This is a genomic window from Bacillus sp. CGMCC 1.16541, assembly GCF_003184905.1.
In the GTDB taxonomy this organism is placed as follows: Bacteria; Bacillota; Bacilli; order Bacillales; family Bacillaceae_H; genus Priestia.
In genome coordinates, this window is record NZ_QFRU01000028.1 from 1 (window position 1) to 57,671 (window position 57,671).

A 57,671-nucleotide genomic window follows, 5' to 3' on the forward strand; every position below is an offset into this window, starting at 1 on the left:
ACAACGCTTAGGGATTCACTAGGTCAAATGTCGAAAAAGAAAATCATTTATATATAGCAGCACAAGCAACTGTAGAAGATCGTGCAAAAATGAAAGGTTACTTTATGAAAAGTTGTGAACTTGAATACCTGTTTTGGGAGATGGCTTATAAACAAGAGAAGTGGCTATTTTCAAAGACTTAAGCGCCGATTTAACGAGCAAATCCTCTTGCACTTCGTTTATAAATTTGTTAAATTAAAGGTACTTATTTTTGTTCCAACATGATTGAAAGAAGAAACATGTTTTACTACGTTTTTCGTCTTAACAGATTATGCAGAGCAAGAATAGTAATATATTTGTGGATAGTTTTCCACATAGGAGGTACATCAATATGTTACAAGGTAAAGTAAAATGGTTTAACGCAGAAAAAGGTTTCGGCTTCATCGAAGTTGAAGGACAAAATGACGTATTCGTTCATTACTCTGCAATTCAAGGCGACGGCTTCAAAACTTTAGAAGAAGGTCAAGAAGTTTCTTTCGAAGTTGTTGAAGGTGCTCGTGGACCTCAAGCTGCTAACGTTCAAAAATAAGCAGATACTTACAAAAGACTCCTAGTTTAGGAGTCTTTTTTTATACAATGATAAAGTTTTAGATCTTAATTAAAAAGTCCCTTACTCATCGCCCTAAAAGTATGACTAAACGACGAGTAAGAGACATTACATATTACTTATTTTTCTTGTAGGTCTGCTACGTCAACCGTTGTTCTTTCTTCTAACGGACCTCTAGAATGAATCGTAACCGTTCCATCTTCATTGACTCCATCAATCCATACCGATTGATCGTTGTATGTAACTTTGATATCAGCTGATGATGATAAAATTTGCTTTGCACGCTTTACATCCACTTTTCTCACTCCACTCTTGTATGTAGTCAGTCTATTTTTTGAAACAATGGAACTTTTCATACATAAAAAAAGTGGATTCACATGGAACCCACTTTTTTACTTCAATAACTTTTTAATGATGGCAATGTTTTGCTTTTCCGATGGATATCGAAAAGACATGTCGAATTTCGTTGTTTGTTTTAACACACTTTTATAATGTGAAAACGTTTGGAAGCTACTTTCACCATGATATTGTCCGACTCCACTTTCTCCAACACCACCAAATGGTAAGTATGGTGTCGCTAAATGCATCAACGTATCATTTATGCATCCTCCACCATATGAGATTGTGTTAACAATCTTTTCTTGAACAGCTTCACTTTCTGTAAATAAGTACAAAGCAAGCGGCTTGGGACGATTATTAACGAACTGAATGACTTCATGAAGGTTTTCATATTCCATAACTGGTAAGATTGGACCAAAAATTTCTTCTTGCATAACAGGTTTATCTTCACTTACATGTTGTAAAATCGTTGGTCCAATTTTTAATTCCTCTTCATTCACTTGCCCCCCCACCACAATGTCACCATCTTGTAAAAAAGCGTGAAGCCGTTCAAAATGGCGTTGACTCACGATGCGTCCATAACGATCACTTTTTTCAGGATGCTCACCATAAAAATCATGAATAGCTTTTTGTAATTCTTTGACTAACTTGCTTTTCACGTTTTTATGCACAAACAAGTAGTCAGGCGCTACGCATGTTTGACCCGCATTAATTCCTTTACCGAACATGATTCGTTTTGCTGCCAGTTCAATATTCGCATCTTCATGAACAATACATGGACTTTTCCCACCAAGTTCGAGTGTAACGGGAATTAGTTGTTTGGCTGCTTCTTGCATAACAACTTTACCGACATTCACACTACCTGTAAAAAAGATATAATCAAACTTTTGCTTTAATAAAATTTCACTTGTTTTTACGCCACCTTCTACAACGGTGATAAATGATGGATCAAATACTTTGGCAATCATTTGTTCTAACAATCGAGAAACATTGGGTGTTAATTCAGAAGGCTTTAATACAACTGTATTCCCTGCTGCAATTGCTCCGACAACTGGAGATAACGCTAAGTTAAGCGGGTAGTTCCAAGGTGCAATAACAAGAGTAACACCGTATGGTTCAGGAATGACATACCCTTTTGACCCTACATGCGTTAATGCTGTTTTTACCTTTTTAGATTTTACCCATTTATGAATATGTTTAAGGGTAAACCTAATTTCTTCTAACAACACGCCAATTTCTGTCGTATAAGCTTCCACTTCTGATTTATTTAAATCTTGTTTCATTGCATCTAAAATTTCTTGCTCGTGCTCTTTAATGACATTTCGTAATGTTTGTAGTTTTTTTATACGTTCACTTACATCTCTTGTTTTGCTTTCATAAAAGTAATGCTTTTGTTTTTCTACAAGATGTGAAATGACTGCTTCATCTGTTACGTAATATTGTTCATGATTCATCAAAATTCTCCTCTCCTTGTTTTGTAAAACATTCCTCTTCGACAGTTGCTAGCAATGACTTTAATAAAGATACAGCATCTTCTAATGCTAGTGAGTAATAACGTTGTGTTCCTTTTTGTTCAATTTCGACTAACTTTTGATCACGCAATATTTTGAGGTGATGAGAAACGGCGGGCCTTGACAACGTGGATTCAGCTGCAATTTCGTTAACAGTCAGTGGCTCTTTTTCGGCTAATAATAAGATGATATCCTGTCTGGCTGGATCACTTAGTGCTTGAAAGACAGGAATACTTGCTCGAAATAATTGAATAGCTTGATCACTCATAACAGACTCCTTTTTTCTACTTTCTTCTATCATTTATACCCTATTTCTTTATTGATTATGTTGTGATGTCTAAATGTTTAAAAACTTAAACATTTAGACATATAGTAGCGAAATTTTTCACTTTCGTCAAACGCTCAAGATTTTATTACAATATTCACCAATTCATTACATAAAGTAAAGATTACGTCTAGTTTTGACAACCTTTGTCAACAGGCAGGAAAAAAGAGGAATCTATGGTGAATAAAACAAACAAGCTACATACAAAGCTTTAATATGACAATTTATTAAGCTTTCCATATAAAAGAGAGGATGGTGTCATTCTATGGAGCACTATACAATTAAAACTGTATCTGATTTGTTACGAGTAGATAAACGCACACTAAAACAGTGGGAGGATTATTTAGAGGGATACCTTAAAATAGAACGAATTAACAGTACTCGTTTCTACACTGAAGATCAAATTAACCTACTTAAAGATGTAAGAGAATTAGTCGATCAAAAAGTAAGTTGGCCTGATATTCGTGAATACGTACAATTAATGATGTCAGACTCTTTACAGCAAGTTGCTACAACGGAAGATGTTGCAGAAGTAAATAAAGAAACTGAAGAAATAAACGAAGAAACTGCGCACGAAGCAAAAGAGTCCACACTTGAGAATGAACCAACAGAAACGTCTTTATCTTTATCAGATTCTGAACATGTTCACGGTGAACTGCTTGAAAAAGCAAAAACGTATGAAGATGTATTTGCGGCTCTCGATTCATTTAAAAAAGATTTACTGTTTGAAATGCGCCAAGGCATTCGGAACGAAGTTCGGGAAGAAATTATTACAGAGGTAAAAAAAGAAATTGAAAAAGGCAATCATCAAACAGCTGAAATCGTTGAATCTGTGGAAGCGTTTATTTCTGAATCTTCTGAGCGAAATGTAAAAGAAGTTGCAAACATTTCTAAAAAAATTATTCGCACAAATGAACTTGCATTCGAAGAGATTGCGAATGTAATGGAAGATATTACAGAACTATCCAAAGACCAAAAGGAAGAAACGATCCGTATCTTAAATGAAGTGGCGGAGTCTTCAGATGAATCATCAAAAGAAATGCGATACTTATTAGATCGCTTTTCAAGTAATTCTACTGTCGCCATGAATCAAGTGAAATTCATGGTTGAAAAACTGTCAAATTCAGCGAATAGCACAAGCGACGAATTACGTGATTTAATTGATTCGATGAACGAAGAACGCATTTATTTCCTGAAAGAGATGGAAAAAGACCGTAAGATACACCGACAAAACATTGCAGAGCGTGAGCAAATGTTCGGTGAGTTTGTTCAAGGATTTCGCCAAGCAGCAGCTGCAGAAGCACAGCGTAATAATAAAAAATGGTGGAAACTTTGGAAAGAATAATACATTTATAAATTGATCATGCGGTATTCATCGAGTGAGTTCCGCATGATCATAGTTCGGATTACTTCCTATCTAGGACGTGTTTTTTCCACTTGTTTATTTGTTTTGTTACTCGCAAGCTCTTGAGAAAGTTCTGTATTCGTTACACTTTTCACACTTTGTAAGCCTGCTTTTTGTTTACGATTTCGCTTTGTCATTGTTGTTTCCCCCTACAGCTTTTTAGAGGATGCTCCTCACTTTTACTATGTGCAAGGAATTGATTTTTACAATACGAAAAAATTGTTAATACCATCTCATTTCCACTTCTGCTATCTACAACTGTTTTTACGCCTTTCTGCCCTCACTTTTACGCTTCTACTACCTATGTCAGTACCTTCATTTATTTAACTATTTATCGTTAAGCTATCTTCACTTACTCATAGGATTTTACCCTTCATATTCCTCGAGATTGAAGGATTTTCCGCCTATATTTCCGATAAAAAGACATGAAGTCAAAAAGTCCAACTTTTCTTTTTGACTTCACGTCTTTTATTTAAGCCGTTGTCGTTTGTTCACTTCGTTCGTTGACTTGCCTTGAACCACTTAATTTTAATAATCCGTTTCCTTGATACTTACGACTGTAAGCTAATTTTACAGTATGCTTAATCATTTGTTCGTAAAGTTCAGGCTCTGTTAATGGCTTGTCCATCTCGGCTTCAAGTTTTTCGATTAGTAGCGCTGCAGCCCCTGACACATGAGGAGTAGCCATCGATGTTCCTGACAAAACCGCATATTCGTTCTCAATATATGTTGATAAGATATCTTCACCAGGTGCAACTAAATCAATTTCATCGTTTGTATTACTAAAAGTCGAAATTTCTCCTTTTAAATTTACAGATCCTACTTGCACAACTTCTTTATATGCACCCGGATATGCATGTTCGTCTGTTCGATCTTTTCCATCTCCTTCATTTCCAGCTGCGCATATTACTAATATTTGTGCTTCTACCGCTTTTTTTATCGCATTGTGTAAAGAAGACTCATCCTCTTTACCACCAAGTGACATCGACATGACCCTTACTCTCTCTCCATTAGGCCCTCGCCAATTAATGGCATAATGGATTGCTGCAACCACCCATTCATTTGTACCAAATCCTTCTTTTGACAATACTTTCAACACAAGAAGTTTCGCAAGCGGAGCGACACCAACCACACCTTGTTCGTTTTCCATAGCACAAATCGTTCCTGCAACATGCGTTCCATGACCATTATAGTCATCATAGTTTGTTGGATCACCTTTATCATCAGACGTAAAGTTATAGCCATCAATAATACGCTCTTTTAAGTCTCGGTGAGCCATGTCGCATCCTGTATCTAAAACAGCAATGACCATTCCTTGCCCTTTGTAACCTTCTTGCCACAACACAGGGGCTTCAATAAGTTGTATACCAGGTGGTACTGTTTTTGTTGATGGCATAACAGCTTGTACACGATAAGGAATCAGTCCTACTTTTCCCATTTTCTTTCCCTCCACTTTAGAAATTAATGAGTAAAAACGACATGTAATTCCATTTACCTATCTCTTTACTATGCCTTCTATCACAAAATTTCTTACAATTCCGAAAAATTAATGGTCTTTTTTTCGTGGATTTGTATTATAATAAACTTGTAACGATTTTTTCCCATGATTGTTGGCGTTTCTGTTATAAGAAGCGCCTTTTCTTTTTAGGCTTTTCTTTTACCTTTAAGTCTTTTATGTTTTTTAGTCCAATTGTAATCGTTGTAAAAATGGTGGCAAGTAAAGCGAACAGTTGCAACGACTGCTCTAGCCACTGCATGTGTATCACCTCCTTTTCTACATAAAAAAGCCCTACACAGCTTGCAAAAGACTGCTAGGACTTATACTAATGAGATGAAATCTACATTGGTTTCACTATTATGACAAATAGGATAAATATGGAATACATGTCCATTAAATTGTAACATAATTTACATATATAAACAAGTTATTTTCTGAATTATCAAATTTAAATAAACTATCTCATTGTTTCTACACTCAACAATACATTCTATGTCCACTATGTAAAAATAGGACAACTTTTTCTACGTGATATTCGTAGCTCGTCAAACTTCTTTACGATGTTTGACCAATGAATATGCCTCGGTCAATTCCTGAACGGCGTATCTTAACGACCGCCTCAACATCTACTTTCATCGTGGTAAACTTCTCATTCCACTCATCTTTCACCTTTTTAAAGCTTTGATAATCTTGTACGAACATTTTCTCACCGAATCCAAAAATATCTGCTCCATACTCTTGCTGTGTTTTTTGTACTGTTTGTTCTACTTGAGTTGCGATATGATTTTGAGCTAATTTTTCAAGTTCACGATATGTCTCTGCTTTTCCTAAGTCTTTTTTACATGACACACTATCAATATAAGCTTCCATTATTAAATTCACTTTCGCTTCTGGCGTACCACGCCTATCCTTAACGTGTATCGTTGTATCATTGTGATAAACTCGAACAGCAAAGTAATCATTTTTTCCACACGGAATCGTAAAAGTTGTTCGTTTTAATCGATCAGCTAATATTAAGTAATTTCGTGTATCTTCAATATTGAGATAGCCAATTAGCTTCCCACCTTTAAAAACAGCCAATCCATCTGATTTCACAATAGCATCTAGCTTTACTTTTTGAATGTTTTCAATCGATTCGCCTTTTTTAGGAGAGCCTTCAATTACAACTGCTGCCGCAACAGGCTCTTTTCCTTGTGATAATAAAGCTTCAATCATATCTTTTAAACGAACGCCAGGATCTCCTCCCCATTCCTTTTGAAGGGCTTCTAGTTGAGTGTTAATTTTAGTACTCGAAACTCGTTGCAATGGATAAGTCATACTTAACACTTCATCTGCTTCCGTCCCTTTGGCAATGACGATATTAAAATCATTACGAACTTCCCGATTGCGCTCTAAAAAATCAAAAAAGTCACTAACTCCTTCTTTTGCTATTTCTTCACTAATAACAACAGCTCGCATATGAGAGTAAATTAAATGCCGAGATAAACCTGTATTCATTTTTTGAGTAAGTTCTGCAATGTCATCTCCTTCTACTGAATAAACAACAGCTGCTGTTGCGCTTCCTCCAGTTTTGGGATTTAATTGAGTCGCATTCACTCCTTCAACACTAATTTTATAACGACTATTCTCTCCTTTATCCACAGCAAGACCGCTTACAATGGACAATTCGCTTAACTCAACTAAGTCCCAACATCCAGATAACAATGTCATACAACAAATAAGTAAACTAAGTACGACTTTTCTCATGTAGAATCATCCTGATTGGGTGGATGAGGGCGTGTTGTGTTTGGTTGTTTTACTGGTTTTTCCGCCGTTAAAAATGCTGGGCGCCATTTCATCATCCACATCGGCATCCGAAAAAACGTATCTTTCTGATCTTCTTTGTTCATCGTCGCTACAGTTGCTAAATAAGGTACACCAAATGAACGCAATGCGTTTAAATGGGCAACCATCACCATTAACCCTAACATCACTCCGTACAAACCAATCGAAGCTGCAATGACAATAAAACCAAAACGCAAAAGACGAGAAGCCATTGAAAATGAATAAACCGGACTAACAAACCCAGCAATAGCTGTTAGTGACACGATAATAACCATAATGCTCGAGATAAGTCCTGCTTCTACAGCAGCTTGCCCAATGACTAATCCTCCTACTACTGAAACCGTCATCCCGATTGCACGAGGCATACGGATTCCAGCTTCACGCAAAATTTCAAACGTAAGTTCCATAATAAGTGCCTCTACAACTGTTGGAAATGGGATACCTTCACGTTGTGAAATGATACTAACAAGAAGTTGAGTAGGAATGAGCTCTTGATGAAATGTAATGACCCCTACATAAATGGATGGCAAAATCATTGACAATAAAAAAGCACCATATCGAATAAATCGAATGAACGACACCATCATGAATTGCTGAAAGTAATCTTCTGAAACACGAAAGAAGTCACTAAAAATAGCTGGTACTAGTAACACAAATGGACTTTCCTCTACAACAATTGCTATCTTCCCTTCTAAAATTCCTGCTGTAATTGAATCTGGTCGTTCTGAGTTAAAAATGAGGGGAAAAGGCGTCATCGTTTGGTCTTGTATGTATTCTTCTAACGTACCGGAATCGTAAATCATGTTAGACTTTGCACGATCTATTCGTGATCTTACTTCCTTTACAATCTGTTTATCTACAATTCCGTCCATATAACATAGAAACACGGTTGTTTCTACTTCTTCACCTGTTGAAATGGATTCTACACGCAACGATTCATTTTTCAGCCGTCTTCGTATTAAACTAATGTTAATATCGGCACTTTCAGTAAATACGTCTTTTGGTCCTCGAATGGTTGTTTGAGCAGTTGGTTCACTAATTTGCCGATATGGGATATTTTGAATTTTTAATGTGACAGCTTCTTCTAGTCCTTCTAGAAAAAGAAGACAAAACCCACTAAGCATCTGTTTGATCGCTTTTTGGTAATCATGAACAAACGTCTTCGGTGTTCCAATAAACATCCCGTCACAAAAGTGAGAAAATTCATCTTTGTTATGAATTTGACGATTTTTCTCATCCATTGTAGTGATGGGTTCAATAATCTTTTGCGCAATTAATTGGTCATCGGTCATGGAATCAAGGTAACAAAGAAGAGCTCGCTGACCATTTACTAATAATGTGACAATAGTTAAATCGACAGACTGACCGAAGCTTGTTTCAATAATTGCTTTTGTTTCATCTAGTTTGCTTGAAATAGCGATAGCACGTAGTTTTGTCTTTTGGTTATTTTGCTCTGTAGATTGTTGGTTTTCTTGATGCTTTTGCTGCTGTTCTTGTGCATTCTTCTTTCGATTTTGCTCATTGTTTTCGCTGTCTTGTTGATTGTTCTGTTGTTCTGATTCTTCACTATTTTGATCTCGGCTATTTCGGTCTTCTTTATGTGACTTTTCTTTAGAACGTTTTTTCTTCTCTCTTTTTTGCTTACGCAGTTCAATGAACTCCTCTAGTTTCATACTTGACTCCCTCCTTTTTTACTTATTTTTTCTCGAAGCCATAATCCTACTAACAAACCAATAGGAATAAAAATTTGAAATGGCAAATGAAAATAATACGGGACAAACTTTAAGCCCTCTTCTAAATGCTCAGCATAATTATTTGCAATTAAAATCGATTGAAAGCCAGCAACGGCTGTAACAGGAATGACAAATAAATGATAGGACTGGCCACTAATGAATTCGAGCCCTTTTAATGCTCCATATAAAAAGATGGTTACCTTCACAAAAATACCAAGCATCATGACGAACACAACAAGTGCATCCAACCTTTCTAAAAAATTCGCAAGAGAAATGGTTCGAATTGCAGATAATAGTGGAAATGCGGCTCGGTCTGCTAGTTCAACTCCTAGAACGGACAGCTTAATAACCGTAAATAAAGCAAGCATGATACCAGAAAATAACATGGCAACCACGCATACTTTCATTGTTTCCTTACGCTCATTCATCGCAGCTACGAAGGTTGTAAAGACAATAACCTCTCCGAATGGAAATGTCAGCACACTTGGAAAAATAGCTTTTAATACAGGAGACATACCTTCTGCTAATACAGGACGTAATCGATCAGTTTCCATACTTTGATTCACAAATAAAAAAAGAATAATAAGAAATAAAAACAAAATAAAATACGGCATAAAGATACCTACGGATCGACTTGTTACTTCAAGTCCAAGCACTAAGTAATACATCACAACGAGCAAGAATAAAATAGAAATAACTTCAATGGGCGTATTAGGGAAGATGACAGTGTTGACTAATTCTCCAAAATCCCTTAATACACGTGCTGCTACATAGAGAAAATAAAGAACGTATAAAAATGCGAGTATAATACCAATCTTTCTTCCCAATAACGTTGTAAACGTATCGTATAAATGTTTATGTTTTGTTTTAAATAACATATGACAATAGACGATAAGTAGCAAAAGGCCTAGTATAGAACCACCCAACACCGCTAACCATGCATCTTGTTTCGCTTCACTTCCGATATCCACTACAACAGCCGATCCAATTTCAAAACTAACAATCAACATAAATAGCTGTGAATACGAAATGACTTCTTTACGTATCATGTTCACCTCAACCTTGTTGCGTATTCTTCCTTTTCTTTCTTCTCTTCCAATCACCTACCATTCCCACCAGTAAACAACCGAAAGTAAAAATCAAGATATAGTGTTTCCCAACGCTTTTTCCTTCGATAAACATGACATAAAAAGCGTCAACCATACTCGTTTTCATTAACAACGCATCCGTTAATAAAGTAATACTGACTAATCCGACTAAAACGAAAAGAGAAAGGAGTGTAATCATTCTGTATTTTCACCAACCATTTCTTACAGGTAGTTTTTCTCAATCAATGAAAAACATGCGTATTTTAGGTGAATAACACCTACACCTTTTCACATAAAAAAGTCTCTCAGTATGTTCATCTACCAATGACATACTGAGAGACTTTTTTACTTTTTAATCACACCACATGCAATGCGATCTCCTGCATTTCCTGCTGGATCTGTTGTATAATCGTCTGGCTTTTCATGAATCATAAGTGCCGTACCGTCCATATCTAGCAACGAATTAGGCTTTCCTTGTTGAAGTGTCACGAGTGAGGCAAATACTTCTGTATTAATCTTTCCATCTTGACCTACTTCAATATTAGGAAGATCACCAGCATGAGGACCTTCTGGATTTTTAAATCCGTGTTGACGTTTAAATGGATTGAAGTGACCACCGGCTGATTGAAAATCAGGTTTCTCGCATTTACCTACATCATGAATATGAAACCCATGACGTCCTGGTGGTAAGTTTTCAGCTGTTAGTTTAATTTTCACACCGTTTTCTTGTTGTGTTAGCATTGCGTCTCCAATCGTTTCACCTTTTGAATTGACAATACTAACATCCACCGTTCCAACAGCTACTTCACTAACAGGCGTTGCTTCTTGATCTTGAATATGAGATTGATGAGAATCTTGTTGATTTGTATTACAAGCAACAAGTGCTGCACTCATCATAAAAAGACTGATTGAAATAAGTAATTTCTTCATTGTAACCCCTCCATATGGTTAGTCATTCTTTTCCATCTTTTCACAGATAGAGGGATTTTAGACATATGTTAGAAAGGTTTCTTTTTTATTCACAAAAAAAGATGGCGAACAGCATGCTCACCATCTTTCATTATTATAGTTTTGTTTCTTTTACCAAGGAAGGTAATGTTTCCTTCATGTATGTGTTCATTTTTTCAATTGCTAGCTGTTGCATAATTGGATCTTTGACTTCTTTCAGCTCTTTCTTCTCACGTTTATCTACTCTTACAATGTGATAACCGTATTCCGTTTTAACAGGCTCTCCAATTTCACCAATCTTTTGATTTGCTGCAGCATCACGGAAACCTCCATCTAGCTGAGCAAGCGGTAGTTGTTCATAAACGCCTTTTGTCTGTTTGCTACCTGGATCTTCATTGTATTTCTCTGCTAATTTTGAGAAATCGCCACCGGCATCTAGTTGTTTTTTCACATCATTGGCAATTTTTTTCGCTTCTTCTTCTGTTCGAACTTCTTTTTCTTTTCCTTCTTTATCTGCTTGCTTTGTTGCAACTAAAATGTGTTGAAACGTCACATTTGTTACTTCATCCGATACATCTTCATAAAATGCTTGAACATCTTCGTCTGTTAACCCTTCACGAAAATATTGTTCCACTTTGTAATAGTTAACGAGATGATTTTTAATGGTTTCTTCTTTTACACTTAACGTTTCATAGCCTTTTTCACGTGTTTGTTCGTCATAAGCAGATGAAATTTGCTTCCAAAGTTCGTCTGCGCGCTTTGACGCCCATTCATCATCCTTCACTTCTTTTGTTACTTTTTCTTCCATCACAAGATGATTTAATACTTCCTTTTGAAATTGCTCTTCATTGATGGGAGCATCGGGATTGACAAAGCCTTGGAATGCTAAATAATCAGCAAACTCTTGTCCTAATACTTCCCCTCCTTCATAAATTGCTACTTCTTTTTTATTTTCAAGTTCTTCTCGCTCAAGCTTTGGAAACTTTACTTCTTGCGCTTGACTTGTCTCTTCTTTTTTTTCTGACGAATCGTTATTATTACAAGCCATTAACGAAACAGCCAGGGCTGCCACTAACGCAACCATACTCATTTTTTTACTCATTATTCAAACCTCTTTCTGTCAAAGTTAGAGAAGTCGTTTTCTTTTGAGAACCTCGATAATAGGTTACTTCTACTTTATCTCCTATTTTCGTCTTCGTATACAAATACTTGCGTAGCTCTTTGCCATTTGCTACTTCTTCTCCATTCAAAGCTACGATGACATCTTTTGATTGAAGTCCAGCATCTGCTGCAGGTGAAAACGGCTCAACGCTTGCTAGTGCAACACCTTTATCGAATTGCTTTGGAAGGTTCAGTTGATCTTGCTGAGCTTGTGGAGATACTTGCGTGATGTCTACCATTGATACCCCCATGTAAGCGCGTTGTACTTTTCCATTTTTCATTAAGTCATCTACAATTTTACTAACATCGTTACTAGGAATCGCAAAACCTAATCCTTCTACTCCCGATTGAGCAATTTTCAAGCTATTGATTCCGATTACTTGTCCAGCTGCATTGACAAGTGCTCCCCCGCTATTACCTGGATTAATTGCTGCATCTGTTTGTAAAACATCTAATTCCCATTCACCTTCTTGTGTGTTAATAGCAATGGAGCGCTCGGTTCCACTAATAATTCCTTGTGTCACGGTGCGTGAAAACTGCTCTCCTAGCGGATTTCCAATTGCAATAGCTGGCTCGCCTTGTACAATGCGAGAAGAATCACCAAATTGAGCAACTTTCTGTACGTATCGACTATCAATCTTTAATACTGCTAAATCTGTTAATGCATCCGCCCCTACAACTTCTGCATCTACTGTTTCACCCGTTGACATCGTGACATTAATTTTACTTGCACCTTCAATTACATGATTGTTTGTCACAACGTAAGCATCTTTACCGTCTTTTTTAAACACAACTCCAGATCCTGTACCACCCTCTGATTCTTGTGTATTCGTTGAAAACGGATTGCTCCGCTGTTCAAATTTTGTCACACTGACAACAGATGGTGAAACATCTTCAATCATTTTGACGAGATCCGTTGAATTTACCGATGTTTGTTGAATCGGTAATGAGTTATTGGATGGCCTTTCTTCTACTGAACTAACAGGTGCTGATGGTGACTCAAGTCCTAACAGTGGACTTGCATATAAGACAATTCCTCCGCCTACAATAGCCCCTGTTAACGATGAAGCAATAAACGGAAGAAAGCGCTTTCTCTTTTTCTCTTGCCGTGTGTATGATGTATACGTTTGAGTTGACTCGTTCTCTTCATGATTAGTCGCATATTGCATGTCGTTTAATTGTTCATTTGTTTCTTGATCATGGTTGTTTTGGTCACGCATATCCATGATGATCTCTCCTTTTAATAAACAGTTTTCTTTGTTGATTCTTACTATACCGAAACAATTTGGGAAAAGTATCAAAACATTATGGGAAATTGTGAAATGCTTCTTTTCTAAAGACACACCGTAGTATAATGACTATGAAGTGTTAGAGGAGTGTGAAAATCATGTCTTATGAAATTTACCTTGTGGAAGATGAAAAAAATTTAAATGAAGTGTTAACTCTTTATTTAGAAAAAGAAGGATGGCTTGTTACGTCTTTTTTAACAGGAGAAGATGCACGTGCCTCGATACATAAACAGCCACATTTGTGGATTTTAGATATTATGTTGCCTGACTTAGATGGTTATCAGCTCATTCGCGAAATTAAAGCTCATTCTACTGACGTACCTGTTATTTTTATTTCCGCTCGAGATGCAGACATTGACAGAGTGCTTGGCCTTGAAATGGGTAGCGATGACTATTTAGCAAAACCTTTTTTACCTAGAGAATTGATTATTCGTGTTCAAAAGTTATTAGCGAGAGTGTACGGTGATTCTACTAAGACAGAAACTCGTCTTTCTCTCTCGCCCTATACAATTGATACTGCAGTCCGAACCGTTTCAGATGACCATGTTCAACTTGACTTAACATCAAAAGAGTTCGATCTTGTGTTGTTGTTTGCCAAAAATCAAGGTCAAGCATTTTCTCGCGAGCAAGTTTTAAATCGAATTTGGGGAGAAGATTACTTTGGTACAGACCGAGTTGTGGATGATCTCGTTCGACGTTTACGAAAAAAGATGCCACACTTACGCATTGAAACCATTTACGGTTACGGCTATAGGATGACAAAGGGATGAGAAACAAACCATTAACGTTTCAAATATGGCTTGTTATTTCTGCCATTTTACTCGTGATCTCACTCTTGCTCGTCATTTTATTTCCAACGACATTACGAAGCTTCTTTACAAATGAAATGTATCGAACAATCGAAAACGAACAATTGATTTTAAAGGAATATGGACTACCTAATCAAAGTGAAGGCTATTTTTTCGGTGGAAATGACAATGTACCTCTTCGAAATCGTTCTGTGCATCATGTTTTTTTACCTGAGAACTTAAATATTCCGTTAATTTCTCGAACTTTGCCTATTGAGGTATTACGTGAAATTCAATTAGCAGCAGCAACTCAAGAAAGCGCAATTGAACGCTATTCGATGAATGTCGGTGAAAAAATACTTTTTTATGTCATTCAAAAAGTCACAGTCAATGGACAACCTGCCTTTTTACTATCTTATTCATGGGATTCATATCGAAATGATTTAGTCGAAACATTATTTAAACAGCTACTTTTTATTATGACAATTGTATTTTTATTAAGCTGGATTCCATCCATCTGGCTCGCTAAATATTTAAGTAAGCCACTCGTTGTGTTAGAAAAGCATGTTCGTCGCATTTCAAAGCAAGATTGGCATGAGCCTGTAAGTGTAAATCGGGACGATGAAATTGGAAAGTTAGGTGCATCTATTGAACAAATGCGCGAACGGCTTGTAAAAAAAGATGAAGCGCAACAAGCACTTCTTCAAAATATTTCTCATGACTTGAAAACACCCGTCATGGTGATTAGAAGTTACTCGCAATCTATTCAAGATGGCATTTATCCGAAAGGAGATTTACATTCAACAGTTCAAGTCATTGAAGACGAAGCAGAAAGGCTTGAAAAGAAAATTAAAGACTTATTGTACTTAACGAAGTTAGATTATTTAGCAACGAAAAAAGTTGAGGGGGAACCTTTTAACTTCTCTACATTAACTGAGGAAGTTGTGGAACGCTTTCGTTGGACACGCCCTGACTTAGATTGGCATGTAAATGCATGTTCTCTTTTTATAAAGGGAGATCGAGAACAATGGTCGAAAGTAATGGAAAATTTACTAGAAAATCAGTTGCGCTACGCAAAAACAACGATTAGTATTTCATTCAAAAAAGATGGAAATTATGCTAAGTTGACGATTGGCAATGATGGCCCTCCTATCGAACCTCACGTACTTGAAACATTATTTGAACCTTTTCATAAAGGGGTTAAAGGAGAATTCGGAATTGGACTTAGCATTGTTAAGCGAGTTGTGGCTTATCATTATGCGACCATTTGGGCCGAAAACAACAGAAATGGCGTTGATTTTCATATTAACATCCCACTTTTTACAGATAAATAAGCAAAGCGGTGCTAATTCAAGTGATTTTTCACTCTTTAGCATCGCTTTTCATTTGATTAAAACATTTTTTGTTAGTGAAAATAATAAAGAAAACCTACTGAACGATCATTATTGAATATTAACCTTCATACCACTGAACAACATATTCCCCTACTTTGTAAATTAATAACATAGAAGCAATTGTAATTCCGACATGCGCACTTCCAAACCCTACTTTATAGATTGGCGACTTATCTAAATACGTCACAATTAAATATACTCCTGCTACAATATTAATGGCTGACACAATTCCCAATGTTTTCATCGCATACATTCTCCACAACTCTAACATCTGTCACACTCCTTGTGATTTACAACGCTTTATAAACACGCTTCTTTTCACTAGTAATGTGCACACGTGGAATTTTTTATGTAATATAATCATGAAATGTAGATGAAGTATTTAAACTTGAATCTTTAACATGACATGTTATAATAAAAACCTACTATTTTCATAGGAAAAGGTGATGATATTGAATACAACGACTGTGAAACAACAAACATCTAAAAATACACAAGCGAATCCTTTATCGGCTCCTTCATTAAAACAACCGAAACAGATGCTTGTAGCCGCAGGACTAGTAGCATCTGTTTTATTAGGAAGTGTAATTGTCGGTTCTGAAGGATCTGTACAAGGTGTTTTATTTATTCTTGGTTTGTTACTTGGGTTTACACTATTTCACGCACGCTTTGGATTTACATCTGCATTCCGTCGGTTAATGGCTGTTGGAAATGGGGAAGCATTACAAGCCCATATGGTCATGCTTGCTGTTGCGACCACATTATTTGCACTCATTTTATCGAGCGGCTTTACCTTTACAGGTGCAACACCGGCTGGCTATGTATCTCCAGTAGGCGTCAGCTTACTAGTCGGATCGTTTATTTTTGGAATTGGCATGCAGCTTGGAAATGGGTGTGCATCAGGAACTCTTTATTCACTTGGTGGAGGTAGCTCATCTATGTGGATTACCCTTCCTGCATTTATTGTCGGTTCAGTTATTGCTACAGCACACTTTGATTTTTGGATGAACGACATGCCATCTCTTCCTGCTATTTCTCTAGCTGAACATACAGGATTAGGTTACATTGGCGCATGGTTCGTTCAGATGATTGTATTTGGGCTTATTTTCTTACTCACGCTTTACATTTCTAAAAAGAAAAATCCACCAAAGATGAAAAATCTTCCAACGACTCAAGGTTGGAAACGTATTTTCCGTGGTTCTTGGCCTCTATTAGTCGCAGCCATTGTATTAGCTGTGTTAAATGCGGTTACACTTACTGTTCGTGGTCAACCGTGGGGAATTACTTCAGCTTTTGCATTATGGGGTGCTAAAATCGGAGGATTCTTTGGCCTTGATGTAACACAGTGGGGATACTGGCAACAACCTCAAAACGCCAATGCTCTTACTCAATCCGTACTTGCTGATTCAACAAGTGTGATGAACTTCGGCATTATACTCGGTGCATTTTTAGCATCAAGTATTGCAGGAATCTTTGCTCTTAAAAAGATTCGCAAAGGTGTAGCAGCATCATCATTAATTGGAGGATTAATGATGGGGTACGGTGCTCGTCTTGCATTTGGTTGTAACATCGGTGCTTACTTTGGAGGAATTGCGTCATTTAGTTTGCACGGATGGGTATGGATGGTCATGGCGATGCTCGGAACATATGTTGCTCTCTTCATTCGCCCGCTATTCGGCCTTTCAAATCCAAAACCGAATGATTCAGTTTGCTAACTTTCAATCACATTAAACGAACACCCCTTGCTCATTATTTGTAAGCAAGGGATGTTGTGTTTGTATGACATGTGAAGTTTTGTTAGCAATGGATGTTATTTATCCATTTTATACTCTTTCTTCGTTCCATCATTAAACGTCACTTCTAATTCAAACTTTTGAAAGTCTTCTTTTAGGTCAAACGTTTTTAACACTTCTTTCATCACATCTTCATCTGATGTATTTTGATCAAATGTTAATTGTTCTAACTTAGGTGCAAGCTCTTCGTATGCTTTGTCACCTTCTAATTTTTTGTCGTTTTGCTTGTCTTCCATTTTTGCTTCGATTTTTTCATTTGCTTCTTTTTCGTATTCAGCATCAAATTCGTTATTCATGCCCTTATAATCCACTTCTAAATCAAACTCTGTAAAATTCATTGTACTATTTGATGCATTCATAGTACTTTGATTTGTTCCTTCTTGCATTTCTTGTTCCGGCGGTGGAGACTGAACTTCATCGTTGTTACAAGCTGTCATAAATATCATCGCTGCAAAAGGTAAACTAACCATTGTAAGACCTTTTTTCATTTCCATTCCTCCTTATCTAACTGCTTACTATTTTTATACCCTGTAGTCAAATTTCTATTCAACCACACTAGACTAGAATAAGAAAACAGTAAAGGAGATTTACATAAAAAAAACCTTGCTCACTCATCCATTTTCCCATGAATGTTGTAAGCAAGGGGCGTGACTAATGCTTCTTTTGATGTTGTCTTAACTGTTCTTAGCTATTTGTATAGGAAATGGAGTATACATTGTTAAAATACGCATTATAAAGAGACTCTACCGCTTTTGGAACAGCATCACTCTTCACACCAAACATCATACTTACTTCAGATGACCCTTGGTTAATCATTTCTAAGTTTACATCTGCGCGCGCTAACGCTTCTGTCGCTTTTGCCGCGATCCCAACGGAACTGTTCATACCTTCACCAACGACCATAATGAGGGCTAAATCTCGTTCAATAAATAACTCATCCACTTCAAGTTCTGTTTGAATACGAGAAAATATGCGTTCTTCTTTTTCAGGTGTTAATTGATGCTCACGCATAATGACTGAAATATTATCGATTCCAGAAGGTGTATGCTCGTATGAAATACCTTCATCTTCTAAAATTTGAAGTAATCGGCGACCAAAGCCCAGTTCTCGGTTTAACAAATATTTACTTACGTGAATATTACAGAATCCTGCATCTCCAGCGATTCCCACAACGGGTGTATCACTATATTTTCTCTTTGGTAAAATAAACGTACCTGGCGCAATTGGATTGTTGGTGTTCTTGACACATACAGGAATGCCTAATTTATAAACTGGCTCTAACGCTTCATCATGGAATACAGAAAACCCACCATATGAAAGCTCACGCATTTCTCGATACGTAACTTCTTTCACTTCTTTTGGATTTTTAACAATTCGTGGATCAACACTATAGATGGAATCCACATCTGTAAAATTTTCATATAGTTCTGCTTCTACACCTGCAGCTAAAATTGAACCGGTAATATCTGAACCGCCTCTTGAAAAGGTCACCATGTTTCCGTCTTCTGAATAACCAAAGAAGCCTGGTACAACTAAAATACCGGTGCGCTCTTTCAGTTTCGCAATTTCGTTATATGAATGTGGCAATACTCGTGCATTACCTGGTTCATCGGTTACGAAAATTCCTGCTTCTTTTGGATTTACATAGTACGCTTCATGACCTAAATGTTTAAAATATGCAGCCATTAATTTAGCATTGTTATCTTCACCACTTGCTTTGATACAGTCAAGCAAGCGGAATGAGTCATGTTTATGTATATCAATAATGGATTGTAAGTTTGCCATAATGTCAGACAGAATCTCAGGTGACATATCTAGTTCAGTCGCAATGTCTCGGTAACGATCAACAATTTGACCAAACTCATTCATATAATCTTCGCCTAATTGTACTTTCGATGCCAAGGCAATTAGCATATCTGTCATTTTCATATCTTCACTAAATCGCTTACCAGGGGCTGACACAACTATAACACGTCGCTCTGGATCACTGGTTACAATTTTTGCTACTTGTTTAAATTTCTCCCCACTTGCTACAGAACTCCCACCAAATTTCGCAACCTTCATTTTTACGACACTTCCTTACTCTCTTTTTAATATTAGACTATTGTATCATACTCTTCATTTGTGAAAAGTATGATGTCTAATTTTTCTAACTATTCATCTAAAATTAATCCAATTGTACATAAAGGGTGAACATTTGTCCACTCTTTATGTACAATCCATGATTCAATTTTTCTTTTTTTTAGCAATCCTATCATAACTACCGTAATAAATGAACCAATTAAATCTAAGATCAATTGATGTCGCTCTAGCGTTAACATACTCACACCTCTTTTAAAACGTTTTCATTTTATGTATTTACCATTTATCATGAACACCAGTCAAAAACACTCAAAAAAGTTGCGTCAACAGGAGTACAACCATCCCTTTTGACGCAACCGATACAAAAAGTATTGTTTATTTATCTACCAAATAAATATAATGTGATATATAATATCGTTCCGACTGCTGTCGCAAGACCGAGTGTAGCTAAAAACCGATACACTCGCATTTTCACAAACTCTCTTAATTCAACTTCTTTTCTTCTCCCTTTTCTTTGCTCTTGCTCCATCATTGTTCCCTTCTTTTACCCTTTTACTTACTATATGCAGGAACGATGGCGACAATGCTTGGGTCACAGAAGAAAGTCCGCTCACCATTATTCGGTGTTTTCTTTGAGGGTTTTCTTCTCCATCTGGTGAATCGATACTGTCCCACTCACTTCATTTCCTACTAAAGTAAGTGGTAACCCTGTCGGACTTACATGAGCTGGAATGAAATCTAAACCTTCAGGAGATACATCTCCCGCTATTTGGCTTGAAAAATCACGTGTATTTGTATAATTAACAAATGTTGACTTTTTCGGATTTGTTATGTCGTATGCCATGACACCACCAATTCGTTCTAAGCCGATAAATGCGTATGTTTTGTCTCCAATTTGACCAATTTTTACATCTTCTGGTTCAGGCCCTTTTTTTGCACTTCGTTTATCCATTTCGATGTCATCATTTGAAGCATTAAAATGAGCTGGAAATTGTTTTGCTGTGATGTTTTCAAAGTCACTTCCACTATCGTAAACAAGCTCCATTGTATCTGCTTTCCAAATGCTAAACGAACGACCACCTAATGTATAAATCGCATCCGTACCACGATCTGTTAATACTTCTAACTTATCATATGCAGGATTACCTTTCATTTCGTCAAATAATTGTTGCAGCTTTTTCTTTGACGTTCCTTTGTAACGCTTGTGATCTAAAGTAATCTCATCCTTCATTTTCCCGAAATCTGTTACATTCTCAAACTCTTCCCATTCAGTTGCATCCCCTTCATTCGCTGTAATGAGGTAGCTTTCTCCATTAATAGTTGTATGAGCGACGGAGTCTGGCATGTAAGCACCTAAAATCGGTAAGTTCGTCATATTTGATTCACCATCTCGTGCTGCATCTAGTTCATTTCCTTTTTTGGAATGATCTTTGAAGCCTAATGATTGAACAGATAAAATGTTTCCTTTTTTCACGTCAATCGTTGCAATCGCATTATTTTCTTGTAGTGTCACATATGCTGTTTTTGCATCATCTGAAAGCGCAATGTATTCAGGTTCAAAGTCACGTACAGCATCTTCTTTTGAACCGTTATTTCGAATATGAACATTGTCGTCAATTACACCAGTGTCATCAAATTTCAGATGACGTGATTCACCCTTTTTAAGATCGATAATTGTAACAGAGCCTTCTGGATCCACACCATTTTCTAACCCTCTTCTCAGCTCTCCTTCATCAGCAGTTAAAATGTAACGGCCATCTTCACTTATTTTGACCATATCAGGTTGAACACCTGTTTCGAACGTTTGTTGAACTTCGCCGTTATAATTCATCACAACAATCTTACCTGCTTTTTGATAATTTTTATGTTGAACAGCTGCCACGATAACCTTTTTCTTTGTGTTAATATCGATACTTGTTAAATCACCATATGTGAACGAATCTGTATTTACAGCATCTGCGATTTGAATAGATTTCTCTTTTTCAAATTTCTGATTAGTATTTCGTGTCATTTGATCTATATTAACGATATCGATGGTTTGTGCTTTACCATTTACTAAATAAAATTTTTTGTTGTCAGAGTTAAATTTAACAATTTCAGCTACTCCTCCATCTTTATCAGTTAAACTTGTATCAAAACTAGCAATTTTAGAAACATTTAATTGAGTTCGGGTATTATGTTTAGAAGCTTTATCTTCAACAGGAGATGTGGCATACGTAATTACAGAAGGAACTAGTAAAGTAACCCCTAGAATAGATGAAAGTAACGTTTTTGAAAGAGTCTTTTTCTTTTTCATCGCACAATCGCTCCTTATAGGTAGAATGAGTAAATTAATAATTCTCTTAACTACAATGTTAGCCAAGATACCATCGTTATTCTAGGGGATATCCCTAAAAATCTTGTAAAGTTTTGTAAAGGATTTTACAGTTTCACTACATGCAAAAAGCACTCTGTATGTAGAGGATCATCTCTATATACAAAGTGCTTTCTGACTGATGTATTTATTACAGTGGTGTGCTTAACGTGACATCCGGGTACTTATCTTGGAAGAGACGTAAAACGAAATCATTTTCAAATAATAAAACGGCGTGCTCATCTCGATCTTCGACAAGCATAACACGTGAGTCTGTCATGTTATCTTTGATTTGCTTTCGGTCTACCCATCTTGCAATGTCATGCTTCATACGAACAAATTCAATATCAACACCATATTCTGCCTTCATGCGGTATTCAAATACTTGGAACTGAAGTTCACCGACTGCCCCTAAAATATTATCACCGAAGTATGGTGTTTTATAAAGCTGAACTGCTCCTTCTTGCACGAGCTGTGTAATCCCTTTTTCAAAATGCTTATGCTTCATCGCATTTTTCGCTCGTACTTTTACAAATAGTTCTGGTGGGAACTTTGGTAGGGCATCAAAGTTGAACGCTGACGTCCCATCTCCCACAATCGTGTCACCTATTTGATAGTTTCCTGAATCGTACAACCCGATAATATCACCAGGGTATGCTTCATCAACGGTTTCACGACTTGCGGCTAAAAATTGATGAGACTGTCCAAGTTTCATTTTTCGACCTGTACGTGAAAGCGTCACATTCATTCCACGTTCGAATTTCCCTGAACATACACGCACAAACGCGATACGATCACGGTGAGCTGGGTTCATGTTCGCTTGAATTTTAAATACAAAACCAGAGAACGTACCATCTGTTGGTGCAACCGTTCCGATCGATGATTCGCGTGATTGAGGTGGTGATGTTAATTGTAAGAAAGCATCAAAGAATGATTGAACACCAAAGTTTGCAATCGCACTACCGAAAAATACAGGTGTTAATAAACCTTGCTTTACTTTTTCCACTGAGAATTCATTTCCTGCTTCTTCTAATAAAGCAAGTTCGTCGACTAATCCAGGTAGATAAAGCTCATTTACATGCTCTGTTACGTCACTTGTAATGTTTTCACCATCAAAGTCAACGTAATAAGATTCTTTATTTCCTTGATAGACTTCCACTTTCTTTTGAAAACGATCATACGTCCCTTGGAATCGTTTCCCCATACCAATTGGCCATGTTACAGGATACGATTCAATCCCTAATACGTCTTCAATTTCTTCTAACAGTTCAAGTGGGTCTTTTCCTTCACGGTCTAACTTGTTAATGAACGTTAAAATAGGAATACCTCTCATGCGACAAACTTTAAATAACTTTAACGTTTGTGCTTCAATCCCTTTTGTTCCATCAATAACCATGACTGCACTATCAACCGCTGTTAATGTACGATATGTGTCTTCACTGAAATCTTCATGTCCTGGTGTATCTAGAATGTTAATATGATGATCACGATAAGAAAACTGCATCACACTTGATGTAACAGAAATTCCACGTTGCTTTTCAATTTCCATCCAGTCAGATGTTGCAAACTTTCCTGATTTCTTCCCTTTTACTGTTCCGGCAGAGCGAATCATGCCGCCTAATAGTAAAAGCTTTTCCGTTAATGTCGTTTTACCCGCATCAGGGTGGGAAATGATCGCAAATGTACGACGTGAATCTACGACCTCTTGTTGAATTTGTTTGCTCATGTTTTATGAATCCTCATTTCTACTCAATTGACACTCTATTTTATCATACTCTCATACGTTTCTTTAAATCCTTTTTTCGCTCTTCGTAAACGACTTTTAATAGTAGACGGATTTAATCCAAGCTTTTGGCTCATTTCTTGAATAGAAAAGCCTTTAAAATAATACAATTCAACAACTTGACGATGAACAGTGGATAAAGACAAAAGAGCTAGCTTAACGTCTTGCCTTGTGATTTTTTCAATTACGTACTCTTCAGCAGATACATCTAACCACTCTTCTTTGTTCTTTGTAAGCTTCGGCTTATATTTATCTCGTGTTCGTTGTTTTGTTTCATAGTCTTTACATACATTAATCGTAATTCGATAGAGCCATGTTTTATACGTTGACTTCTTTTTAAATTGACTTAAATGAATATACGCTTTTAAAAAGACTTCTTGCACAATATCATCCACAAGTTCATCATTTCTAAAATACGAAAAAGCAACGGTACTTACATACTTTTTATATTGAATATATAATGTTTTAATGATTTTTTTTGGTGAAGAAATGTTCAGTTTTTCCAAAGGAACACGTTGTTCCATAGCCTCCATTGTCAATCCTTTCTTTATTCATTTTTCAAGGCTGCTTTCGTCATAATAAATAATCGATTTCTACTCCTGTTAACGTTTAATTGGTAAAATCGATTTCCAACCATTTCTTAGCTAAGAGCCATTTTAAAGAAAAATAGAAGCATTTTTACACATATGATTCAATATAGCACATCTCTACCTCTTTCGTCTTGTGTCAGAAGTGCCATCATTTACAAATAATTCCTAAACAGAACTTTTTACGAATGTTAACGTATATAATAGGCAAACGATAAGAAAAGTCGCATCAAATTTACTCGATGCGACTTTTCTTTATTCAGCTGTTACTGCTAAGCGATTAATTTTTAATGTTGGAGAGCCGACATACCCTCCACCATAGTCCATTGCAAAATCGATATCTGAGCCGATTAAGTCAATTGAATTTAGCAACTCGTAAAAATTGCCTGCAATCGTCATTTGTGTAACAGATGATACCACTTTTCCACCTTTGATGTAATGACCTTTCGCTGCAACAGAGAAGTCACCCGAAATTGGATTCGTTCCTGAGTGTAAACCAGATAAATGTGTAATCAGTACTCCTTCACTCACTGATTCAATAATTTGTTCATAAGACGTGTCTGTCGCTTCAATATAAAAGTTTGATGGCGCTACAGTTAATGTCCCTTTATAAGAAGATTTATACGCGTGACCTGTTGATTGTTTCCCTTCTTTTTTCGCCGTTTTTGTATTGTAAAAAAGACTTTTTAAAACGCCATTTTCAACGACGTATCTTTTCGTTGAGGCTACTCCCTCACTATCAAATGTACGACTTGCAAATCCTTCTTCTAATAGTGGATTATCTACAAGTTGCAATGTTGAAACCCCAATCCTTTCCCCTTCTTTCCCTTTTAACCGAGATAAACCCTTTTGCACATCTTCAGATGAAAAGATCGTAGAATAAACGTGAAGTAAGCTAGCCGCCGCATCACGACGTAAGACAACTGGGTATGTCTTGCTTGCAATAGACTTGCCAGCGATAAATGAGAGTGCTTCGTTTACCGCTTCACGCGAAATCTCTTGTGCATTCAATGCTGAAAAATCTCTTGTTAACTTTGTATATTGACCTGTTTTCACGTCTTCTCCATCTTTCACCATTACAGCAATATACATCATTAAATAGTTACTTTTTTCAGAGAGAGACAGACCTTTACTATTCGCTAGTACTCGCTTTTGCTCTCCCGTTTGAAGCATACAATAGTTGGTACCAATCACACGTGGATCAGATTCTCTAATCAGCGACTCCACTTTTAATAAAAGATCTACCTTCTCTTGAATCGTAACATTCGCTAACTCATCAGAATGAAACGAAAGCTTTTCATACGATTGGCTTCCCTCAAAAATCGCTTCCTCATCTTCATCTTCAATAATGAACGCATTTTCTTTCGCGTTTTCGACCAAAAACAAAATCGATTGATTATCTAGCTTTTCTGTGTACGCATAACCCATTTTGCCGTTAAATAACCCACGAAACGAAACTCCTGACTCGAACGATGTATCATATTGATCAAGCTCCCCTTTATGAATTTGACAAGAGAATTTATCTGTACTTTCAAACGATAGTTCCATCTCTTCAAATTCTTGCTCTTTCCCATATCTAAAGAGTTGTTGTTTAAACTGTGTTAACTCCATCTTACTCGTCCCCCTTTTGTCCACCAACTGTCATTTCACTCACACGAAGCATTGGCTGTCCGACATTAACTGGAATGCTTCCACTTACAGAACCGCACATGCCTGCACCATGAGCTAAATTGTTTCCGACCATATCTACAAGCTGTAAAGTTTTCGCACCATTTCCAATAAGCGTTGCACCTCGAAGTGGCGTTGTTAGTTTTCCGTTTTCCACTTTATACGCTTCCATGACTGCAAAATTATAATCACCACTTGCTGGGTCTACTTGACCTCCACCCATATACTTGGCATAAATACCACTTTCCGTGTTCGCAATAATCTGTTCCGATATGGACGTGCCTGGTGCAATAAACGTATTCGTCATACGTGATGTTGGGGCATATCGATACGATTCGCGACGCCCTGAACCCGTCGATTTCATCCCCATTCGCCTTGCACCTAATTTATCAATTAAGTATCCTTTTAAAATACCATTTTCAATTAATACATTTTTGCGGGCTTTTTCTCCTTCATCATCGATATTAATAGATCCCCACTCATTTTGGATCGTTCCATCATCGATATAAGTAACAAGATCAGACGCTACTTTTTCACCAACACGATTGGCGAAAACGGATTGATTTTTTGCAACAGCAGTGGCTTCTAAACCATGACCACATGCTTCATGGAAAATAACACCGCCAAACTCGTTATCAATGATAACTGGGAACTTTCCACTTGGGCACGGCTTTGCCTCTAACATTGTCACAGCAATCCGAGCAGCTTCTCCTGCATAATGCTCTAAATCTAGTCCTTCAATAAATTCAAATCCTTGAAGTGCTCCCGGTCCGTAAAAGCCTTGTTCCATCTGATTATCTTTTTCTGCTACTGCCACAATAGCAAGACGATTATACACACGTTTATCTTCTACAAATTTCCCTTCAGAGTTTGCGATTAACACGTTTTGCTCTTGATCCATTAACCTCACTTTTACTTGTTCAATTGTAGAATGATAATTTGTTGCAATTGTTGATGCTTTTTTCATCACGTCAATTTTTCGTCTCTTTTCAACCTCGCGAGGTAAAAGTAAGACAGGATGCATGCCTGGAACCTCTTCTTTTCGTAACGGTAAAATGGTTTGACGGCCTTGTCCTTTTATCGCTTGCGCGGCGTTACGAGCTGCTTTTAACAATCCTTCTTTAGAAGAATCATTCGTATAAGCGTAAACACTTTGAACGCCTTTAAAGACGCGAATCCCTATTCCGAAGTCTCTTCCTGATACACTTGATTCGAGTTTCCCTCCTTGAAGAGTTAGTAAATTATTAAATCGATCTTCTACAAACACTTCAGAAAAGTCTCCACCTGTTGAGAGCGCTTCGTGTAACACATCTTCAATTAAGGATTGATTGAGCATATCTCTTCCCCCGTTTATGTAAATTTATCTAAATTTTCAATCTATAAAGCTAGTATATACTAGCTTTACATTTTTATCCTGTCTTTTTATTCATCTTTATCCTCTTTGTTATTGGTGTCGTGATAAGTTTGACATGCATGACTGATTTTTCGTAAATCATTACTTTCTTTCTAACAAAAAAAAGCACGCAACTTCAATTGCGTACTTTTACTGAAAAAGCGAAACAAACTCTTCATATCCTTCTTGTTTCAAACCTTCTTTTGGGATAAATTGTAGCGTTGCAGAATTCATACAAGTTTTCGCTCAAACGTAAGAAGACCTCCGATAAAAAACAAAGTGGCACTGCCTCCGATTACTAAAGCTAACGTTCCAAGTGAGGCATTAAAACCGATTACACTTTGATCTTGTGGCATCATTAACATAAATGGTTGTGACCACGGATAGAAAGGGCTAACTCGTTCTGAATTAATCACCATTAAATTTGGAACCGTAAACACAGCATTTAACGCAAGCGGTGCCCCAAAACTTGCCCATGACGTCGACACCCATAATTGAAGTCCTATTAACGGAAGCATTGCCATCCATCCTCCAATGAACACTGTTATCATTAACGTAATTGGAAGTGGATCTGTGTAGCCTTGTGACAAACCTACAGCTAACCAACCAAGTAAAAAGAGAGCTTGAATACAACCAACAAGAAGAAAAATGAGAAATCCTTTTGCTAAGTAAACGGTTGAGCGTTTGACAGGAAGAGACAACAGTTGTTTCCATCCCCCTGCTTGGTGCTCATGTCGACAAATGAATGACACCAATACACCTGATAAAAGAGGTAGAAAAAGGACAGCGTGTATACTTACCATAAATACAAGCGGCTCATACCAGTCGTTCGGCAGCTCAAAATCCATTCTGGAAGCAGCTACGTAGCCGATAATAGTAGCAGTAAGTGGACTTAAAAAAACGAGAGACCATAATGTCGAGCCGTTCATTTTAAACCACTCTACTTGAAGTAACCTCCAAAACATTTAATGCACATCCCTTCGATTAAAATCAACTATTCCCATAATGAGAATACCCAACCCTAACGCTATTCCGATATATACATAGACTGTTTGATTTGCATAACCAACTAGATAAGGCCATAACCAAAATACCCAATTCGGTAGATTATGTGCATACATAGAAAAGATGGAAGCAAAAATTCCCACAGATAAAGGGATACTTTGATTTTTACATACAATTGAAAGCCATAATTGAACCGCTATAACAGGTAATCCGGCAAACAAAGGATAAAAACTATTCTTGATGATCGCACCATAAGGTATGTTTTCAAAACCTAATCCAATCCCTAAACCAACTGTGCCAACAAACGTAAGAAAACATGAGACAACAAGCATCGTGGATACGATCAAGAATTTTGAAGAAAAGACGGTCCATCGTGGAATCGGCAAACTTATTAGTTGTTTCCATCCGTTTTGCTGGTGTTCAATTGTTGCGACCATTGACGTTAAAATGGCAATGCCAAGTAACAAAGCGGTTGGCAAAAACAGATTCACTTGATGCAAAAGTCCTTCCCATACGTTCGGAAACAGTTTCATCAAGTATTCATAACGAATGCCGTAATTGACAATTTGTAACGCAATGACTCCGACAGGACCAAGGACGACTAAAAACCAAAGCCCTTTTCGCTTCACCTTTAACAAATCAGCTTGCAGTACTTGAAACATCTTTTTCTTCCTCCTCTTTTGTTAACTCTAAAAAGATGTGTTCAAGCGATGTTTTTTGTTCTTCGATTCGGTACATATCTATTTGTTCTGATACAAGAAACGAGACGATCTTCGCTACTTGCGCATGATCTATATACTCCATACTTAATTGCTGTTTTTGTCTATCCGTCACAACACCTTTTGACAACAGTAACCTTTTTGCTCGGTCTGGCTCATTCACGGTTAATAAAAGACGACTCGTCGCTTTTTTACGTAAGACATCAATCGAATCTTGAAAAATCATGTTTCCTTTTGTGATTATTCCTACTTTTGTTGCCATTTGATCAATTTCACTTAGTAAGTGACTTGATACTAACACTGTCATGCCATATTGTGTCGGCATCTCTTTAATAAGAGTACGAATTTCTTGAATACCAGCTGGGTCTAATCCATTTGTTGGTTCATCTAAGATGAGTAGCTCTGGATTTCCAAGCATGGAAGCAGCAATGCCAAGTCGTTGCTTCATTCCGAGGGAATAACCTTTTACAGCGCGATTGGCATCTTTCGTCAACTTTACAATCTGTAACACTTCATCGATTCGTGAAGTGGGAACTTGTAGTATTTTTCGAAGTGCTTCTAAATTTTCTCGTCCTGTTAAATGTCCGTAATAAGAAGGACTCTCTACTAACGAGCCGATTTTTCGTCTCGCTTTTAAATGTTGTTCCGGTCCTTGATTAAATAATTTGATTGATCCACTAGTAGGCTGTGCAAGACCTAAAAGCATGCGGATGGTCGTGGTTTTACCCGCACCATTTGGACCTAAGAATCCGTAAATCTCTCCTTTTTCAATTGATAAATTGATACGATTTACCACTTTCATTCTTTTAAATTCTTTCGTTAACTGATTGGTTTCAACAATTAAAGAACTCATCTTCCTCACCTCTTTTTCATTGTAGACACCCAAGGTTAAAACGAAGGAAAAGGAAAGGTTAAAATTTGTTTAAAAAAACGAACTGCATCCTCTGAAGTAGTTTTGCTTCAGTGAATGCAGTCCGCAATACGTTATCTTTCTATATGATTCTCAATGTAAATCGTTGTTCCACTTGCATGTGAATCAATTCGCCATGTTAGTTCCATATCGTTTACCATCATGTCGACAACCGCTAATCCAACACCAGCTCCTTTTTCAGTTGTTTCCGCTAAAAATCCATTACCTTTATCTGCAACAGTTAAGGTCGTTTTAGTAAGAGACACTCTAACATATTTCCCCTCTGCAGCATGCCGATTAATATTTTGAAGCAAATTATCTAAAATACGTTCCATCCATTTTGAATCGATGGTCCATTCGACTTTTTCTTCTGGCAACCAAACGTCAATATCGAAGTTTTTCTCTTCAAAAATCGGGTACCACCCAACAAGGAATTGACGAATAAGCCTTCCCATATCTGTTCGCTTCGGTTCATACAAATATTTCCCAGAAGATAAAAGTGTATAAGAAAGAAGATTATCCATTAAATGACTAATAAATTGAACTTTATGATCAATGAGTTCCAGTGACTCTCTTCCATTTTCTGAAAGTTCTTCTTTTTGCAGACTATATGCATGTGCACCTAAAGCTGTCAGCGGTGTACGCAAATCATGTGATAAATTCATAATAAGCTCTCGGCGCAATGTTTCTTCTTCTTGATAGCGACGCTGACTATCTTCTAACTGTATAATCATTACATTAAATGACTCTTCTAATTGACCGATCTCATCTAGTTCTTTACGCTCAACCGGATGAGGGATTCCATTTGCTCCTTTTTCCTCCATTGCATGTTGCAACCTGACAAGACGTTTTCGAATCCGTTGAAAGAAAATCCATGAACAAAAAATAAATAAAAACATCACAAGGAGAACAACACCTGTAAAGATGTATTCGTACTGTTTTCCTAAGCGTTCAATTGGCAGTTTTAGATGTTCTCGATCCATTTTCAATACCATAAACCCATTCGATTGATTCTCACCAATAAATGCAACGACCGTGAATGGATCGGAATCAAAACTATCTTTCATGAATTGAATGCTTTGTGCAACTGTCCACCTTTTCGGTAATGTTTCATCTCTTGGAAAAGAAGCTTTCGTTTCACCACTTTCATCGACCCAAAACAACTCAGCGTGAGGATAGCGTTGTTGAAATACGAGTAACGAAGCATTGACTTCTTCATCACTTGCTCCTTCTAATGTTTTTGCTTGTTGATGCCACTTTTTCTCAAAATCAGAAGGACCTTCGTGTGGCTTCAATCCTTGATTATATAAGATAGGTGGCATGTAAAGGAGAATTGACAGGGTTGGAATTGACAGTGGTAGAAGTAAAATTGCCACGACAACGACAATTAAATATTTGGCTAGTAATGACTGACGAAACTTCATCCCCGCACCCGATACCCAACACCACGTATCGTTTCAATAATTTCCGGGTTTGCTGGGTCTTTTTCTAACTTTTCTCGCAAATAACGAATATGAACCATTAATGTTTTATCTCCTTCTATGTAAGATTCACCCCATACACCTTCATACAATTGTTCTTTCGTTAAGATTTGATTTAAGTGTTGAATGAAATATGAAAAAATTTGATGTTGTTTTCCTGTTAATAAAACTTCTTCTTTCGTATCTCTACGCTCAATGCGACTCTCGATAGGATAAAAGGTAACATTCCCAAGATGAATCGTTTTTTGTTCATGTTTTTTAAATCGGCGAAGTAACACTTCAATGCGTGCGATAAGCTCTTCAGGATGAAAAGGTTTCGTTACATAATCATCTGCAAACTCTAAACCTTCAATTTTATCTTCTAATGCGGTTCTTGCTGATAAAATTAAAATAGGAATGGTAGCATCCATTTTTTTTAAACGCTTTCCAATGGAAAATCCGTCAAGGCCTGGAAGCATCACATCTAATACAACAATATCTACTTTTTCCGCTTTATCAATGGCGCCTTCTCCACTTGTTAACCAGCACACTTCGTACCCTGTTCTTATTAACTCTTGTTCTACCCACTTACCAATCTCTTCGTTATCTTCTATGTATAATACTCGATTCAACTTACATCCCCCCAGCACATTCTCTTATTCTATTTTATACAGAAAATGGAACAAGAGAAAAGAAAAAGAATCATGATTGCTCATGACCCTTTAGGCTTAGATTATTGTTTTTGCTTTATGACCACATTTGAAATCTCGTCACGCTTACTGTAAATCCAATGCAACATGTCTTCATTTAGCCTTGCCATAATTTCAATATTTTTAAAGAAACTAATAAAGATAATTTCAATGCTGCACATCACAAGCCAAATCGATTGACGTTCTTCTTCAGTTAAATTTTCGACTTCTTCGTAGCCACCGACTACCACCTTTACAAGCTCTAGCCACTTTTCACGTTTTTGTTCATCTTTGTACACTTCACCTAATACACTAGTGAGGAAGTAGCAAATATCAAACAAACGAATGTTGTGTTCGACAATTTCAAAATCAATAAAACCTGTCAATTTTTGATTGTTAAAAATAAGATTTGTAATATGTGCATCTCGATGAATAAGTTGCGCAGGTAGCTTTGGACATACTGCTTTTAATCCTTTTTCGACATTTTTAAAAATATGGTGGGTTTCCTCTTTTAATTTCAAGCTAGATCCTAGTTGCGGGATGGCCCACTCACATATTTTCTTGTTTAAATAGATCGTTGGATAAAAAGGAGTTTGCTGAATATCTTTTAACTCCCGGTGCAAGATAGCGAGTTGCGCCCCTACTTCTTTACCATGCGCAATAATCGTTTCAATATCATTTGATGGTAGAGCAGAGCCTTCGACATAGTTAAAAAGAACGTATACTTGATGTTGATCGTTCACTGACCACTTTCCATCTTTATTCATGATTGGTTTTTGTACTTTCACTTCATGTGAAGATAAATTACAAAGTAGTTCTAGCTCCGCATTTATCTTTTCAACATCTCCACTCATTCTTTTTAAAATATAACGCTGTCCACCCTGTTCTTCCACTAAACAAACACTTTGACTAATTTGATTAATAACACTGTCTTCAATACCCCAATTATGTAAGACACGCTTCATTTTAATCCCTCCCATATGTTCTCTATCCTAAACAAGCACCGCACATAGGTGCTTCAAAAAATCGGCTCCAAACGTATATAAGATCACTTTCACTCTTATTTTGGCGCGAAAGTGTGAACGGTACATGAACATTCTTTTTACTGCATTTCCTTTTTTGTTGACCTTAATCTATCTATTAACTAACTCCCTTCACATTAGGTGTACATTTATTATAACAAAAGACACGATGAAAGATATCTGATTTTTCCAACAAAAACAGACAGTGTTTTTACATTCAAACTTTATTTCGACTAAATAACAAGCCCTACTATGTTTTTTCCTTCTACGTATGAAAAGCATTTTTAACAAGTTCTCACAAAATAATTACTTTCGTCCCCAATGACTCGTACAAAACAAGGAAATTTATGGTATAATCTAAATGAAAGGGGAGTTACATATGAAGCGTGCTTTTGTTTTGTTCATTGCTTTATCAAGTACATTAATAAGTTGTTCCAATGATAAGCCTGTCACACAAAATGTCACTTCTGAAGAGAAGTGCGTGGAGGTTGTCGAACAAGTCAACGAGAAAAAACCTTTTTCCTATTTGCAAGATTTAAGTGATGAAAAGCGAGCAATCTATGATCAATTCGTTCACAAAAAAGAGGTTCACCTTCTCAAAAACTTCACGCCTGAAGAAATTTTGTTAGTATACCTCCATTCAGCAGGTACATTTGATAATGAAGCTATTTATGAGCTCACTTATAACCGTACACTTTTTGGTGACTTTCATGCATTTCAAGTAGAATATCAGTTGCACTTGTCATCATCTATTCAAGACATGGCCATGACCTATCGCTTTTATGATACTGTGACAACAAATCATCCAACTATCAAGCCTGCTGAACCGTTAAAAGAAGGAGAAAGCAAAGTAGTCATTACTACCTCTTATGGATCCTCTATGATGAATTTAGCTAGTGTTATGCTTATCCAAGAGGATGGGGTCTGGAAAGTGGATACGAACAGCATGTTGCTCTATTATAAAAACAAAGAAAGTGAAACAACTGAATAAAAATGGATGACTGATCGCTAAAATAAACGATCAATTGAAGTCACTTAACACCTATAAATTAGGTAACTAACTATCAACTGTTCGTCTTCCTGATTAAGTGGCCGCTTTATATGATATATAACGTCGATCCTACGTGCGCTTTTATACTCATTGTATGTGGAGTAACACGCTGAAGGTTTCGAAATGGTCTTAGGTTTTCCGTGTTTATCCTTACACTTTCTAGTACGAGAAAGGCAGATTTAGTCGCTCCTTCTTTTCTTTTCGTGTTTAAAAAGTAAATAATTTCTTCACCAGTACGAATTCCAATTCCGTGACCAAAATAACGATCATCGTCAATCACAATCGCATTTTCACCTTTCCATTGTGGCTGCTCGGGATCATACTGAGGGTTTTGGAAGTACACACAATCTCCCGGAAGAGCGTCTTCTCCTTTATGAACGTATAAATCAAGATTATCATGGTATTCCCAATCGTATAAATAAAGATTAGAGAACAACTGGTTAAATCGAGTACGATGGATTGACTGCAAGATGGCCTTATAAAAAACAATCACAATTGCAGTTGCACATTCAAAAGCGTATAATCGTCCATTTTTAAAAATATCTTCAATTCCTGTAGAGGGTAAGACATCCTCTTTAAGAATAAACGCTCCTTTATCTGTTAATTCCCAATACTCTTCATTACATTTTGAATTTGCGAAATTAGCAAACTTTGCGCCACTTTCATTAAGTAAATTCGCTGCTTTTACAATTTGAACTCTCAATTTTACTTCGAATTCTAATTCTTCCATCGTATTATAGCGATACACGTCATTTTGCGTATGCATCTTCGCTAAAATGTTCATGTTTTCATTACTTGTAATTGTTTGTGGAAGCTGACTTAGATTAATAACTGCGCCATTTATTTGAATCACCGATATCATCTCTCCTTTTTAAATGAAAGCTAAAGAGTCAACGCCCCACCACTTATCGTTGGACTACGACCTTCTTCACACGATTAAAGTGGGGGTATCCTTGCCGTTATAGATGAAAATGAGCTTTCACCTTTAATACGTTATATTATAGTGATGAATAAAACGTGCAAAGGAGCGCCATTACTGAAAAAGAGATGGTTGTTTTTTATTGTACATAGATAAACAAATTTTTAATATTTTCATTCATACGATTGAAGAATACTTCCTTTGAACCTGTAGTTGACGTATTCTTCACTTGTTATGTTAAAATAATATAAATGAGTTTACTTTGGAACTTTAGGAGTGAAGAACATGCTTGGAGTCTTATTAATGTGTGCACTCTCTGTCATTGGGATTGCAGTCGCGCTTTTTAGTTTGATTGGGACATTTATTAAAAAGATGGCAAAAGCACGTGAACTTAATAGTCAAAGAGATTAGGTGGAGCTCCTAATCTCTTTTTTCACGAAAAAGCCTATTGTTGCTGTAACTTTCTTACTTGAATTTCGTGAAACGGGGAGCTTTCTTCTTCGCTTACAACACTAAACACATTTTCATCTAAGTCGAAAAATTCAAAACTTTTTATACACCCATTATCTTTTAGTTCAGTTACGCGCACTCTGTTTTGTTGAAGATGTTGATAGGCTTTTTTAATATCCTCTACAATCAAATTGAAATAGACGTTTCTCTTGTTTCCTTGAATGGTGAACTCTGTTGATTGAGAATCTGTTACTTCGACAAGACTGAGTTGTGTTTGGCTGTTCGGAAAATAAAATCCTACACCTTTGTCCATCACTTCTCTCCACTCGGCAATCTTTTTAACACCTAAATTCTTCTCATACCATTTCACTGATTGCTCCAGGTTTGTAACGGGGATGAAAATACTTCCTACTTTGAACACCTGCATCTCTCCCTCCTATATCGTTATCCATATTATACCACGAATTATTAAACAAAAGAACGAAAAACTAGAATATACGTTCGTTTTATACATCTCATTCTATTTGGTGGTCACACTTACGTAAAACTAAAAGGCCCTTTGTCAACGTTGTTAACAACAGGGCTCTCATCGTTATGTCTTTTCTTTAATCTACCTTCAATCCAGCTGATCGCTGAAGACGCTTCGCAATTTCTGCAAATTCATCAGGGCCAATACCAGGAGCGAATTCTTCTGGTACTTCATCTAAATCAGGAATAGGAGCCCCGTTTGGTGCACCAAAAATGACTTCTAACTTACCTCCATCTTCTGGATGCTGACCTTTCCAAATTTTTGTGACTTCTTTATAATCGTTATCACTGAATGTATAGAGTTTGCGATGAACACCTTGATCTTCATATTTTCTCGCCGCATCAAATGCTTTATTACTTAAGTTTGGAATGGGAATAAGTTTTGTCATATCCACACCTGTTGCAATTTCTAAAGCTTTAGCGTAAGCAACGACGTGAACACCACCACGCACAAGTAAATAGCCGATCATTTCACGAGCAACAGGATTATCGGTCATTTCATAAACACGCATTTTATGAGTTCTCGCGCCACATTCTAAGAAAAAGTTATGAAGTAAATCTAAAATTAAATTTCCACTATTAAATACATTGTCCCCTGTCCATGCTTTTCCCATCGAGTCAAACGGAAAAGCTGTTTGTGCTGTTGAAATAAAGTGATACGTATTGCGTAAATCTTTAGCATCTTGCATGGGGGCAATATCAGGATCGCCTGGGAAAGTCGTCCCTGTTAACATCAAGTTAATCGTATTTGACACGAGCTCTACGTGGCCAAATTCTTCAGCTGTAATACTAGCAACTAGGTCGTAAAAGGGACGCAGCTTCTTTTTTGAGCGAAAATTAAACGATTGATACATGTAATTATTTAATGTGGACATTTCACCGAACTTTCCACCTAACAATTCTTGTACCGCGGCCGCTGCATTCGGATCTGGACTTTTGGGCTCAGGCAATTCAATTAACAGTTTATCCATCCGTTTAAACACGAGGCTTCCCTCCAGTTATATGCTATAGTTTGGATGACCATCTATTAAGGTGTATGTAAGAACGAGCTTGTTTCATGCACTAAAGTATTTGTTTAAGAACTGAAAAAAGCTTGATTGAGCATCAAGCTTTTTGACATATATAGACGTATTTAATTAATCTGGCATGATCCACACAATCTGTTGCAAACGCACAAAAAACATAGAATCTTTTGCTTGAATCACAACATGATCCACTTTCACATCTCGTACTTTCCCTCTTACACTTCCTCGCACCGTTTCAATCACCACTTCTTTTCCTTTGACCGACTGCAATGTTTCAAATACATATGGATCCACTAACGTGACCATATGAGGAGCTTGGTAGTTTCTCTCATCTTGTTCGTAGGACATCTGTATACCCTCTCCTTTTCGTTTCATTCGTTCTAGTCTATGCACAGTGCCCATGATTGTGAATGAGATTTTATCCTATCGATATGAAGAAAGGCTTAAGGAACGAGCCTCAAGCTTTATTTGCTGGGAGATAGGGGAGCAATTCATGAATAACTTCTTCTGCAGGAAGCTGACTATCAAACAAGGCGAAGAACAAGTGATTAACACGCACATTTTTGTAAATGTCGGAATACGTGTCGTCGGCTTTGGAACAAGATTGGCACCTTGAATCGTTCCTTTTGAAGAATGAATCGCTGGAAGCTCTTCATAAAGTACTTTATTCAAATAGTGAAAAGCTTCAACAAAAGATTCACCGCGATTTGAATGAGACACCTGTAACGCTTCAAAATCGGCATAACGATCTCCCGATGACACACCTAAAAGTAACCGTTCAAGAAATAGTTGGTCAATCGTCGAAATCTCTTTTGCTACACGAAGCGGGTGTCTTATTATTTTTACGCTTCTTTCTCAAGGCTACGTAACCAGACCGTTAATACAACTGCTCCTGCTACCATAATAGCTCCAATCCATGGTGTATGAATTAAACCAATAGAATCGACAACAAGTCCACCCACAAATGACCCAATTGCAATCCCTACGTTAAATACCGCAATATTTAAAGCTGAAGTTACGTTTACAGCCGATTGTAATTTCATGTTACGAGATAAACGAAGGCGCCTTTCATCCATCGATCTGCACTTCATTAAGAAGCGTAAAGTTCTTAAAGAGAAGTAAGCACTTTTAAGTACGGTAGGCACCTAGAAGTACCTATATAAAAAGGTTGATGCAGATGGCACTGTACAAAATCCATTTGCATCAACCTTTATGAACCTTACTCTTGCTTCAACTCCCTCTCTAGGTAGTCTAATCGTTTATATATACGATAAAAAATCGGTAAATACGCAGTAACAACAATAAGCAGCCACCCCATCTAACCAACCTCTCTCTTTTGTTCTATTTCTATCATTTCACCATAGTATATTCCTATATTATCTATTTATTTTCAAACAATAGAAAGGAAGATGACAATGGAAATATCACCATCAAATGAACAAATTTGCTTAGAATATACGCTTTGTGCGCCAGTTGAAGAGTTTTTCATTACCTGGATTGCTGTATTCATCCTTTACCTCGGTTATCGCTACATCTATCAAAAATAACAAAAACGGTTAATAGATTTATACACATAATTGTAAATGTAAATGAACACATTATCGAAAAGGAGGAATTCAGATCATGTTGAAAGTAGTTGTGGTTACGCTTATGTTACTACCTGCTGCGCCTCATATTCTGTACACAGAAGCAAAAGCTGCTTCATACAATGCAGCAACCTTTCCTGCTCATGCAAAGTGGGGGAAAATTGCCATGCAGCAAGTGAAAAATAAGTATCCATATGCAAAGATTGTTGATTACCTTCACGTTGGACGAGAAATCAATGAACCAACCTCTATTGAAACGTTTAAGTTACAAGTGAAAAATGGAGAAAAAATGTTTAATGTGACGGTAAAAATTGAATTTGACACAAAAACAGAGAACGTCCTTAACATGAAATTAATCCAAACAAATTAATGTGTCTTTGTTGCATAGATCACCTTTTCCATGACATGATAAAGTGAATGAAAATGAAAGGCGTGTCAATGATGGAAGAATTGTATACATGTAAGTTTCGGATTTTACATACAATCGAATTGCCAGAGAAACAAATGAAAGAATGTACGGTTCTCACAAAAATCAAACACGAGACAACAAGTGAAATGATGTATGAAGGTGAACTTCGTGTACAATTTAATGAGTTTGGTATTTTTCCTGTTGCCAAAGACATTGCAAATGCCATTTCACAACGCTCTTTACGGCAAAAAGTAGCGGCCGAATTAAAACGTTACGTTCGACCGCATAAAAATTTTTTATAAAGTTAGCTAATCATTTCTCCAAGAGGACCATCTTCTTTAACAATCGGCTGAATGTCATAAACCGAGATTGGAAAGAATGGGAATCCGTATACATAAGGCGTTAAGTCATACAATTGAAAAAATAAAACAAGGGATTTGTCTGCAATATAAAAATCTTGCTCTGGACTAATTCCTTTGTATTCTGAAATAAGCGGAATGTCCCTATCTTTAATTTGCTTTCCCACAAAATCAGATAACACTTTTACGTAGTCACTATCTTCATTAAACAATTCTTTCAATTTGTATTTTTTCCCGGTTTGCGTGTCAAACGTTAAACTTTTTGTAACAGTAATTCCGTGTGCACCTCCTGAGTATGCAAAATTAACAAGTGTTAAGCTCAAAATTCCTCTTTGGTTATTTTTGATTTCATAATACCCCGATACTTCGGTATCTGGATTTTCATCATATCCTTGGTTTTGAATCATCTTGTTCACGGCTTGCATAATGGATGTATTAATCCGATATTGAGCAGTTGCGTTCGTTAAACCATGGATGATTGGCACGTATACATCCAACTTGTGCTTAACAAGACGTTGCGTATACACTTGAACAGGAAAATTAATCATTTTCTGTCCTCCCTTTTTACTCTCTATGAGTAGCGTATTCAACTGCAACGCCTATGGTTCGTAAAAGTGAGCTTGTAAACTCTTTATTTATATGTCCAAATGAACGTAAATGAGTTTCTTAACCAAACAAACAATCTACACTCAGTAACCTAAGCCTCTTGAATTCTCTTGCAAAAATCTGTTTAAAGACTACCCTATAAGAGCTTGTCCGTTATATACCATTCTTTAAACTGATTGTTTGACACCATGAATGGTTTTCGCTGCATCTACTGTGTTTTTTAATAACATCGTAATCGTCATCGGTCCAACTCCACCTGGTACTGGCGTAATATAGCCTGCTTTTGCTTTTACTTCTTCAAAGTCAACGTCACCAACTAGCTTGCCTTCTTCCATTGTGTTTCCAACATCAATGACAATGGCTCCTTCTTTTACATCATCCGCTTTAATAAGACGAGGCTGTCCAACAGCAGATACGAGAATGTCTGCTTGCTTTGTCATCGCAGATAAATTCTTTGTGCGAGAGTGAGCAATGGTAACCGTTGCATTCTCTTGAAGCAATAACATTGATACTGGCTTTCCAACAATATTACTACGTCCAATGACCACTGCATGCTTTCCAGAGATTTCTTCACCAGAGCGTTTAATTAACTCAATAATACCATGTGGTGTACACGGTAAATAACAATCATCACCAATAACCATATTACCAACGCTTACAGGATGAAAGCCGTCTACATCTTTAGATGGGGAAATCGCATTTAAAACGGCTTTTTCATCAATATGTTTAGGGAGTGGTAATTGAACTAAAATTCCATGAACATTTTCACTTTCATTTAAATATTTAATATCAGCTAATAATTCTTCTTGTGTAATGGACACATCTCGTTTTAATACTTCAGATGAAACACCAATTTGTTCACATGCTTTTGCTTTTGCTTTTACGTAAGAATGTGAAGCAGGATTATTACCAACTAAAATAACAGATAACCCTGGAGTAATTCCTTGCTCTTTTAATTGAGCTACCTCTTCTGTTAACGCTGCGCGCAACTCAGCTGCTACTTCTTTCCCTTTAATAATGGTTGCTGTCATGTGCATGCTCTCCTTTCAATATCAAACGGGGATATGTACGAACTATAGTAAATAATTTAACACAAAAGTTCGTTTCTGTTCAATTTATTTTATATTTTTATTTATTAACGACATAAATAAAGTCAAATAACGTACATTTCAACCAAAAACGTTGACTAATGATACACTTCTTTTTCTTATCATATCAAAGATAATAACTAAACACGAACGAGGATACCCCCATGAAAGTGAATGAAATCATTTCATGCACATCTAATAAACAAGAGGATGTCTCAGAAAAGGACAACCTCTCCTCTTCTAAGACACCCTCTTATGCTTTACGATCTTCTTCGTCAGTGACACGATAATAGATGTGACTCACAATAACTTTTAAGATTGTATATGTTGGTAACGCTAATAATAAGCCAACAAATCCTGCTAAACTACCTGCGATTAGTAGTAACAAAATGACCGTCACAGGATGCACATCGAGCTTTTTCCCCATGACTTGTGGAGAAATTAAGTTGCTTTCAATTTGCTGAATGACAACCACTCCGATAATGACATAAAGAGCTAGATATGGATCTTGAATAAACCCCATAATGACACCCGGGATCGTTCCAATAAATGGACCGATAAACGGTATTAGATTTGTAAATAGTGCCACCAATGCTAACACGAGTGCATAGTCTAGGCCAATAATAAGATACCAAATATAAATACAAATTCCAACGAACAAACTAACAATAATTTGACCTTGAATGAATGCACTTAAACCAGCATTCATCTTACTTAAAACTTCACGTGTATCTTGTTTGTATTTTTTCGGAGCAAATTTGACAATTCGTTTTGGAAGTTTATCTCCCTCTTTTAACATATAAAACAAAACAAATGGAACCGTAACAAGTACAATGACTGTGCTACTAATGACATCAATAAACTTAACTGTACTCGATGCCACCGTTGTACCAATCTGACCGAGCGTATCTGACAATCGTTGTTCAATGTCCATATTAGCTAATTCGCCTGCAAATCGACTCGTCCATGGTGAATTTTGTAAGTCTTGAATTCCTCTCATTAGATCACGCGCTAACGTTGGAAGGTAGTTTCCAAGTGAGATAAGCTGTTCTTTAAGAATTGGATATAAAAAGGCAATAACATTCGACATAAGTGCAATAAAGACTAAAAACACAATTAAAACAGCAAGTGTTTTGGGAACTTTTCCTTTTGTAATTACACGCACAACTGGATTAAGTAAGTAGTACAAAACGCCAGCAATTAAAATTGGAGCTAAAACGGTCGTAATCATAATACCGATTGGCTGTAAAATAAATTCTACTTTCGTTAACATAAATGCAATTAATAAAAATAATAAAAGCCCCACACCATAACGAAAAAATTTAGATTGTTGCATACGTTTTTTTATACCTCACCTTAATAAAAATTGGTAATCGTTTGTGACCGATTGATTTTCTTATTTTATCTTGTTTTTCGTTAAAAAGAAATGCATTTTGCCTATTCTACGTAGAAGTACGTCATAAGTTTCATATTTTCACAAAAACAAAGGTAAAAATCTTTTAACAAGATTGTCATACCATTGTTCATGTTCTTATTTTAAAGTTATGGTACACTAATAATCTATACATAAATGAGAAGCTGAATTGAAGGAGTCTATCGATTCATGAAAGAAAAAGCAATACGAAAGTTTAAACAAATGGATTGGATTTTAATTGGGACAATCTTTGCACTTTGTTCGATTGGTGTACTAATGGTCTATAGCGCTAGTTTGTACATATCGTACGAAACAACCGGTGAATTTCATGCCTTTTTTAAGAGGCAGTTAATTTGGTTAGCTTTAGGGACGGTTGTTTTTTGGGTGGCGTCTGTTTTCTCTTACAAAGCATATGGAAAATCCATTAAATTTATTATGCTTGTGACAGTTGTTCTACTTATTGCTGTTCTTATTCCAGGGGTTGGGGTTGAACGAAACTTTTCTCGTCGTTGGATTGGTGTTGGAAGTTTCGTGATTCAACCTTCTGAAATCGCCAAGTTAACAATGATTATTTACTTTGCATATGCTTATACACAAAAGCAGCGCGTCATTCAACATTTCAAACAAGGAGTCGTTCCTCCGTTAATTGCCTTAGCCGTTGTCTTCCTTTTAATCTTGATGCAACCCGATTTAGGAACTGCTTCGTTAATTTTAGGTGCGTGCGGAACCATTGTCTTTTGTTCTGGTGCTCGTTGGAGACACATTCTATTACTCATCGGATCTGCTCTTTTCATGGTGTTAGCACTTGCTGTTTCAGAGCCGTATCGATTAAAACGCGTGACCTCGTTTTTAGATCCATATGAAGACCCAGATGGAGCTGGATACCAATTAATTAACTCGTTTATTGCGATTTCATCTGGTGGTTGGACTGGTCAAGGTCTTGGGCTAAGTTCGCAAAAGTTTGGTTATTTACCAGAAGCACATACTGACTTTATTATGGCCGTTATTGCCGAAGAGTTTGGCCTCATAGGGGTTTATGTTGTGTTAGCTCTGTATCTTCTCTTACTCATTCGCGGTATTTTAATTAGTCGTGAAGTAGACGACCTGTTTGCAAAACTATTAGCAATTGGGATTACGTTTAAAATTTGTATTCAAATGTTCCTAAACTTAGGCGCGATGTCTGGCTTACTTCCTATCACAGGAATTACGTTACCATTTATTAGTTATGGTGGATCATCTCTTGTAATTACACTTGCGATGGCTGGTATTCTTGTTCAATTATCTACACATCGGCGACAGAAGCTGGACGTACCCGTTAAACAAACGGTGAATCACACGCAACCGCCCGCTTAATTTAATACGCATTTACCGAAACAGCGAAACTTTTCGACTAGGAAAAGTTTCGCTGTTTTTTTACAATTTACGTCAAAATAAGCAGGAATATGTTATCATATGTCTAATAGTTTAATAGTTGCAAGTTTACTTTTTTATAAGGAGACTGAAAAGGTGGAGCGATTTAATGAACAAAAGCGAAATCGGAGACGGAGAGAACTTCAAATACAACGTACAGCCTTAGCATCAGTCGCGATTTTATCACTTCTATTAATGTATTCAATTTATTACTTTGTAAATGACAGTAAACAAACTGTCGCGACAACAGCAAACGAAGAAAAACAAATAAGTGTTGAAGAAAGTAAAGCAGCTAAGCAAGATGAACCGATAAAGGAAACAAATGAAGAAAAACAAACAAATGAAAAAGAAAAGCCAAAAGAAACACCTAAACCAGAAAAGAAAGCGACAACCTCAAGTCAACTACATAAACCAATTACCCTTTCTTTTGCTGGAGATGTTCTGTTAGATAAATCCGTTGCGGATCATATCGCTGCACATGGTGTCGACTATCCGTTCAAGTATGTTACTCAACACTTCCAAAAAGCGGATCTTGCAGCATTAAATTTGGAAACCTCTGTATCCACTCGCGGCATAGCAGCTGGAAAACAATTTACATTCCGAGCAAAGCCGGAAACCTTAAAAGGGGTGGCCAATGCTGGAATTGATGTCGTATCACTCGCAAATAACCATACGCTGGATTATGGTGTGGATGCTTTAACAGATACGATGCAACACTTAAAAGAACATCAAATTGGGTATACAGGCGCTGGGGAAAACGAACGAGAGGCTTATCAAGCTTACTATCATGAAGTAAATGGACAAACCATCGCTATCCTTGGTATTAGTCGTGTATTACCTGATGTCTCTTGGTTTGCAAAAGGAAATAAGCCTGGCATTGCCCAAGCTTATCACGATGAACCGATGATGACCTATGTAAAAGAAGCAGTGAAAAAAGCAGATTATACCATCGTCATGATTCACTGGAATCGTGAGTTGCAAGACTACCCTGAAGCATACGCAAGAGAGATGGGAAAAAAATTCATTGATGCAGGAGTGAGCGCCGTTATTGGTGGACACAGTCACTCGTTAATGGGAATCGAGCACCATAAAGGTTCGCCAATCTATTATAGTCTTGGAAACTTCATTTTTACTGACTCCTCCTCTTCTAAAGGGCGCGAAACGATGATTGTGGACCTTGTACTAGAGAATGGTGACATTTCAACTAAGTTAACACCTTTTAAAATTGTGAACAACCGTCCACAACCGATGGATGATACGTATAACCGTCAACTCATTCAAAAATTAAACAACATTTCCTACAATGCTAAAATTGATTTCGATGGAAGTGTCACGATAAGCGAAGAGTAAAAAAGCGAATGAGAAAGGACGCCAGCTACCTCTCTCATTCGCTTTTTGGTTTATAAACAAAAAATACAAAATTTAAGTTATATTTACTACATGAGGGCGGTTAAAAAGGCAGTCGCAACACCGAAATAAATCAATAATGATAATATATCATTAATCGTTGTAATTAACGGTCCAGATGCGACGGCAGGATCGATGTTAAAACGATATAAAATTAGCGGAATGATCGTTCCAGCAGCTGTACCAATAATTAGCGTACAAAATAAAGAAAAGCCTACAACAAAACCTAACTCTAAATTACCTTGCCAAAAAAAGGCGATCAAAGAAATTAACACTCCGCACGTCACACCGATAATCAAGCCTACTCCTAATTCCCGAAAGATAAGCTTTGTCACAGCTTTTTTATCAAGATCACGCGTGATAAGTCCACGTACAACAACTGCTAACGACTGTGTACCTGTGTTTCCTGTCATTCCTGCAATCATTGGCATAAAAAAGGCCAATGCAACGACTTTGTCTAACGTTTCTTCAAATTGACTAATAATACTCCCAGACAAGATACCAATGAATAACAATAAAATCAGCCAAGGCAAACGGCGATAAGCAGCTACAAATGCTTTTGTATCAAAGTCAATGTCTTTACCCGATGCTGAAAGCTTCTCAATATCTTCATTTGCTTCTTGAATAACAACATCGATAACGTCATCGACTGTAATAATTCCTGCTAATACATTGTCATCTTCGACAACTGGTACAGCTAGGAAATCGTATCGTTCAATCACTTGTGCTACATCTTCTTGGTCAGTTAAAACATGTACCGAAATGACACGATTAAACATAATATCTTCGACTTTTTCATCTTTATGAGCAAGAATGAGATCACGATAAGAAAGAACGCCAATGAGTCGTTTATGATCATCGATTACGTACAAATAGTTAATGGTCTCAGCAATTTCAGCATACGACCTTAGTTTTTCAACCACATCTCTCACTGTATAATGAACAGGAATCCATACGAAACGATTCGTCATCAGGCGTCCTGCTGTTTCTTCAGGGTAATTCATAATATTTTGGACAATAACTGCTTCTTCATCATTCAGAGCGCTTAAAAATTCACTTTTCTCTTCATCTGATAACCCTGAAATTAAGCTAGCTAAGTCATCATTATCCATCAGATCCATGACTTTTGCGACTTTTGCTTTGCTTAATTTTTTCAGAATAATAAGTTGGGTATCTACACTCACCTCTTGTAACAGATTGGCGAGCTGTTGGTGGGTGAGATGGGTTAAAAAGCGTGTACGATGCTTTTCAGGTAAGCTTTCAAAAATGACGCCTACATCATAGGGATGAAGTTCATCTAGCAAATCGTGAAGGTCTTTTTTCTTTCCATCTTTTAAATAGCGAATAATATTAATTAAAATCTGATCTTGTGTCATATCGCGCACCATATTTTAACCTCCTTTTCTGTAAAAATAGCAGGTGCTTACTCCATTACATTCGAACAAGAGTGAACAAGTGCTTAAAATCATAAAAAAACACATCTTCTCAATGAAGATGCGTTGGTTTATCTCATTAAAAAGTCGTAACTTTGGGTGCATACGATTTTCACTCGTACAACATACAAATGCATGACGACCATTAAAACAAAAACAACGTTCATTGAGCTTTAGCACTGTGTGGCATAGGACAATTCCAGCTACGTTAAAAACCACCTTCAGTCGATGGTTCTTGTTGACCCATTGGCGTCTCTGGACGTTTCTGGGCAGCAGCATATCTCCAACACAGGAGCCTCACCTAACGAGAGTTATTCGTATATAGTTAAGGATAGTATTACTTTAACAGGTTATGACCAATTGTGTAAATAGAAAATAAACAAGTCTAAATATTCTTACACAATTATGAACTTGTGATCATTCCTCCATTGACATGGAGAACTTGACCCGTTACGTATTTGGAATCATTCGAAGCTAAATAGACGTAAGCAGGTGCTAGTTCAAATGGTTGTCCTGCTCGCTTCATTGGGGTCGTATTTCCAAATACTGATACCTCTTCAGGAATAAATGTAGAAACGGTCAGTGGCGTCCAAATCGGACCTGGTGCCACCCCATTCACTCGAATCCCTTTATGTGCAAGTGTCAGTGAAAGCGAGCGAATAAAGGCAACACGCGCTCCTTGGGTCGAGGAATAATCGAGTAATTGTTCATGCCCCTCATAAGCTGTAACAGAAGTGGTCATAATGACGGAACTCCCCTTTTTCAAGTAAGGAAGAGCTGCTTTTGTTAAGTAAAAGTAAGCATAGATATTCGTTTTAAACGTTCGATCGAACTGCTCATTGCTAATGTCTAAAATGCTTTCTGATCGATATTGAACAGCATGGTTATTCACAAGGATATCTAAGCGACCAAATGTTTGAATCGTTTGTTGAATAACAAATTGAACGTGACGCTCATCCGTCAAATCTCCTGGAAGTAATAAACACTGCTGACCTAGTTGCTCAATACGTGCTTTTGTTTCGTTCGCATCTTCATGCTCATTGTAATAAGGAATGACGAGGTTTGCACCTTCTTTAGCAAACGAATAGGCAACCGCCCTCCCGATTCCGCTATCTCCACCTGTAATGATCGCAACTTTTCCCTTTAATTTATTAGCAGCTTTGTAAGTCGGGTTTTCTGAGATTGGTCTTGGATTCATAAGATACTCTAACCCTGGATGCACACTTTGAGCTTGCGGAGGAAATGGTACAGGCACTTGTTTACACTCTTCTTTTGAACTGTAATAAGGATATTTTGGATACTTCACGTCATATAGCCTCCTTCTAGGCATTTGTCATAGGTCATTGTATGACAACGTGTAAAAAGTGTGCTTTTTAACAGAAAAACATCTATAGTACGAGAAGAAATAAAGCAACACATGCCTAAAAAAGACGATCCTACTTTTGACGAAGCATTTAAACAATTTGTGAAAGACATTTCTGTTCTTTTTACAACAAATGAGGACCTTTGGGACGATATTTGATGAAACGTCCTCCTGCTATTATTTGTCGAACATGATAGCAGGAGGACGTTCCTCTCCTGTTTTAAGATCAATAACATTCGTGTTTTCTTTTGGTGTTGGAATCGTTTGACTTTTTGGTGGCTGTTGTTTATTTTCAACCCAATCCACTAATAAATCAAATGATTGATGTGCGTACGGTAGTAACGGTTGCACTTCTTTATCTGGGTCAGTTGCTTCATTCCATACTAAACTATCAACGTGATTTCCTTTATCAATTAGATACATACGGTGAAGGTTTTCCTTCCCTGCTTTCTTTACTAATTTTTCATACGGCTTTGCATGTACGTCCGGAAAAATAAGCGCATCCCAAGAACCGGTAAAACTAATGAGCGGTACGTTAAGGTCACCGGTATTTTCAATTTCTTTTACGCGTTTCTTTACTTTTTTTGGTCGCGAAAAGTAATCATAGTTTTCAAAAATAGAATCGTACGAACGATCACGCAATCCATTTTCTGTGAAGTTCAAGTAATTTTGCCACGATGTACGCTTTGGAGCAGTAGGATCAAATTCGTCTCGGTAAATATTAAGCGAAACGAACCAATATACTTGGTCGTGATAGCCCCAAAGTTTTTCGGATCCTTTCGGTAAACCCGCTTTGTATAGTTCATTGAATGCGCTCGCCTGTTGCTCTCCATTCCCATACAAAGCAACCTCTGCATGATTTACAACCGGTGTTAAGGACGAGATAAGATTCGGTTCGTTGGCTCGCCACAAGACGCCTTCCCAATCCACTCCACCATCAAATAACGCAGGTTCTCCTGTCTTTTTAGGAGAATCATTTTCTAATGCATAGCGAACCACATAGCCACCATTTGAAATACCAATGGCGTAAGTAGGTACTTTATGATGCTTTGTAATGAGCTTACTTGCAGGGTTTTGTTTATCTTTTGGTGAAATGAGCTTACGAGCATAATTTTCTTCTAAATAGCGATGTGCTGCTTTCGTCACTTGTCGAAAGCGTATATGCCATTCTTTGATGTGATCTTCTTTGGCTACAAGCGCATTTTTCACTTTAGCCAACGGATCGTTTGGATCTTCTTTCCCTTGTGTTCCTTTGTCAATCGCTGCAAATGCATAGCCTTTTGAGAGTACAAAGTCACTGAATAATAAATCGGTTGACGTTTCATTTCGGGTTGCTGGAATTCCTGAGACCACTAGTTTTCCGTTCCACTCATCTGGTACACGAATGACAAACTTAGCATCGTCAAACATGCCATTCACTTGTACTCCCGTCACTTCTGCAGGCTTGTACATACGGTACCAACCTGTTTCATCCTGTGCACTTCCCCAATTGTAAGGAGCTAATCCAAGATTTCCATACACCGTTGCCGCTTTATATTGTTCTGGATTTTTCGTTGTTAACCAATTTCCGTTCTCTCCATTAAAATTTGTCACTTTCACACTATGCGCCCCCTGTATAACTGAAGAATAAGCTGCATGCGTTTCGTATTGAAAAAAGCTTACTGCTGAACTTGAAAAGAGTAGTGCTGATGCCGTAGCAAATGCTACAAAAGACTGCTTTACCATTTTTCTCCCCACCTTACGTAAGCGTTACCAAATATAAATCTAATGAAACGAATGAACATTTCAGACGAAGAAGTGTTATATAGATACCTTTCATTCTCCTTCAACAGCTAACCTAAAAACGTGTCATAACCGTCCCTTACGTAGATTTATATACGATACAAGTAAAATATTACCAGAATTCTACGAAAAGAAACAATCATAATTAAGACCTATTTCTATTAACATATAAAAATAAACCAACATTTAATAGTCTAATGTAGTAGACACCCGACTATATTAATACAAAGAAACTTTTATGAGGTGATGAGTGATGATGTTATACGATGTTAACAATAAGCTTTACTATAAAGTAATGAATACAACTCGCCCAAAAATGTCACTTACACATCAAGGACGGACGTGGGGATATGTTCCAAAACGCTTAAATGGAAAGATGGCAAAGTTTTGGCTTGATTATACATGGGGGCGATATATGTATTTTCAATTTGACGACAAGTGGTATCGCGTTCAATATCTACAATCCAATTACCGTAAAGCAAACCGAGATGTGTTTAACGGTGTTCTTATTAACCTCATTGTGGATGGACAAGACTTAAAACTCGTTCGAGGAAATATTGAAAAAGCGCGGAAATTAGCGTTGTGAGTTAGCGTTTTTTATAAAAATCACTAAGTATGACACACCGTTGTATTGAGGAAATGAACATTGCACATCATTTGACATCCTTTTTAGGCTTTGTTACGATTAGAAACGTTGTGAAAAAAGTCAGGGATTTGTTTAATAAGTAAAATAACAGGAAAGAAAGCTTGCTACCGTATAATGACGCTAGCAAGTATCTTTCCTTTTTATTTTGTCTCCTACTATTCTAGTAAAAAAGTGAAAAAGTGAAAAAGTGAAAACTTTATCAATTAATAAGCATACCCTGCCCCTAGTTTCGGAATAGAACAGCCAAAAACGAAAGGAAGGCGTATTCGATGTTCATGAGCCAAGTAAGAACAGAAGAGAAACCAAAAAAACGTGAAGAGCTACAAGAAGACTTAGAAGATTTAGAGTTTCAAATGTTTCGCATGCAAGATAATTTAAAAGAAATTGCTAAGCGATGGGATGTTATTGGCATTGAACAGTCAAAAGAAGATCGCTGGGTGATTGTGTATGCAGATGAAACACAAGATATGTGCAAAATTATGTTAACGGATTGTGATTCATCCTTTAGAGGTCAATGGGATTTTTCAATTCACGCAACGTATGAAGAAGATAATTCTATTCATATTGGTGATATTAAAGGGCCTGCTAACAAGGGATACGGTTCCATTTGCATGGACTATTTAAAAGAAGTGGCACTCAAGCATAACGTACCTTGCATCAAAGGAGATCTTGCAGAGCGCGATTGGGATCACCTACATCGACTTATTCATTTTTATGAAAAACATGACTTTGAGGTTGAGGTTGACACCGAAGAGAAATGTGGCGAAATTAAGTGGTACCCAACGATGTAACATATAAAGGCCCTATGTAGAAAGGAAACATTCTACATAGGGCCTTGTTTTATATTGATTGTTGCATTTTTAAAACTGCAATACCTTCATCAAGATACTGGATAAACGCTTCTTTTTTGGGTTCCGAAATATATTTCGGCAAAACGTTCTTGATTCGCTCAAAGTTATCAATAAGATGATCCGTTTTCATTCCATGACGGACCAATATACCGTTTAACCAACGTGCATAATCAGTAAAAAATTGACTACTTCCTCCTAGAGCATATGTCGTATCTAAATGTTTCATGTGATGGAGATTATCTTCAAAACACTTTTTCTTTCCCCGTTCTCCGTATCGTGTTAGTAACTCTGGATAAGCTTTATAAATACCCTCGACTACTTCATTGACTAAATATGTGTATGTTCCTTCTGTCATTCTGCTACAACCTTAAACTTTTGGATGGAAGGAATAATAGCTGCGAGCTCTTGGTCAGGGTATTTCTTTTCTAACTCGTGAATACGCTTATACTCTCCACTCTGTATCCATGCGAGAAATTCTTCTTTTGTTTCCCACTCCATATGTACAGTTAACTCTCCTGGTTTCTTTTCATTTTGCAATAGTAAAAAGCGAATAAATCCTTTTGCTGTATCAACTAAGCCAGATCGATTATGATAAATTGAAATGACTTCATTTGCTTTTTCAGCAGGAACTGAAAAGGTTGAGTGTACAATATACATGTTGTACTCCCTTTCTATGTTTGCTACTTATAAAGGTAGCGTAATTTTAAACGTGGAACCTTTTCCATCGACACTTTCTACTTCAATTTCTCCTTCATGTGCTTCAATAATCTTTGCACAAACAGAAAGCCCAATTCCTGTCCCTTTTGCTTTCGTTGTAAAAAACGGCATAAATAACTTTTGAATGACTTCTTCACTCATCCCTTTACCATTGTCTTGGATGTAAATCGTCACATGACGATCATGTTGAATCGTGTAAAGCATTACTTGTCCATGTTGTTTATTATGACTTTCTAAAATAGCGTCTATGGCATTTTTTATGACATTTAGTAATACTTGCTTTATTTGTTTCACATCAACGCTAATTAGAACATCGTGCTTAGTGGACTCATATGACAGAAGGCAATTGTTCATAATGGCTTCGCCTTCATACAGTAACACAATATCATTCAGTAACTTTGAGAGGGAAATGGTTTGCTTCATAGGAGGAGATGGCTTTGATGCATTTAAGAACTCATAGATAATATCGTTTGCTCGATCAATTTCGTCAATTGCGATATTGGCATATTCTTCTTTTCCCATTGCAACTAAATGTGGTTTTAACAACTGAATGAATCCTTTTACCGTTGTGAGTGGATTACGGATTTCGTGAGCAATACTGGCTGCTAACTTACCAACGGTTGCTAAATTATCATTTTTAATAGCTGCTTCTCTTATTTCTTGCAATGCCTTTTCTAATTCTGCCTTTTTCTCTACTAACAACATATTGCTATTCATTAAATCTAACTCTAGCGCTCTCATCACTTTTTGAATTTCCCGAAGGTCATCATCTTTATTAATACAAAACAAATGAATATAATCTTGTTCGTACTGTGCGTACACATCGAACAAAGAAAATGGATTTGTTTTCGTATACAAATTAAGTTCAATTTTATAAAGAGATGGCGTTTCTAATAGAAATCGTCGCGCTTTCCGTTGACTTCCCATATCAACTAAGTCTAAAAAATGTTCGGCACGATGAAAGTGCTTTAATGTATGCTTTGATACTGACACAACATCTAAGTTTTTATCAAGTAAAAAGTAAGAAAACGGAATCGTTTCATACCGATTAAAAATTGCTTGCATCTCCATGCTCATCATCCCTTACATGATTAATCCAATTATGAACGTCTTTTAAGTTCTGAAAAATAAGTGTATTGTCTGCGCAATACTCTTTTAAATTATAAATTCTTGCTAACCTACCTCCAACGAAAATCGTAGGTTTGCAGTCGAGCTGTTGAAGCTCACTAGTGTAGTTGATGATTGATGGTAGATGATAGGCAATACTAATTGACATTCCGATCACATCTGGTTGCCATTTATCTGCAAATGATACCGCATCTTGCAACGGTAGGCTTGCTCCTAGTAACCTTACGTTCCAATTATTTTCTTTAAATACGTTTGACACCATCTGTATACCTAAATCATGTGATTCTTCATCAACACAGAAAAACATGGCTTTCTTCTTTGTTCCTACCCATTTTTGATTATTTTTACTCTTTTTTTGTATAGAAGCGTAGTTAGCAGCTACGTATTTACAAACATTCGAAGCAATATGCTCATCGGCTACGGTAATTTTGTTTTCTTCCCACAGTTCTCCAATGTAATACATGGTTTCAGTTAAAAGATCTTCATACACTTCAATACTAGGGATATCTTCTTTCACCCATTCTTCCATTGCACTTAACGATTCTTCGACTTTTCCTTTAAGAAATAATTCCGCTAACTGTTCTACAGTTACTCTCATTTGTGATCACCAACTAATTTGTCAGGAAACCATTCCTGTTGTTTTCAAGGTCTACCTTTGAATTAATACGTAATAACTCTTATTCTATCTGTTTTTGGTATAACTTTAAAGGGTTGAGGTTACTTTTACATAGATTTAATCTGGAAGTCTAGTGATGATCATCGTCACTTTGCTATTAAATACAGAGGGGGTTCGTAAAGATTTATAGCTATATCACAAGTAGTAAGTGTCGTTCATGTCTGTTCTAATGAGAATGAACATAAAAAACGTTTGAAAGCTGAATGTAAAATTTACAACCTTCTAGAAAAGAACCTACATATAAAACACCTTAAAAACATCATAAAAAAACCTTTATTCATCTATCCATGTATGACTGGATGTGATAAATAAAGGTTTTTTTAAAATGAGTGGAGGCGCCATATGTATCGTAAGCAAGTAATGATAAGCTATTTACAAAATTGTATTCAACAAACAGTTAATTGAATCTCCTAAACGCTTGTGGGAACGTTCAACTCTTAACTCATATTGGCCGTTTCATTAAGGTGTTCCGCTGACTTGGCTACACCTGAAGTAGATTCACCAATTTCTTTAATGGTCTCTACTAAGTGATTCATTTGCTCTTTTACTTTAAGCCCTTTTTCTGCACTCGTATGAATCGAAACGGATATATTGGAGAACGCTTCGCTTGTTCGCTTAGACGTATGGTCACCCATTACAACGGTATCATTCACACTATTTAATGCTTTAAGAACATACTCTGTATACTGATTTGAGTTGTTAACGAGCTCTTGAATCTCCCCTACTGATTTCTTCGTTTGCTCTGCCAACTTACGAACTTCTTCTGAAACAACGGCAAACCCTCGTCCATGTTCTCCTGCTCTTGCTGCTTCGATCGCCGAGTTGAGCGCAAGTAAATTGGTTTGATCGGCAATATCTTGAACAATTTTAATAACAGAGGTAATTTGAGAGGATGCTTTTGAAAGTTTTTCAACCGCCTCATTCATATTCTTCGTATTAAGGTCAATGGTTTGAATGTTTGCAATGAGCTCATTCATATATTCCTGACCCTCTTCAATAAATGATTGGGCCATTAATGACTCCTCATTGCTTTCACTCACCACTTCACTGACCTTATGACTATTATGAATGAGTGTATCAACGGATGCCCTCGTTTGCTGTGATAAAGCAACCAGTTCTGTACTAATATCGAGGATACGTCCTTTTACTTCTTGACGAATTGATTCATATTCTCTTTCTTGGTGATAACGATATTCTGTTTCGTATGCTTCTAACACTATTTGCTGCTCAAGACTAAGCAGTTTGGAGACTGCTTGAATAAACACATTACCTTCTTCTTTAATGGAGATAAAACGAAACACCATGTCAAATAAAGAATGCTGAATGTTTTGAAAAGCTCCCATATACCACGCTGGTTTCAACCCAATTCGATAATGAGCTTTTGCTACTTGAAGCCTCTTTTCATAAAAGTTGTGATCTAGTTGTCCACTGAATAAGTCCACAAGGTGTTCACCTAACATATGTTTTAAATGATCAACATTCGTGTAAGTCGTGATCATCTGTTCGAGTTGTGGAATTTGAAGAACCGTTTGATAAAATGAATCGACTAATACAGAAAGGTGTTCCTTTATAAAAGGTTGCAGGTATTTAATTAATTGTAAATCTTTCTCTGTTAAGTGAACCATTTGAATTTTGTCTATGACGTCGCCCTCACTAACTTGAATCCACACATTCATCCTCTGTGCTTCATCAACCCACGACGTTTGTTCTACTTTTGTTCGCCAAAGTAAAGCCACTTCGTTTCCTCCTATCTATGTAACCATTTCTAGTGAACGATTCAGATTAATTCGATCTCACTATAATACTTTTCACCCACTGAGACAAGTATGAATGTTCTGTTAACTATAGTTTAAGATATGAAACGAGACAATTCTGTGACTTTTGTCATATTATTTAAAATTTTACATACAAAAAGACCGAGACAAAAGAGACAAAAAACACCCCTGTTTGACTCAGTTCGTAACAACCCTTGCCCCGGAACCCAGTTATACCGGTGGATAGAGTATAGACTTCGTATTTTATTTGACTTCAGCCGGCTTAGGCAATCGAATGTGAAAGGTTGTTCGCTTTTTATCTGATGAGCATGTAATCGTGCCACCATGCTTTTCAATGATTTGCTTACATACATAAAGACCAATGCCTGTCCCTAACTCTTTCGTCGTGTAGAATGGTTCAAAAATAACATTGATTTTATCGGAAGGAATTTGCGGACCATTGTTTGTTAGCTCAAGATCAATGGCGTCTTCATGCTCTTTAGCTGTTATAGAAATCGTTCTTGGCTTTTCTTTTTGTCTAAGTGCATCAATGGAGTTTAAAAGTAAATTAATAAAAACTTGCTTTAACTCTTCTTTATTAGCAATCGTTTTACACTCTTCTTCAATGTTTGTTACAACATCAACATAATCATCGACCATCGTTGGATAAATAAAATCAAGAATCTCTTGAAAAAGTTTTGAAAATGATACTTCTTCTGCTCCTTTATCGACAATTTGTTGCTTTGATGTGTGAAGAAACTGCGTAATTCGATATTTAAGTTGATCTAATTCATAATCAATAATATCAATGTAGCGTAAATCAGGGTTTTCATCTTTTAACAACTTAATAAACCCCATGACCGCTGTTAATGGATTGCGAAATTCATGTACAAAACTTGAGGACATTTGCCCTAAAAGAGAAAGGCGATCTTGGTGAGTTTGACTAATAAATTGATTTTTCTCTTGAATCTCTTGGTCTTTTAACTCTGTATACCTTGTAACTGCGTGAAATGAAAACCGATCAAATAGTGAATTAATCTCATCCACGACAGGTTGTAATTCTTCAATAGAAAGACCCGATTGAGTGATGTGCTTGATGATGATCGTTCGTCCTAAATTGACATTATACACAAAGTCTCCAATATTGATATTGGCCTTCACTCGTTCTTTTGCCACTTTAAATGCAAGATTCATTATTTCAACTTCCGTTAATGGGCTGTGAATATGCTTGCGAACTAATTCATACATCGCCACTCCATTATTCATCACTTCATCCGCAAATAAATCATTTTTTGATAGATAAATATTCTCTCTCCAAAAACGTAGAAAGTGAGACGTGTTCCAATCTAGAAATTGTGTTAACTTTTCTGAGGATGATATCAACCTATTCACCACCTTCACAGGTTATCTTTACTCTCTATCATATTCTATTTAATAAGAAAGGAAAAGAGCTTACTCAAATAAACGCACGGTCGTGAACGTTGATTCTTTTGCTTACACGTTTTAAATAACGGATTGTTGCGCTAATTCTTTCCCAACTTTCACCATGCTCATTACGAGTTTCTCAACATGTTCCACTGTATGTTGCGCTGTTAAACAAATACGAATGCGACTTTTACCTTCCGGAACGGTCGGAGGGCGAATAGCAGGAGCAAAGATACCCTCATCTTGTAAGCGTTTTGAAAAAGAAAGAGCGCAATCAGCATCACCTATCAG

General features: G+C 36.8%; 60 protein-coding genes, 3 pseudogenes and 1 riboswitch (1 of these 64 running past the window's edge). Of the genes and pseudogenes, 14 read left to right on the forward strand and 49 right to left on the reverse strand.

Translation table 11 applies throughout. The annotated features are described in order from the left end of the window. Positions 1–370 precede the first annotated feature (370 nt). Positions 371–568, forward strand: coding sequence for a cold-shock protein (locus DIS06_RS17820; protein ID WP_110114589.1), 198 nt, complete (start codon positions 371–373; stop codon positions 566–568). A 137-nt stretch (positions 569–705) separates the two neighbouring features. Here the strand turns inward: DIS06_RS17820 and DIS06_RS17825 are convergent, their stop codons facing one another. From DIS06_RS17825 to DIS06_RS17835, 3 genes are all read right to left on the reverse strand, one after another. Beyond that, on the reverse strand, positions 706–882 hold the full coding sequence (locus DIS06_RS17825; protein ID WP_110114590.1) for an H-type small acid-soluble spore protein: 177 nt from the start codon (positions 880–882) through the stop codon (positions 706–708). Positions 883–978: 96 nt separating this feature from the next. Further along, the gene (locus DIS06_RS17830; protein WP_110114591.1) at positions 979–2,379 is read right to left on the reverse strand and encodes an aldehyde dehydrogenase; all 1,401 of its coding nucleotides are present in this window, start codon (positions 2,377–2,379) and stop codon (positions 979–981) included. Further along, positions 2,369–2,704, reverse strand: a complete 336-nt coding sequence (locus tag DIS06_RS17835) for an ArsR/SmtB family transcription factor (protein ID WP_110114592.1) — start codon at positions 2,702–2,704, stop codon at positions 2,369–2,371. Before DIS06_RS17835 ends, DIS06_RS17830 begins: the two co-directional genes overlap by 11 nt. A 322-nt stretch (positions 2,705–3,026) precedes the next feature. On the opposite strand from DIS06_RS17835, the gene DIS06_RS17840 reads away from it, so the two are divergent. Beyond that, complete coding sequence (locus tag DIS06_RS17840) at positions 3,027–4,106, forward strand: helix-turn-helix domain-containing protein (protein ID WP_110114593.1); 1,080 nt, start codon at positions 3,027–3,029, stop codon at positions 4,104–4,106. Positions 4,107–4,174: 68 nt separating this feature from the next. Here the strand turns inward: DIS06_RS17840 and DIS06_RS20800 are convergent, their stop codons facing one another. The 10 genes from DIS06_RS20800 to DIS06_RS17880 form a co-directional block, all read right to left on the reverse strand. Next, positions 4,175–4,303 (reverse strand): hypothetical protein, encoded by a 129-nt coding sequence (locus tag DIS06_RS20800; RefSeq protein WP_275425442.1) that lies wholly within the window; start codon positions 4,301–4,303, stop codon positions 4,175–4,177. Between the two features lie 335 nt (positions 4,304–4,638). Then, on the reverse strand, positions 4,639–5,604 hold the full coding sequence (locus DIS06_RS17845; RefSeq protein ID WP_110114594.1) for a S8 family peptidase: 966 nt from the start codon (positions 5,602–5,604) through the stop codon (positions 4,639–4,641). Positions 5,605–5,788: 184 nt separating this feature from the next. Continuing rightward, on the reverse strand, positions 5,789–5,923 hold the full coding sequence (locus DIS06_RS20805) for a hypothetical protein (protein WP_275425443.1): 135 nt from the start codon (positions 5,921–5,923) through the stop codon (positions 5,789–5,791). A 296-nt stretch (positions 5,924–6,219) separates the two neighbouring features. Further along, positions 6,220–7,410, reverse strand: coding sequence for a Ger(x)C family spore germination protein (locus DIS06_RS17850; protein ID WP_110114595.1), 1,191 nt, complete (start codon positions 7,408–7,410; stop codon positions 6,220–6,222). Further along, a complete protein-coding gene (locus DIS06_RS17855) occupies positions 7,407–9,161 on the reverse strand; it encodes a spore germination protein (RefSeq protein ID WP_110114596.1) in 1,755 nt (584 codons plus the stop codon). Before DIS06_RS17855 ends, DIS06_RS17850 begins: the two co-directional genes overlap by 4 nt. Next, on the reverse strand, positions 9,158–10,270 hold the full coding sequence (locus DIS06_RS17860) for a GerAB/ArcD/ProY family transporter (RefSeq protein WP_110114597.1): 1,113 nt from the start codon (positions 10,268–10,270) through the stop codon (positions 9,158–9,160). The genes DIS06_RS17855 and DIS06_RS17860 overlap by 4 nt, the downstream gene beginning before the upstream one ends. A gap of 7 nt (positions 10,271–10,277) precedes the next feature. Continuing rightward, positions 10,278–10,508, reverse strand: coding sequence for a hypothetical protein (locus tag DIS06_RS17865; protein WP_110114598.1), 231 nt, complete (start codon positions 10,506–10,508; stop codon positions 10,278–10,280). Between the two features lie 146 nt (positions 10,509–10,654). Further along, entirely contained in the window at positions 10,655–11,239 is a 585-nt protein-coding gene (locus DIS06_RS17870) for a superoxide dismutase family protein (RefSeq protein WP_110114599.1), read from the reverse strand. A gap of 133 nt (positions 11,240–11,372) precedes the next feature. Beyond that, positions 11,373–12,359: a peptidylprolyl isomerase gene (locus tag DIS06_RS17875; protein WP_110114600.1), complete on the reverse strand. Its 987-nt coding sequence runs from the start codon at positions 12,357–12,359 to the stop codon at positions 11,373–11,375. Next, the gene (locus tag DIS06_RS17880; RefSeq protein ID WP_239422130.1) at positions 12,352–13,644 is read right to left on the reverse strand and encodes a S1C family serine protease; all 1,293 of its coding nucleotides are present in this window, start codon (positions 13,642–13,644) and stop codon (positions 12,352–12,354) included. Before DIS06_RS17880 ends, DIS06_RS17875 begins: the two co-directional genes overlap by 8 nt. A 161-nt stretch (positions 13,645–13,805) precedes the next feature. Here DIS06_RS17880 and DIS06_RS17885 point away from each other — a divergent pair, with 161 nt between their 5' ends. Both DIS06_RS17885 and DIS06_RS17890 read left to right on the forward strand, forming a co-directional pair. Beyond that, complete coding sequence (locus tag DIS06_RS17885; protein WP_110114601.1) at positions 13,806–14,477, forward strand: response regulator transcription factor; 672 nt, start codon at positions 13,806–13,808, stop codon at positions 14,475–14,477. Beyond that, complete coding sequence (locus DIS06_RS17890; protein ID WP_110114602.1) at positions 14,474–15,829, forward strand: sensor histidine kinase; 1,356 nt, start codon at positions 14,474–14,476, stop codon at positions 15,827–15,829. The genes DIS06_RS17885 and DIS06_RS17890 overlap by 4 nt, the downstream gene beginning before the upstream one ends. Positions 15,830–15,947: 118 nt before the next feature. Here the strand turns inward: DIS06_RS17890 and DIS06_RS17895 are convergent, their stop codons facing one another. Continuing rightward, entirely contained in the window at positions 15,948–16,160 is a 213-nt protein-coding gene (locus DIS06_RS17895) for a hypothetical protein (protein WP_110114603.1), read from the reverse strand. 175 nt (positions 16,161–16,335) lie between these two features. On the opposite strand from DIS06_RS17895, the gene DIS06_RS17900 reads away from it, so the two are divergent. Beyond that, entirely contained in the window at positions 16,336–17,604 is a 1,269-nt protein-coding gene (locus tag DIS06_RS17900) for a YeeE/YedE family protein (protein WP_110114604.1), read from the forward strand. A 95-nt stretch (positions 17,605–17,699) separates the two neighbouring features. Here the strand turns inward: DIS06_RS17900 and DIS06_RS17905 are convergent, their stop codons facing one another. From DIS06_RS17905 to DIS06_RS17965, 15 genes are all read right to left on the reverse strand, one after another. Next, positions 17,700–18,170: a YusW family protein gene (locus DIS06_RS17905; RefSeq protein WP_162596014.1), complete on the reverse strand. Its 471-nt coding sequence runs from the start codon at positions 18,168–18,170 to the stop codon at positions 17,700–17,702. A gap of 196 nt (positions 18,171–18,366) precedes the next feature. Further along, a complete protein-coding gene (locus DIS06_RS17910; RefSeq protein WP_110114606.1) occupies positions 18,367–19,746 on the reverse strand; it encodes an aspartate kinase in 1,380 nt (459 codons plus the stop codon). Positions 19,747–19,835: 89 nt separating this feature from the next. Beyond that, entirely contained in the window at positions 19,836–20,003 is a 168-nt protein-coding gene (locus tag DIS06_RS20245) for a hypothetical protein (RefSeq protein ID WP_162596015.1), read from the reverse strand. 140 nt (positions 20,004–20,143) lie between these two features. Continuing rightward, on the reverse strand, positions 20,144–20,293 hold the full coding sequence (locus tag DIS06_RS20250) for a hypothetical protein (RefSeq protein ID WP_162596016.1): 150 nt from the start codon (positions 20,291–20,293) through the stop codon (positions 20,144–20,146). Between the two features lie 87 nt (positions 20,294–20,380). Beyond that, entirely contained in the window at positions 20,381–22,060 is a 1,680-nt protein-coding gene (locus DIS06_RS17915) for a choice-of-anchor I family protein (RefSeq protein WP_110114607.1), read from the reverse strand. Between the two features lie 208 nt (positions 22,061–22,268). After that, positions 22,269–23,843 carry a peptide chain release factor 3 gene (locus tag DIS06_RS17920; protein ID WP_110114608.1) on the reverse strand — a complete coding sequence of 525 codons (1,575 nt, stop codon included), beginning with the start codon at positions 23,841–23,843 and terminating at the stop codon, positions 22,269–22,271. A gap of 35 nt (positions 23,844–23,878) precedes the next feature. Beyond that, positions 23,879–24,424 (reverse strand): RNA polymerase sigma factor, encoded by a 546-nt coding sequence (locus DIS06_RS17925; RefSeq protein ID WP_162596017.1) that lies wholly within the window; start codon positions 24,422–24,424, stop codon positions 23,879–23,881. Between the two features lie 318 nt (positions 24,425–24,742). Continuing rightward, the gene (locus DIS06_RS17930; protein ID WP_110114610.1) at positions 24,743–26,098 is read right to left on the reverse strand and encodes a TldD/PmbA family protein; all 1,356 of its coding nucleotides are present in this window, start codon (positions 26,096–26,098) and stop codon (positions 24,743–24,745) included. 1 nt (position 26,099) lies between these two features. After that, positions 26,100–27,491: a TldD/PmbA family protein gene (locus DIS06_RS17935; protein ID WP_110114611.1), complete on the reverse strand. Its 1,392-nt coding sequence runs from the start codon at positions 27,489–27,491 to the stop codon at positions 26,100–26,102. Between the two features lie 287 nt (positions 27,492–27,778). Then, complete coding sequence (locus DIS06_RS17940) at positions 27,779–28,513, reverse strand: ABC transporter permease (protein WP_110114612.1); 735 nt, start codon at positions 28,511–28,513, stop codon at positions 27,779–27,781. After that, entirely contained in the window at positions 28,514–29,215 is a 702-nt protein-coding gene (locus DIS06_RS17945; protein WP_110114613.1) for an ABC transporter permease, read from the reverse strand. It lies immediately after the preceding gene. Then, on the reverse strand, positions 29,193–30,125 hold the full coding sequence (locus DIS06_RS17950) for an ABC transporter ATP-binding protein (RefSeq protein ID WP_110114614.1): 933 nt from the start codon (positions 30,123–30,125) through the stop codon (positions 29,193–29,195). The genes DIS06_RS17945 and DIS06_RS17950 overlap by 23 nt, the downstream gene beginning before the upstream one ends. 131 nt (positions 30,126–30,256) lie before the next feature. Next, positions 30,257–31,606: a HAMP domain-containing sensor histidine kinase gene (locus DIS06_RS17955; RefSeq protein ID WP_110114615.1), complete on the reverse strand. Its 1,350-nt coding sequence runs from the start codon at positions 31,604–31,606 to the stop codon at positions 30,257–30,259. After that, entirely contained in the window at positions 31,603–32,274 is a 672-nt protein-coding gene (locus tag DIS06_RS17960; RefSeq protein ID WP_110114616.1) for a response regulator transcription factor, read from the reverse strand. The genes DIS06_RS17955 and DIS06_RS17960 overlap by 4 nt, the downstream gene beginning before the upstream one ends. 101 nt (positions 32,275–32,375) lie before the next feature. Next, positions 32,376–33,296: a phosphotransferase enzyme family protein gene (locus DIS06_RS17965; protein ID WP_162596018.1), complete on the reverse strand. Its 921-nt coding sequence runs from the start codon at positions 33,294–33,296 to the stop codon at positions 32,376–32,378. Between the two features lie 436 nt (positions 33,297–33,732). On the opposite strand from DIS06_RS17965, the gene DIS06_RS17970 reads away from it, so the two are divergent. Next, positions 33,733–34,344: a hypothetical protein gene (locus tag DIS06_RS17970; protein ID WP_110114618.1), complete on the forward strand. Its 612-nt coding sequence runs from the start codon at positions 33,733–33,735 to the stop codon at positions 34,342–34,344. A gap of 106 nt (positions 34,345–34,450) precedes the next feature. On the opposite strand, the gene DIS06_RS17975 is transcribed toward DIS06_RS17970, so the two are convergent. Beyond that, positions 34,451–35,257 (reverse strand): protein-glutamine gamma-glutamyltransferase, encoded by an 807-nt coding sequence (locus DIS06_RS17975; RefSeq protein WP_239422132.1) that lies wholly within the window; start codon positions 35,255–35,257, stop codon positions 34,451–34,453. Positions 35,258–35,608: 351 nt separating this feature from the next. On the opposite strand from DIS06_RS17975, the gene DIS06_RS20810 reads away from it, so the two are divergent. Beyond that, positions 35,609–35,734 (forward strand): hypothetical protein, encoded by a 126-nt coding sequence (locus DIS06_RS20810; protein WP_275425444.1) that lies wholly within the window; start codon positions 35,609–35,611, stop codon positions 35,732–35,734. Positions 35,735–35,768: 34 nt separating this feature from the next. On the opposite strand, the gene DIS06_RS17980 is transcribed toward DIS06_RS20810, so the two are convergent. The 5 genes and pseudogenes from DIS06_RS17980 to DIS06_RS18000 form a co-directional block, all read right to left on the reverse strand. Beyond that, positions 35,769–36,200, reverse strand: coding sequence for a VOC family protein (locus DIS06_RS17980; protein WP_239422134.1), 432 nt, complete (start codon positions 36,198–36,200; stop codon positions 35,769–35,771). Positions 36,201–36,378: 178 nt separating this feature from the next. Beyond that, a complete protein-coding gene (locus tag DIS06_RS17985) occupies positions 36,379–37,284 on the reverse strand; it encodes a manganese catalase family protein (protein WP_110114620.1) in 906 nt (301 codons plus the stop codon). A gap of 153 nt (positions 37,285–37,437) precedes the next feature. After that, complete coding sequence (locus DIS06_RS17990) at positions 37,438–37,674, reverse strand: YuzF family protein (protein ID WP_110114621.1); 237 nt, start codon at positions 37,672–37,674, stop codon at positions 37,438–37,440. 219 nt (positions 37,675–37,893) lie between these two features. Next, positions 37,894–38,175: pseudogene (locus tag DIS06_RS17995) on the reverse strand (LLM class flavin-dependent oxidoreductase); the annotation flags it as partial. Then, positions 38,169–38,357, reverse strand: a pseudogene (locus tag DIS06_RS18000) (MFS transporter); the annotation flags it as partial. The pseudogenes DIS06_RS17995 and DIS06_RS18000, both read right to left, overlap by 7 nt. Positions 38,358–38,741: 384 nt before the next feature. On the opposite strand from DIS06_RS18000, the gene DIS06_RS20815 reads away from it, so the two are divergent. From DIS06_RS20815 to DIS06_RS18010, 3 genes are all read left to right on the forward strand, one after another. Next, on the forward strand, positions 38,742–38,873 hold the full coding sequence (locus tag DIS06_RS20815) for a hypothetical protein (RefSeq protein WP_275425445.1): 132 nt from the start codon (positions 38,742–38,744) through the stop codon (positions 38,871–38,873). Positions 38,874–38,949: 76 nt separating this feature from the next. Further along, positions 38,950–39,282, forward strand: a complete 333-nt coding sequence (locus tag DIS06_RS18005; protein ID WP_239422136.1) for a DUF3889 domain-containing protein — start codon at positions 38,950–38,952, stop codon at positions 39,280–39,282. A 71-nt stretch (positions 39,283–39,353) separates the two neighbouring features. Further along, complete coding sequence (locus DIS06_RS18010; protein WP_110114646.1) at positions 39,354–39,623, forward strand: diaminopimelate epimerase; 270 nt, start codon at positions 39,354–39,356, stop codon at positions 39,621–39,623. Positions 39,624–39,625: 2 nt separating this feature from the next. Here the strand turns inward: DIS06_RS18010 and DIS06_RS18015 are convergent, their stop codons facing one another. The 3 genes from DIS06_RS18015 to DIS06_RS18025 form a co-directional block, all read right to left on the reverse strand. Continuing rightward, the gene (locus DIS06_RS18015; RefSeq protein WP_110114622.1) at positions 39,626–40,228 is read right to left on the reverse strand and encodes a DUF3298 and DUF4163 domain-containing protein; all 603 of its coding nucleotides are present in this window, start codon (positions 40,226–40,228) and stop codon (positions 39,626–39,628) included. A 225-nt stretch (positions 40,229–40,453) separates the two neighbouring features. Further along, positions 40,454–41,317, reverse strand: a complete 864-nt coding sequence (gene folD / locus DIS06_RS18020) for a bifunctional methylenetetrahydrofolate dehydrogenase/methenyltetrahydrofolate cyclohydrolase FolD (protein WP_110114623.1) — start codon at positions 41,315–41,317, stop codon at positions 40,454–40,456. 310 nt (positions 41,318–41,627) lie between these two features. Next, entirely contained in the window at positions 41,628–42,710 is a 1,083-nt protein-coding gene (locus tag DIS06_RS18025; RefSeq protein ID WP_110114624.1) for an AI-2E family transporter, read from the reverse strand. Between the two features lie 267 nt (positions 42,711–42,977). Between DIS06_RS18025 and ftsW the strand changes: the two genes are divergently transcribed. Together ftsW and DIS06_RS18035 are read left to right on the forward strand one after the other, a co-directional pair. Next, entirely contained in the window at positions 42,978–44,141 is a 1,164-nt protein-coding gene (gene ftsW / locus DIS06_RS18030; RefSeq protein WP_110114625.1) for a putative lipid II flippase FtsW, read from the forward strand. A gap of 153 nt (positions 44,142–44,294) precedes the next feature. Continuing rightward, complete coding sequence (locus tag DIS06_RS18035) at positions 44,295–45,548, forward strand: CapA family protein (RefSeq protein WP_162596019.1); 1,254 nt, start codon at positions 44,295–44,297, stop codon at positions 45,546–45,548. Positions 45,549–45,634: 86 nt separating this feature from the next. Here DIS06_RS18035 and mgtE read toward each other — a convergent pair whose 3' ends face one another. The 3 genes from mgtE to DIS06_RS18050 form a co-directional block, all read right to left on the reverse strand. Then, complete coding sequence (gene mgtE, locus DIS06_RS18040; RefSeq protein ID WP_110114627.1) at positions 45,635–46,993, reverse strand: magnesium transporter; 1,359 nt, start codon at positions 46,991–46,993, stop codon at positions 45,635–45,637. 196 nt (positions 46,994–47,189) lie between these two features. Then, positions 47,190–47,354: riboswitch (M-box (ykoK) riboswitch) on the reverse strand. 87 nt (positions 47,355–47,441) lie between these two features. After that, the gene (locus DIS06_RS18045; protein WP_239422138.1) at positions 47,442–48,344 is read right to left on the reverse strand and encodes an SDR family oxidoreductase; all 903 of its coding nucleotides are present in this window, start codon (positions 48,342–48,344) and stop codon (positions 47,442–47,444) included. Between the two features lie 234 nt (positions 48,345–48,578). Continuing rightward, the gene (locus DIS06_RS18050; protein WP_239422140.1) at positions 48,579–50,126 is read right to left on the reverse strand and encodes an alpha/beta hydrolase; all 1,548 of its coding nucleotides are present in this window, start codon (positions 50,124–50,126) and stop codon (positions 48,579–48,581) included. Between the two features lie 310 nt (positions 50,127–50,436). Here DIS06_RS18050 and DIS06_RS18055 point away from each other — a divergent pair, with 310 nt between their 5' ends. Further along, a complete protein-coding gene (locus DIS06_RS18055) occupies positions 50,437–50,769 on the forward strand; it encodes a hypothetical protein (protein ID WP_110114629.1) in 333 nt (110 codons plus the stop codon). A 335-nt stretch (positions 50,770–51,104) separates the two neighbouring features. Further along, positions 51,105–51,620: a GNAT family protein gene (locus DIS06_RS18060; protein WP_110114648.1), complete on the forward strand. Its 516-nt coding sequence runs from the start codon at positions 51,105–51,107 to the stop codon at positions 51,618–51,620. Between the two features lie 49 nt (positions 51,621–51,669). Here the strand turns inward: DIS06_RS18060 and DIS06_RS18065 are convergent, their stop codons facing one another. The 8 genes and pseudogenes from DIS06_RS18065 to bioF form a co-directional block, all read right to left on the reverse strand. Continuing rightward, entirely contained in the window at positions 51,670–52,035 is a 366-nt protein-coding gene (locus tag DIS06_RS18065) for a hypothetical protein (RefSeq protein ID WP_110114630.1), read from the reverse strand. Beyond that, positions 52,032–52,337, reverse strand: coding sequence for an antibiotic biosynthesis monooxygenase family protein (locus DIS06_RS18070; protein WP_110114631.1), 306 nt, complete (start codon positions 52,335–52,337; stop codon positions 52,032–52,034). Before DIS06_RS18070 ends, DIS06_RS18065 begins: the two co-directional genes overlap by 4 nt. Before the next feature lie 27 nt (positions 52,338–52,364). Continuing rightward, the gene (locus DIS06_RS18075) at positions 52,365–53,468 is read right to left on the reverse strand and encodes an ATP-binding protein (RefSeq protein ID WP_162596020.1); all 1,104 of its coding nucleotides are present in this window, start codon (positions 53,466–53,468) and stop codon (positions 52,365–52,367) included. Then, the gene (locus DIS06_RS18080) at positions 53,446–54,123 is read right to left on the reverse strand and encodes a cobalamin B12-binding domain-containing protein (protein ID WP_110114633.1); all 678 of its coding nucleotides are present in this window, start codon (positions 54,121–54,123) and stop codon (positions 53,446–53,448) included. The genes DIS06_RS18075 and DIS06_RS18080 overlap by 23 nt, the downstream gene beginning before the upstream one ends. Before the next feature lie 515 nt (positions 54,124–54,638). Then, positions 54,639–55,214 (reverse strand): methyl-accepting chemotaxis protein, encoded by a 576-nt coding sequence (locus DIS06_RS21010; protein WP_481746885.1) that lies wholly within the window; start codon positions 55,212–55,214, stop codon positions 54,639–54,641. A 186-nt stretch (positions 55,215–55,400) separates the two neighbouring features. Continuing rightward, positions 55,401–55,877, reverse strand: a pseudogene (locus DIS06_RS21015) (protoglobin domain-containing protein); the annotation flags it as partial. Positions 55,878–56,219: 342 nt separating this feature from the next. Beyond that, positions 56,220–57,338 carry a histidine kinase N-terminal domain-containing protein gene (locus DIS06_RS18090; protein ID WP_110114635.1) on the reverse strand — a complete coding sequence of 373 codons (1,119 nt, stop codon included), beginning with the start codon at positions 57,336–57,338 and terminating at the stop codon, positions 56,220–56,222. A 120-nt stretch (positions 57,339–57,458) separates the two neighbouring features. Continuing rightward, positions 57,459–57,671: the end of an 8-amino-7-oxononanoate synthase gene (bioF, locus tag DIS06_RS18095; RefSeq protein WP_239422142.1), read on the reverse strand. Its footprint extends 954 nt past the window's final position; 213 of the gene's 1,167 nt are visible here — the last part of the coding sequence; its start codon lies off the right edge, out of view; its stop codon occupies positions 57,459–57,461.

Excerpts from the sequence above, each read along its gene's own strand:
- DIS06_RS17890 (WP_110114602.1), top strand. The coding sequence starts at position 14,474 with ATGAGAAACAAACCATTAACGTTTCAAATATGGCTTGTTATTTCTGCC.
- DIS06_RS20810 (WP_275425444.1), top strand. The coding sequence starts at position 35,609 with ATGCTTGGAGTCTTATTAATGTGTGCACTCTCTGTCATTGGGATTGCA.
- DIS06_RS20800 (WP_275425442.1), bottom strand. The coding sequence starts at position 4,303 with ATGACAAAGCGAAATCGTAAACAAAAAGCAGGCTTACAAAGTGTGAAA.
- DIS06_RS17950 (WP_110114614.1), bottom strand. The coding sequence starts at position 30,125 with ATGAGTTCTTTAATTGTTGAAACCAATCAGTTAACGAAAGAATTTAAA.
- DIS06_RS17900 (WP_110114604.1), top strand. The coding sequence starts at position 16,336 with ATGATATTGAATACAACGACTGTGAAACAACAAACATCTAAAAATACA.
- DIS06_RS17840 (WP_110114593.1), top strand. The coding sequence starts at position 3,027 with ATGGAGCACTATACAATTAAAACTGTATCTGATTTGTTACGAGTAGAT.
- DIS06_RS18050 (WP_239422140.1), bottom strand. The coding sequence starts at position 50,126 with ATGGTAAAGCAGTCTTTTGTAGCATTTGCTACGGCATCAGCACTACTC.
- DIS06_RS18005 (WP_239422136.1), top strand. The coding sequence starts at position 38,950 with ATGTTGAAAGTAGTTGTGGTTACGCTTATGTTACTACCTGCTGCGCCT.
- DIS06_RS17920 (WP_110114608.1), bottom strand. The coding sequence starts at position 23,843 with ATGAGCAAACAAATTCAACAAGAGGTCGTAGATTCACGTCGTACATTT.
- DIS06_RS17940 (WP_110114612.1), bottom strand. The coding sequence starts at position 28,513 with ATGTTTTGGAGGTTACTTCAAGTAGAGTGGTTTAAAATGAACGGCTCG.
- DIS06_RS17885 (WP_110114601.1), top strand. The coding sequence starts at position 13,806 with ATGTCTTATGAAATTTACCTTGTGGAAGATGAAAAAAATTTAAATGAA.
- DIS06_RS18080 (WP_110114633.1), bottom strand. The coding sequence starts at position 54,123 with ATGAGAGTAACTGTAGAACAGTTAGCGGAATTATTTCTTAAAGGAAAA.
- DIS06_RS17880 (WP_239422130.1), bottom strand. The coding sequence starts at position 13,644 with ATGGATATGCGTGACCAAAACAACCATGATCAAGAAACAAATGAACAA.
- DIS06_RS17945 (WP_110114613.1), bottom strand. The coding sequence starts at position 29,215 with ATGTTTCAAGTACTGCAAGCTGATTTGTTAAAGGTGAAGCGAAAAGGG.
- DIS06_RS17955 (WP_110114615.1), bottom strand. The coding sequence starts at position 31,606 with ATGAAGTTTCGTCAGTCATTACTAGCCAAATATTTAATTGTCGTTGTC.
- DIS06_RS18060 (WP_110114648.1), top strand. The coding sequence starts at position 51,105 with ATGAGCCAAGTAAGAACAGAAGAGAAACCAAAAAAACGTGAAGAGCTA.
- DIS06_RS17855 (WP_110114596.1), bottom strand. The coding sequence starts at position 9,161 with ATGAAACTAGAGGAGTTCATTGAACTGCGTAAGCAAAAAAGAGAGAAG.
- DIS06_RS20805 (WP_275425443.1), bottom strand. The coding sequence starts at position 5,923 with ATGCAGTGGCTAGAGCAGTCGTTGCAACTGTTCGCTTTACTTGCCACC.
- DIS06_RS17980 (WP_239422134.1), bottom strand. The coding sequence starts at position 36,200 with ATGCAGGTGTTCAAAGTAGGAAGTATTTTCATCCCCGTTACAAACCTG.
- DIS06_RS17850 (WP_110114595.1), bottom strand. The coding sequence starts at position 7,410 with ATGAGAAAAGTCGTACTTAGTTTACTTATTTGTTGTATGACATTGTTA.
- DIS06_RS17830 (WP_110114591.1), bottom strand. The coding sequence starts at position 2,379 with ATGAATCATGAACAATATTACGTAACAGATGAAGCAGTCATTTCACAT.
- DIS06_RS20245 (WP_162596015.1), bottom strand. The coding sequence starts at position 20,003 with ATGTTAACGCTAGAGCGACATCAATTGATCTTAGATTTAATTGGTTCA.
- mgtE (WP_110114627.1), bottom strand. The coding sequence starts at position 46,993 with ATGGTGCGCGATATGACACAAGATCAGATTTTAATTAATATTATTCGC.
- DIS06_RS20815 (WP_275425445.1), top strand. The coding sequence starts at position 38,742 with ATGGAAATATCACCATCAAATGAACAAATTTGCTTAGAATATACGCTT.
- DIS06_RS17925 (WP_162596017.1), bottom strand. The coding sequence starts at position 24,424 with ATGGAACAACGTGTTCCTTTGGAAAAACTGAACATTTCTTCACCAAAA.
- DIS06_RS18075 (WP_162596020.1), bottom strand. The coding sequence starts at position 53,468 with ATGGAGATGCAAGCAATTTTTAATCGGTATGAAACGATTCCGTTTTCT.
- folD (WP_110114623.1), bottom strand. The coding sequence starts at position 41,317 with ATGACAGCAACCATTATTAAAGGGAAAGAAGTAGCAGCTGAGTTGCGC.
- DIS06_RS17970 (WP_110114618.1), top strand. The coding sequence starts at position 33,733 with ATGAAGCGTGCTTTTGTTTTGTTCATTGCTTTATCAAGTACATTAATA.
- DIS06_RS17930 (WP_110114610.1), bottom strand. The coding sequence starts at position 26,098 with ATGGAGTTAACACAGTTTAAACAACAACTCTTTAGATATGGGAAAGAG.
- DIS06_RS17865 (WP_110114598.1), bottom strand. The coding sequence starts at position 10,508 with ATGATTACACTCCTTTCTCTTTTCGTTTTAGTCGGATTAGTCAGTATT.
- DIS06_RS20250 (WP_162596016.1), bottom strand. The coding sequence starts at position 20,293 with ATGGAGCAAGAGCAAAGAAAAGGGAGAAGAAAAGAAGTTGAATTAAGA.
- DIS06_RS17860 (WP_110114597.1), bottom strand. The coding sequence starts at position 10,270 with ATGATACGTAAAGAAGTCATTTCGTATTCACAGCTATTTATGTTGATT.
- DIS06_RS17905 (WP_162596014.1), bottom strand. The coding sequence starts at position 18,170 with ATGAAAAAAGGTCTTACAATGGTTAGTTTACCTTTTGCAGCGATGATA.
- DIS06_RS18015 (WP_110114622.1), bottom strand. The coding sequence starts at position 40,228 with ATGATTAATTTTCCTGTTCAAGTGTATACGCAACGTCTTGTTAAGCAC.
- DIS06_RS18055 (WP_110114629.1), top strand. The coding sequence starts at position 50,437 with ATGATGTTATACGATGTTAACAATAAGCTTTACTATAAAGTAATGAAT.
- DIS06_RS17935 (WP_110114611.1), bottom strand. The coding sequence starts at position 27,491 with ATGCTCAATCAATCCTTAATTGAAGATGTGTTACACGAAGCGCTCTCA.
- DIS06_RS18025 (WP_110114624.1), bottom strand. The coding sequence starts at position 42,710 with ATGCAACAATCTAAATTTTTTCGTTATGGTGTGGGGCTTTTATTATTT.
- DIS06_RS17895 (WP_110114603.1), bottom strand. The coding sequence starts at position 16,160 with ATGTTAGAGTTGTGGAGAATGTATGCGATGAAAACATTGGGAATTGTG.
- DIS06_RS17835 (WP_110114592.1), bottom strand. The coding sequence starts at position 2,704 with ATGAGTGATCAAGCTATTCAATTATTTCGAGCAAGTATTCCTGTCTTT.
- DIS06_RS18010 (WP_110114646.1), top strand. The coding sequence starts at position 39,354 with ATGGAAGAATTGTATACATGTAAGTTTCGGATTTTACATACAATCGAA.
- DIS06_RS21010 (WP_481746885.1), bottom strand. The coding sequence starts at position 55,214 with ATGGCCCAATCATTTATTGAAGAGGGTCAGGAATATATGAATGAGCTC.
- DIS06_RS17990 (WP_110114621.1), bottom strand. The coding sequence starts at position 37,674 with ATGTCCTACGAACAAGATGAGAGAAACTACCAAGCTCCTCATATGGTC.
- DIS06_RS17965 (WP_162596018.1), bottom strand. The coding sequence starts at position 33,296 with ATGAAGCGTGTCTTACATAATTGGGGTATTGAAGACAGTGTTATTAAT.
- ftsW (WP_110114625.1), top strand. The coding sequence starts at position 42,978 with ATGAAAGAAAAAGCAATACGAAAGTTTAAACAAATGGATTGGATTTTA.
- DIS06_RS17870 (WP_110114599.1), bottom strand. The coding sequence starts at position 11,239 with ATGAAGAAATTACTTATTTCAATCAGTCTTTTTATGATGAGTGCAGCA.
- DIS06_RS17875 (WP_110114600.1), bottom strand. The coding sequence starts at position 12,359 with ATGAGTAAAAAAATGAGTATGGTTGCGTTAGTGGCAGCCCTGGCTGTT.
- DIS06_RS17915 (WP_110114607.1), bottom strand. The coding sequence starts at position 22,060 with ATGAAAAAGAAAAAGACTCTTTCAAAAACGTTACTTTCATCTATTCTA.
- DIS06_RS18070 (WP_110114631.1), bottom strand. The coding sequence starts at position 52,337 with ATGTATATTGTACACTCAACCTTTTCAGTTCCTGCTGAAAAAGCAAAT.
- DIS06_RS17845 (WP_110114594.1), bottom strand. The coding sequence starts at position 5,604 with ATGGGAAAAGTAGGACTGATTCCTTATCGTGTACAAGCTGTTATGCCA.
- DIS06_RS17820 (WP_110114589.1), top strand. The coding sequence starts at position 371 with ATGTTACAAGGTAAAGTAAAATGGTTTAACGCAGAAAAAGGTTTCGGC.
- DIS06_RS17910 (WP_110114606.1), bottom strand. The coding sequence starts at position 19,746 with ATGAAGGTTGCGAAATTTGGTGGGAGTTCTGTAGCAAGTGGGGAGAAA.
- DIS06_RS18065 (WP_110114630.1), bottom strand. The coding sequence starts at position 52,035 with ATGACAGAAGGAACATACACATATTTAGTCAATGAAGTAGTCGAGGGT.